56 protein-coding genes and 4 tRNA genes (2 of these 60 cut by a window edge) are annotated in these 55385 nt (G+C 66.7%); 30 read left to right on the top strand and 30 right to left on the bottom strand.

All coding sequences use genetic code 11. The annotated features are described in order from the left end of the window. Positions 1-492, bottom strand: partial view of a DUF1338 domain-containing protein gene (locus DWG20_RS01535; RefSeq protein ID WP_115432102.1) — the start only. It extends 555 nt beyond the left edge of the window; the window shows 492 of its 1047 coding nt (coding positions 1-492); it begins with the start codon at positions 490-492; the stop codon falls past the left edge of the window. A 139-nt stretch (positions 493-631) separates the two neighbouring features. Here DWG20_RS01535 and gcvA point away from each other — a divergent pair, with 139 nt between their 5' ends. Next, entirely contained in the window at positions 632-1522 is an 891-nt protein-coding gene (gcvA, locus tag DWG20_RS01540; RefSeq protein WP_115432103.1) for a transcriptional regulator GcvA, read from the top strand. Between the two features lie 7 nt (positions 1523-1529). Here gcvA and DWG20_RS01545 read toward each other — a convergent pair whose 3' ends face one another. The 10 genes from DWG20_RS01545 to DWG20_RS01590 form a co-directional block, all read right to left on the bottom strand. Next, positions 1530-1877, bottom strand: coding sequence for a hypothetical protein (locus DWG20_RS01545; RefSeq protein WP_115432104.1), 348 nt, complete (start codon positions 1875-1877; stop codon positions 1530-1532). Positions 1878-2064: 187 nt separating this feature from the next. Further along, positions 2065-3528 carry a succinylglutamate-semialdehyde dehydrogenase gene (gene astD / locus DWG20_RS01550; RefSeq protein ID WP_115432105.1) on the bottom strand — a complete coding sequence of 488 codons (1464 nt, stop codon included), beginning with the start codon at positions 3526-3528 and terminating at the stop codon, positions 2065-2067. 4 nt (positions 3529-3532) lie between these two features. Then, a complete protein-coding gene (gene astA, locus DWG20_RS01555) occupies positions 3533-4561 on the bottom strand; it encodes an arginine N-succinyltransferase (protein WP_115432106.1) in 1029 nt (342 codons plus the stop codon). Beyond that, a complete protein-coding gene (locus DWG20_RS01560; protein WP_115432107.1) occupies positions 4558-5610 on the bottom strand; it encodes an arginine N-succinyltransferase in 1053 nt (350 codons plus the stop codon). Before DWG20_RS01560 ends, astA begins: the two co-directional genes overlap by 4 nt. 16 nt (positions 5611-5626) lie before the next feature. Next, a complete protein-coding gene (locus tag DWG20_RS01565) occupies positions 5627-6850 on the bottom strand; it encodes an aspartate aminotransferase family protein (protein ID WP_115432108.1) in 1224 nt (407 codons plus the stop codon). 115 nt (positions 6851-6965) lie between these two features. Further along, entirely contained in the window at positions 6966-7940 is a 975-nt protein-coding gene (locus tag DWG20_RS01570) for a GlxA family transcriptional regulator (RefSeq protein WP_245944746.1), read from the bottom strand. A gap of 14 nt (positions 7941-7954) precedes the next feature. Further along, positions 7955-8722, bottom strand: a complete 768-nt coding sequence (locus tag DWG20_RS01575) for an ABC transporter ATP-binding protein (RefSeq protein ID WP_115432110.1) — start codon at positions 8720-8722, stop codon at positions 7955-7957. A gap of 25 nt (positions 8723-8747) precedes the next feature. Beyond that, on the bottom strand, positions 8748-9461 hold the full coding sequence (locus DWG20_RS01580) for an ABC transporter permease (protein WP_115432111.1): 714 nt from the start codon (positions 9459-9461) through the stop codon (positions 8748-8750). Beyond that, positions 9458-10147 carry an ABC transporter permease gene (locus tag DWG20_RS01585; RefSeq protein ID WP_115432112.1) on the bottom strand — a complete coding sequence of 230 codons (690 nt, stop codon included), beginning with the start codon at positions 10145-10147 and terminating at the stop codon, positions 9458-9460. Before DWG20_RS01585 ends, DWG20_RS01580 begins: the two co-directional genes overlap by 4 nt. A gap of 203 nt (positions 10148-10350) precedes the next feature. Next, on the bottom strand, positions 10351-11121 hold the full coding sequence (locus DWG20_RS01590) for an ABC transporter substrate-binding protein (protein ID WP_115432113.1): 771 nt from the start codon (positions 11119-11121) through the stop codon (positions 10351-10353). A gap of 659 nt (positions 11122-11780) precedes the next feature. Here DWG20_RS01590 and DWG20_RS01595 point away from each other — a divergent pair. Both DWG20_RS01595 and DWG20_RS01600 read left to right on the top strand, forming a co-directional pair. Further along, positions 11781-11854: transfer RNA gene (locus tag DWG20_RS01595), tRNA-Gly, on the top strand. 50 nt (positions 11855-11904) lie between these two features. Next, the gene (locus DWG20_RS01600) at positions 11905-14064 is read left to right on the top strand and encodes an AsmA family protein (protein ID WP_115432114.1); all 2160 of its coding nucleotides are present in this window, start codon (positions 11905-11907) and stop codon (positions 14062-14064) included. 513 nt (positions 14065-14577) lie between these two features. On the opposite strand, the gene DWG20_RS01610 is transcribed toward DWG20_RS01600, so the two are convergent. Continuing rightward, the gene (locus DWG20_RS01610) at positions 14578-16545 is read right to left on the bottom strand and encodes a monovalent cation:proton antiporter family protein (protein ID WP_115432115.1); all 1968 of its coding nucleotides are present in this window, start codon (positions 16543-16545) and stop codon (positions 14578-14580) included. 125 nt (positions 16546-16670) lie between these two features. Between DWG20_RS01610 and DWG20_RS01615 the strand changes: the two genes are divergently transcribed. The 16 genes from DWG20_RS01615 to DWG20_RS01690 all read left to right on the top strand — a co-directional run bounded on the left by DWG20_RS01615 (position 16671) and on the right by DWG20_RS01690 (position 28682). Further along, a complete protein-coding gene (locus tag DWG20_RS01615) occupies positions 16671-17651 on the top strand; it encodes a KpsF/GutQ family sugar-phosphate isomerase (RefSeq protein WP_115432116.1) in 981 nt (326 codons plus the stop codon). A 9-nt stretch (positions 17652-17660) separates the two neighbouring features. Beyond that, positions 17661-18185 carry a KdsC family phosphatase gene (locus DWG20_RS01620; protein WP_115432117.1) on the top strand — a complete coding sequence of 175 codons (525 nt, stop codon included), beginning with the start codon at positions 17661-17663 and terminating at the stop codon, positions 18183-18185. After that, positions 18182-18742, top strand: a complete 561-nt coding sequence (gene lptC / locus DWG20_RS01625; protein ID WP_115432118.1) for an LPS export ABC transporter periplasmic protein LptC — start codon at positions 18182-18184, stop codon at positions 18740-18742. Before DWG20_RS01620 ends, lptC begins: the two co-directional genes overlap by 4 nt. Beyond that, positions 18732-19241: a lipopolysaccharide transport periplasmic protein LptA gene (gene lptA / locus DWG20_RS01630; RefSeq protein WP_115432119.1), complete on the top strand. Its 510-nt coding sequence runs from the start codon at positions 18732-18734 to the stop codon at positions 19239-19241. Before lptC ends, lptA begins: the two co-directional genes overlap by 11 nt. Next, positions 19238-19966, top strand: coding sequence for an LPS export ABC transporter ATP-binding protein (gene lptB, locus DWG20_RS01635; protein ID WP_115432120.1), 729 nt, complete (start codon positions 19238-19240; stop codon positions 19964-19966). Before lptA ends, lptB begins: the two co-directional genes overlap by 4 nt. A gap of 10 nt (positions 19967-19976) precedes the next feature. Next, positions 19977-21374 carry an RNA polymerase factor sigma-54 gene (locus DWG20_RS01640; RefSeq protein WP_115432121.1) on the top strand — a complete coding sequence of 466 codons (1398 nt, stop codon included), beginning with the start codon at positions 19977-19979 and terminating at the stop codon, positions 21372-21374. Positions 21375-21504: 130 nt separating this feature from the next. Then, the gene (gene hpf, locus DWG20_RS01645) at positions 21505-21846 is read left to right on the top strand and encodes a ribosome hibernation-promoting factor, HPF/YfiA family (RefSeq protein ID WP_115432122.1); all 342 of its coding nucleotides are present in this window, start codon (positions 21505-21507) and stop codon (positions 21844-21846) included. A 116-nt stretch (positions 21847-21962) separates the two neighbouring features. Then, positions 21963-22424 carry a PTS IIA-like nitrogen regulatory protein PtsN gene (gene ptsN / locus DWG20_RS01650; RefSeq protein ID WP_115432123.1) on the top strand — a complete coding sequence of 154 codons (462 nt, stop codon included), beginning with the start codon at positions 21963-21965 and terminating at the stop codon, positions 22422-22424. After that, a complete protein-coding gene (gene hprK / locus DWG20_RS01655) occupies positions 22417-23373 on the top strand; it encodes an HPr(Ser) kinase/phosphatase (protein WP_115432124.1) in 957 nt (318 codons plus the stop codon). The genes ptsN and hprK overlap by 8 nt, the downstream gene beginning before the upstream one ends. After that, entirely contained in the window at positions 23354-24196 is an 843-nt protein-coding gene (gene rapZ / locus DWG20_RS01660; protein WP_115432125.1) for an RNase adapter RapZ, read from the top strand. The genes hprK and rapZ overlap by 20 nt, the downstream gene beginning before the upstream one ends. Then, positions 24193-24561 carry a NusG domain II-containing protein gene (locus DWG20_RS01665; RefSeq protein WP_115432126.1) on the top strand — a complete coding sequence of 123 codons (369 nt, stop codon included), beginning with the start codon at positions 24193-24195 and terminating at the stop codon, positions 24559-24561. The genes rapZ and DWG20_RS01665 overlap by 4 nt, the downstream gene beginning before the upstream one ends. Further along, positions 24542-25075, top strand: coding sequence for a Gx transporter family protein (locus DWG20_RS01670; protein WP_115432127.1), 534 nt, complete (start codon positions 24542-24544; stop codon positions 25073-25075). The genes DWG20_RS01665 and DWG20_RS01670 overlap by 20 nt, the downstream gene beginning before the upstream one ends. Continuing rightward, the gene (locus tag DWG20_RS01675; RefSeq protein ID WP_115432128.1) at positions 25062-25682 is read left to right on the top strand and encodes a flavin prenyltransferase UbiX; all 621 of its coding nucleotides are present in this window, start codon (positions 25062-25064) and stop codon (positions 25680-25682) included. Before DWG20_RS01670 ends, DWG20_RS01675 begins: the two co-directional genes overlap by 14 nt. Beyond that, on the top strand, positions 25679-27127 hold the full coding sequence (locus DWG20_RS01680; protein ID WP_115432129.1) for an NAD(P)H-hydrate dehydratase: 1449 nt from the start codon (positions 25679-25681) through the stop codon (positions 27125-27127). The genes DWG20_RS01675 and DWG20_RS01680 overlap by 4 nt, the downstream gene beginning before the upstream one ends. 142 nt (positions 27128-27269) lie before the next feature. Next, positions 27270-27629, top strand: coding sequence for a glycine zipper domain-containing protein (locus tag DWG20_RS01685; RefSeq protein WP_115432130.1), 360 nt, complete (start codon positions 27270-27272; stop codon positions 27627-27629). Between the two features lie 141 nt (positions 27630-27770). Continuing rightward, positions 27771-28682 (top strand): DMT family transporter, encoded by a 912-nt coding sequence (locus tag DWG20_RS01690; RefSeq protein WP_245944747.1) that lies wholly within the window; start codon positions 27771-27773, stop codon positions 28680-28682. Between the two features lie 121 nt (positions 28683-28803). Here the strand turns inward: DWG20_RS01690 and adk are convergent, their stop codons facing one another. Genes adk through DWG20_RS01720 form a run of 6 tightly spaced genes read right to left on the bottom strand, consistent with a single transcriptional unit; the run spans position 28804 to position 32491 of the window. Beyond that, complete coding sequence (adk, locus tag DWG20_RS01695; RefSeq protein ID WP_115432132.1) at positions 28804-29460, bottom strand: adenylate kinase; 657 nt, start codon at positions 29458-29460, stop codon at positions 28804-28806. 37 nt (positions 29461-29497) lie between these two features. Next, the gene (gene kdsB / locus DWG20_RS01700) at positions 29498-30259 is read right to left on the bottom strand and encodes a 3-deoxy-manno-octulosonate cytidylyltransferase (RefSeq protein ID WP_115432133.1); all 762 of its coding nucleotides are present in this window, start codon (positions 30257-30259) and stop codon (positions 29498-29500) included. After that, positions 30256-30438 carry a Trm112 family protein gene (locus tag DWG20_RS01705; RefSeq protein WP_115432134.1) on the bottom strand — a complete coding sequence of 61 codons (183 nt, stop codon included), beginning with the start codon at positions 30436-30438 and terminating at the stop codon, positions 30256-30258. Before DWG20_RS01705 ends, kdsB begins: the two co-directional genes overlap by 4 nt. Next, on the bottom strand, positions 30377-31441 hold the full coding sequence (lpxK, locus tag DWG20_RS01710; RefSeq protein WP_245944748.1) for a tetraacyldisaccharide 4'-kinase: 1065 nt from the start codon (positions 31439-31441) through the stop codon (positions 30377-30379). Before lpxK ends, DWG20_RS01705 begins: the two co-directional genes overlap by 62 nt. Continuing rightward, positions 31438-31863 carry an ExbD/TolR family protein gene (locus tag DWG20_RS01715; protein ID WP_115432135.1) on the bottom strand — a complete coding sequence of 142 codons (426 nt, stop codon included), beginning with the start codon at positions 31861-31863 and terminating at the stop codon, positions 31438-31440. Before DWG20_RS01715 ends, lpxK begins: the two co-directional genes overlap by 4 nt. A gap of 10 nt (positions 31864-31873) precedes the next feature. Then, positions 31874-32491 (bottom strand): MotA/TolQ/ExbB proton channel family protein, encoded by a 618-nt coding sequence (locus tag DWG20_RS01720; protein WP_115432136.1) that lies wholly within the window; start codon positions 32489-32491, stop codon positions 31874-31876. Positions 32492-32860: 369 nt separating this feature from the next. Here DWG20_RS01720 and xseA point away from each other — a divergent pair, with 369 nt between their 5' ends. From xseA to DWG20_RS01770, 10 genes are all read left to right on the top strand, one after another. Next, complete coding sequence (gene xseA, locus DWG20_RS01725) at positions 32861-34216, top strand: exodeoxyribonuclease VII large subunit (RefSeq protein WP_115432137.1); 1356 nt, start codon at positions 32861-32863, stop codon at positions 34214-34216. Positions 34217-34361: 145 nt separating this feature from the next. Further along, entirely contained in the window at positions 34362-34826 is a 465-nt protein-coding gene (locus DWG20_RS01730; RefSeq protein ID WP_115432138.1) for a DUF4442 domain-containing protein, read from the top strand. 153 nt (positions 34827-34979) lie between these two features. Beyond that, on the top strand, positions 34980-36500 hold the full coding sequence (gene gpmI, locus DWG20_RS01735; protein WP_115432139.1) for a 2,3-bisphosphoglycerate-independent phosphoglycerate mutase: 1521 nt from the start codon (positions 34980-34982) through the stop codon (positions 36498-36500). Continuing rightward, complete coding sequence (locus tag DWG20_RS01740) at positions 36497-37801, top strand: peptidoglycan DD-metalloendopeptidase family protein (protein WP_115432140.1); 1305 nt, start codon at positions 36497-36499, stop codon at positions 37799-37801. Before gpmI ends, DWG20_RS01740 begins: the two co-directional genes overlap by 4 nt. A 43-nt stretch (positions 37802-37844) precedes the next feature. Then, on the top strand, positions 37845-39248 hold the full coding sequence (locus DWG20_RS01745; protein WP_181880948.1) for a S41 family peptidase: 1404 nt from the start codon (positions 37845-37847) through the stop codon (positions 39246-39248). Between the two features lie 64 nt (positions 39249-39312). Continuing rightward, positions 39313-39705, top strand: a complete 393-nt coding sequence (locus DWG20_RS01750) for a hypothetical protein (RefSeq protein ID WP_115432141.1) — start codon at positions 39313-39315, stop codon at positions 39703-39705. An 87-nt stretch (positions 39706-39792) separates the two neighbouring features. Continuing rightward, positions 39793-41100 carry an amino-acid N-acetyltransferase gene (gene argA, locus DWG20_RS01755; RefSeq protein WP_115432142.1) on the top strand — a complete coding sequence of 436 codons (1308 nt, stop codon included), beginning with the start codon at positions 39793-39795 and terminating at the stop codon, positions 41098-41100. Positions 41101-41262: 162 nt separating this feature from the next. Further along, positions 41263-41535, top strand: a complete 273-nt coding sequence (locus tag DWG20_RS01760) for an oxidative damage protection protein (protein ID WP_115432143.1) — start codon at positions 41263-41265, stop codon at positions 41533-41535. A gap of 126 nt (positions 41536-41661) precedes the next feature. After that, on the top strand, positions 41662-43722 hold the full coding sequence (gene ppk1, locus DWG20_RS01765; protein ID WP_115432144.1) for a polyphosphate kinase 1: 2061 nt from the start codon (positions 41662-41664) through the stop codon (positions 43720-43722). A gap of 79 nt (positions 43723-43801) precedes the next feature. After that, positions 43802-44281 (top strand): DUF456 domain-containing protein, encoded by a 480-nt coding sequence (locus tag DWG20_RS01770; protein WP_115432145.1) that lies wholly within the window; start codon positions 43802-43804, stop codon positions 44279-44281. Here the strand turns inward: DWG20_RS01770 and DWG20_RS01775 are convergent. The 9 genes from DWG20_RS01775 to fdhD all read right to left on the bottom strand — a co-directional run bounded on the left by DWG20_RS01775 (position 44205) and on the right by fdhD (position 52756). Next, positions 44205-46052 (bottom strand): putative 2-aminoethylphosphonate ABC transporter permease subunit, encoded by a 1848-nt coding sequence (locus DWG20_RS01775; protein ID WP_245944749.1) that lies wholly within the window; start codon positions 46050-46052, stop codon positions 44205-44207. The two genes, DWG20_RS01770 and DWG20_RS01775, sit on opposite strands and share 77 nt — an antisense overlap. Next, positions 46046-46387: a TOBE domain-containing protein gene (locus DWG20_RS16305; protein ID WP_245944750.1), complete on the bottom strand. Its 342-nt coding sequence runs from the start codon at positions 46385-46387 to the stop codon at positions 46046-46048. The genes DWG20_RS01775 and DWG20_RS16305 overlap by 7 nt, the downstream gene beginning before the upstream one ends. Next, positions 46282-47145, bottom strand: coding sequence for an ATP-binding cassette domain-containing protein (locus tag DWG20_RS01780; RefSeq protein WP_245944751.1), 864 nt, complete (start codon positions 47143-47145; stop codon positions 46282-46284). The genes DWG20_RS16305 and DWG20_RS01780 overlap by 106 nt, the downstream gene beginning before the upstream one ends. Before the next feature lie 150 nt (positions 47146-47295). After that, positions 47296-50031, bottom strand: a complete 2736-nt coding sequence (locus DWG20_RS01785) for a type I secretion system permease/ATPase (protein ID WP_115432146.1) — start codon at positions 50029-50031, stop codon at positions 47296-47298. 221 nt (positions 50032-50252) lie between these two features. Beyond that, a tRNA-Glu gene (locus tag DWG20_RS01790) sits at positions 50253-50327 on the bottom strand. 4 nt (positions 50328-50331) lie between these two features. Beyond that, positions 50332-50408, bottom strand: a tRNA-Arg gene (locus tag DWG20_RS01795). 7 nt (positions 50409-50415) lie between these two features. Further along, positions 50416-50509, bottom strand: a tRNA-Ser gene (locus tag DWG20_RS01800). Between the two features lie 48 nt (positions 50510-50557). Then, complete coding sequence (locus DWG20_RS01805) at positions 50558-51784, bottom strand: aspartate kinase (RefSeq protein ID WP_115432147.1); 1227 nt, start codon at positions 51782-51784, stop codon at positions 50558-50560. A 144-nt stretch (positions 51785-51928) separates the two neighbouring features. Continuing rightward, positions 51929-52756 carry a formate dehydrogenase accessory sulfurtransferase FdhD gene (fdhD, locus tag DWG20_RS01810; RefSeq protein ID WP_115432148.1) on the bottom strand — a complete coding sequence of 276 codons (828 nt, stop codon included), beginning with the start codon at positions 52754-52756 and terminating at the stop codon, positions 51929-51931. Between the two features lie 225 nt (positions 52757-52981). On the opposite strand from fdhD, the gene DWG20_RS01815 reads away from it, so the two are divergent. Further along, positions 52982-54349 carry an MFS transporter gene (locus tag DWG20_RS01815; RefSeq protein ID WP_181880949.1) on the top strand — a complete coding sequence of 456 codons (1368 nt, stop codon included), beginning with the start codon at positions 52982-52984 and terminating at the stop codon, positions 54347-54349. Between the two features lie 98 nt (positions 54350-54447). On the opposite strand, the gene rplI is transcribed toward DWG20_RS01815, so the two are convergent. The 3 genes in view from rplI to priB are tightly spaced (at most 16 nt apart) and all read right to left on the bottom strand, a layout consistent with a single transcriptional unit that may run on beyond the window. Then, positions 54448-54897, bottom strand: a complete 450-nt coding sequence (gene rplI, locus DWG20_RS01820; protein WP_115432150.1) for a 50S ribosomal protein L9 — start codon at positions 54895-54897, stop codon at positions 54448-54450. A 16-nt stretch (positions 54898-54913) separates the two neighbouring features. Beyond that, positions 54914-55141 carry a 30S ribosomal protein S18 gene (gene rpsR / locus DWG20_RS01825; RefSeq protein WP_115432151.1) on the bottom strand — a complete coding sequence of 76 codons (228 nt, stop codon included), beginning with the start codon at positions 55139-55141 and terminating at the stop codon, positions 54914-54916. Between the two features lie 5 nt (positions 55142-55146). Further along, positions 55147-55385, bottom strand: partial view of a primosomal replication protein N gene (gene priB, locus DWG20_RS01830; RefSeq protein WP_115432152.1) — the 3' portion only. It continues 61 nt past the right edge of the window; the window shows 239 of its 300 coding nt (coding positions 62-300); the start codon falls outside the window, past its right edge; its stop codon occupies positions 55147-55149.

A 55385-nucleotide genomic window follows, 5' to 3' on the forward strand; every position in this document is an offset into this window, starting at 1 on the left:
CTGGAACGCCGGCGAAAATTGATCGGTATGCAGTTCGGACACGAAGAACTGCGCGACCGACTCGGGCGCGTCGATATGGCAGTAGGCGCGGCCGGTCATCTTGAGTTTCGCCAGCGGGTAGAGGCCGGCGACGGCAAAGCCGAGCGGCTCGAGGAAGCGCTTGAACGCCAGTTCGCCGGTCGGCAGCGCGCCGGTATCGGTGCCGGCAACCGTGCGCAGCGCGCCGTGGTCGAACACCACCTTGCCGCCGGCTTCGAGCTTGTCGGCGACGTAGGCCTTGCCCTCGGGCACCGCGTCGAGGTTCTTCGCGAACAGCAGCATGTTCATCGCCTGCGCGACGATCACGCGCGGCACGTTGGCCGAGCACTCGGCCAACAGTTTCGCGTCGACTTCGATCATGTTGAACAGCTCGGCGGCCTTGTCGCGGCCGGCGGCCTTTTCCAGCAGTTTCCCCAGTTGCGTGTTCTCGAAGCCCTGCCCTGCCTGTGCCATATCGGAATACCTTTCACTCGGGCGTCCGGCGGGCCTATCCCGCCGCTTCTGCCGCCTTGACGGGAAAATCTTAATCCTTTTGCGACGAGTCTCAAGCGATGTATTCTGCTGACTTCATTCGTAAAAATCATGAACCCGCATGCGACGCACCCTTCCCTCGCTGATGGCGCTGCAATGCTTCGACGCCGCCGTCAGACATCTCAGTTTCACGCGCGCCGCCGAAGAACTGAACCTGACGCAAAGCGCGGTCAGCCGGCAGATCCGCGCGCTCGAGGACTTCCTCGGACGGCCGCTGTTCGAACGCGTCAAGCAACGGCTGGTACTGACCAGCGCCGGCGAAGGCTACGCCGCCGCGATCCGCGACGTGCTCGACCGCGCCGAGGCGGCGACGCTGCAGCTGATGGCGCACGGCAACGACGGCGGCGTGCTGAGGCTCGCGGTGCTGCCGACCTTTGGTTCGCGCTGGCTGGTGCCGCGCCTCGGCGACTTCGCGCGGCGCCACCCGGACGTCGAGCTCGACCTCGTCACCCAGGTGCGGCCGTTCGACTTCGACAAGATCGGCGCCGACGCGGCGATCCACTTCGGCCCGGCGCTGTGGCCGGGCGCGACCTGCCACCGGCTGATGGGAGAAGCGATCGTGCCGGTATGCTCGCCGGCACTGCTTAAGGGCAAGAAGGGACTAGCCGACGCGCGCGAACTCGCCGGCTTCACGCTGTTGCAGCACACGACGCGCCCGCAGGCGTGGAACGAATGGCTGCACGCGGCCGGCGTCGACGACGTCGACGGCCTGAAGGGCCCGCGCTTCGAGCAGATCTACATGGTGATCCAGGCGGCGATCGCCGGCCTCGGCGTCGCGGTGCTGCCGCACTTCCTGGTCGAAGAGGAACTGAGGGACGGACGGCTGGTGGTCGCGGTAGACAAGCCGGTGCACAGCCAGCACGCGTACTACCTGGTGCACCCGGCGACCAAGAGCGATCTCTACCCGGTCAGGGCGTTCCGCGAGTGGCTGCTCGAACAGGTGGGGGCGTAGCAGCCGCTCAACGCATATAGGTCAGGTAGGCCCAGCCCGCGGCGATGTTCGACATCAGCGCGACGCCGACCGCGAAGCCGACGCCCGACGCCATCTCCCACATCAAGAGCAACTGCCGCGCCGACGGAAAGTCCCGGCCGATCGCGTGCGCGAGCTCGGCGCTACACAGGAGGCCGGTGCACAGCACCGCCCACTTGAACAGATAGCCGGGCAGGAGCTGGCGCTGCTCACGGTTGTAGCGGTAGTTCTGCTCGCGCAAGAGAAAGTCCCCGCGCGCCGCGCTCCTGAAGTGCCGGAACGGCATGTAGTACAGGTAAAGCCGGCGCAGGACTCCACGGTCGATTGTTGTCTGCATGCTTGCCACTCCTTGCGTACCGGACCCGTCCGCCCGGGACTGACCGGCAAGCCCGGGCGGCGCGGGTCGCATTCTTGAATATAGGCCGCACCGGCGGCGCAGACAGTCCGCGGCAACGCGCAAAACGCAAAAAAACGGCCCGACGTCCGCCGGGCCGAAATCCCTCATCGCACGCTCAATCCCTTGCTTAGAACTTCATCCCCGGCGACAGCTGCGCCGGCATCGTCAGCGCCTCGGCCTCGACCGACGCCATCGGGTACGCGCAGTAGTCGGCCGCGTAGTAGGCGCCCGGGCGGTGGTTGCCCGAGTTGCCGACGCCGCCGAAAGGCGCGGCCGACGACGCGCCGTTGGTAGGCTTGTTCCAGTTGACCACGCCGGCGCGGATCTCCCGGTTGAAGCGCTGCCACAGCGCCGCATCGTCGGCCAGGAGCGCCGCTGACAGGCCGTATTCGGTGTCGTTGGCGAGTTCCAGCGCGAGGTCGAAGTCGCGGTAGCGGATGATCTGCGTCAGCGGGCCGAAGTATTCGTCGTCCGGCAGTTCGGCCACGCCGGTCACGTCGAGGATGGCCGGCGTGACGAAGGCCTTGCCGTCCTCTAGCTGACGCATTTCAAGAACCGGCGTGGCGCCCAGCCCGATCAGCCGTGCCTGCGCGGCGAGCATGCCTTGCGCGGCCTTCAGCGACACCATCGCGCCCATGAACGGTTGCGGCTCGGCGTCGAACGCACCGACGGTCAGTTGCGACGCGACCTCGGCCAACCTGGCGACGAAGCGGTCGCCGAATTCGCCGTGCGGCACCAGCATGCGGCGCGCGCAGGTGCAGCGCTGGCCGGCCGACAGGAAGGCCGACTGGATCGCGTGGTGGACGGCGGCGTCGAGGTTCGCCGTCTCGGCGACGACGAGAGGGTTGTTGCCGCCCATCTCTAGCGCGAGCATGAAGCCCGGGCGGCCGGCGAACTGCTTGTGCAGCGCGATGCCGGTCGCCGAGCTGCCGGTGAACAGCAGGCCGTCGATATCCTTATGCTGCGACAGCGCGACGCCGGTGTCGCGCTCGCCCTGCACCAGGTTGAGCACGCCGGCCGGCAGGCCGGCCTTGTCCCACAGCTTGACTGCAAGCTCGGCCACGAGCGGCGTCAGTTCGGACGGCTTGAACACCACGGTGTTGCCGGCGATCAGCGCCGGCACGATATGGCCGTTCGGCAGGTGGCCGGGGAAGTTGTACGGGCCGTACACCGCCATCACGCCGTGCGGACGGTGGCGCAGCACGGCCTTGTCGCCGGCGAGATCGCCGGTGCGCTCCCCCGTTCTCTCATCATGCGACTTGATCGAGATCTCGACCTTGCCGACCATCGCAGTGACTTCCTGGCGCGACTCCCACAAGGGCTTGCCGGTCTCTGCGCCGATCGCGCGCGCCAGCTCTTCCTTATGTTGGCCGAGCAGCTCGGCGAAGTTGCGCACGATGGCGACGCGCTCTTCCAGTTTGGTGCGGCGCCACGGCGTGAACGCGCGGCGCGCGGCGTCGACCGCCAGCGCGATGTCGGCCTCGTCGGCGGCGTGGCCGGTCCACACCGGCTCGTTGGTCGCCGGGTTCAGCGACACGAACTCGGCGCCGCGGCCTGCACGCCAGACGCCATCAATAAACAATTGGGACATGGGTTTACCTCTTTGTCGGGTAGAGCGTCATCGCGCGCACCGTGTCGCCGCCGGCCACGCGCAAGGCGCGCGCCTCTTCGGGGCTCAGACACAGCACGTCGTCGCAAAGGTTGGCCGAGACCTGCATCACGCGAAAATCCTCGAGCGAACCGTTGGCGACCAGGTAGCGCTCGCCGTCGGCGCGTGCGACGTCTGCGATCTCGACCGGCAGCACGCGGCTGTCGTGCATCACGCGCAAGGCGTCGACGCGCGACTCGAGCACCGGGCCGCCCTCGAAGATGTCGAGGTGGCCTTCCATGCGCAGCCCTTCGGCTTCGAGCAAACGACGCGCCGGTTCGGTGTCGGCATGCGTCTTGCCGATGCATTCGCGCGCGTCGTCGGGCAGGAAGTCGACGTACACCGGGTAGCGCGGCATCAGCTCGGCGAGGAAGGACTTCTTGCCGAGCGCGACGAGGCGGTCAGCCTCGTGGAAGTCGATCTGGTAGAAGTGCGCGCCGAGCGCGTTCCAGAACGGCGACTCGCCGTTCTCGTCGAAGTGGCCGCGCATCTCGGCGCAGATGTGTTCGGCGAAGCGTTCGGGAAACTGCGCGAGGAATAGGAAGCGCGACTTCGACAACAGCGCACCGTTGCCGCCGCCGCGGAACTCGGGGTCGAGGAACAGCGTGCACAGCTCCGAATAGCCGGTCAGCCCGTGCGACATGTAGAGCTTGTCCATCTTCGTCCAGGTGCCGAGTTCGCGGCTCGCGTGCACGAAGCTGTCCATCCGGTAGGTGTAGAACGGCTGCTCGAGGCCGACCGCGACCTCGAGACCGCAGACGCCTGCGACGCGGCCGCTGTCGCTGTCCTCCATCACGAACAGATAGCCCTGCTCGGCCAAGGTCGCCGTTCCGTCAACGGTGCGACGCACGCGCTCGAGGCGCGCGCCCTGCGCGTCGGCGTCGGGCTTCAGCGTGGTCATGCCCGGGCCGGCCTTGTGGGCCAGGTCGACCAGCGCGGCGACGTCGTCGGGCCGGCTCATACGCATCACGATCATGGGCGGGCCCTCCCGTTGTTCAAGCGCACGCAGCGCACCTCGTCGCCGTCGGCGATCTCGAGCACGTCGGCGGCCGCCTGCGGCAGCACCACCTCGGCGTACAGACGCGCCGGCAGCCTTACGATGACCGCGCGGAAGTCCTCGGTCAGCGTGTTGCTGACCATATAGGGCAAGAGCTCGTCGGCGTCGCCCGCCGCGTCTCCGCGCAGCGCGACGAAGAGCTCGCTGTGGCGCACCGAATGGCACAGGTCGAGCGCCGCGGTCAGCACCGGGCCGGCGTCGAAGATGTCGACGAAACGGTCCGGCTCCAGCCCCTCGTCGACGTGGCAGCGGTAGGGCACGCGCGCGTCCGGGTGCGGCTCGCCCATCACGCGCTGCGCTTCGCCCGACAACAGCGGCACGTAGAGCGGGTCGGCCGGCATCATCTCGGCGATGAAGGTGCGGCCGCGCCCGCCCGACGCGATCTCCATCTGAGTGAAGTCGCGGCCGAAGAACTTGCGCCCGACGCCTTCCCAGAAAGGCGAGTGGCCGTTCTCGTCGGCGACGCCCGGCAGCACGGTGAAGATCGCGTCGGTGAAGCGCTGGCGGTGCTGCGCGGCGAACATCAGCCGCGCGCGCGACAACAGGTCGGGCACGTGCTCGGCCAAGGTGAACGCCTCGCTGTCCAGATAGAAGCCTGTCAGCCGGCTGCGCCCGGTCAGCTCGTGCGACATCGCCAGCACGTGGATGCGGCGGTTGACGCGCAATTCCGGCGACGCGTGGACGACGACGTCGTTGCGGAACGCATAGAACGGCTCGGAAAAGCCGGCGATCGCGACGATGCCGGCGGTGCCGTGCAGGCGCCCGGTGTCCGAGTCCTCGAGCACGAAGAGGTAGCCCTCCTCGCCCGGGTAGTCGGCGTCGGCGCGCAGCGAATGGATCGAATGGCTGACCAGCTCCTGCAGCCGCTGCCGATCGGGCGGCAGCGAGTGCAGGATCGGACCTCTCGAGCGCGCCATGCGCTCGATCTGGTCGAGGTCGGACAGTTTGCTCGGTCTGACGAAGAGCATGGCGGCCTCTCGGTATTTAAACGGACTGAGCCGCGAGCACTTCGGCGACCACCGCCTCGAAGCGCTTGAGGCCCTCTTGCAGGTCGTCCTCGGGGATGACCAGCGACGGCGCGAAACGGACGACGTTGGGACCGGCGACCAGGATCACGAGGCCGTGCTTCGCGCCGACGTTGACGAAGTCCTTGGACTTGCCGGCCAGCTCGCCGGTGAGCTCGGCGCCGATCAACAGGCCCGCGCCGCGCACGTCGCGAAACACGCGTTGCGTCTCGTTGATGCGCGCGAGGCCGTCTACGATCAGGTCGTGGCGGCGCTTCACGCCGTCGAGCACTTCCGGCGTGTTCACCAGTTCGATCACCTTGTCGGCGACCACGCACGCGAGCGGGTTGCCGCCGTAGGTCGAGCCATGCGTGCCGACGACGAAGGACGCGGCGATCTTCTTCGTCGTCAGCATCGCGCCGACCGGGAAGCCGTTGCCGAGCGCCTTGGCGCTGGTCAGGATGTCCGGCGTCACGCCGTAGCCCATATAGGCGAACAGCGAACCCGAGCGGCCGACGCCGATCTGCACCTCGTCGAAGATCAGCAAGGCGCCGTGCTTGTCGCACAGCTCGCGCAGCTTCTTCAGGTATTCCGGGCTCGCCGGCAGCACGCCGCCCTCGCCCTGCACCGGCTCGACGATCACCGCGCAGGTGTTACCGTCGATCGCCGCCTCGGCGGCGGCGAGGTTGTTGAATTCGATGTGGTCCAGGTCGCCCGGCAGCGGCGCGAAGCCCTCGGTGTACTTGGGCTGGCCGCCGACGCTGACGGTGAACAGCGTGCGGCCGTGAAAGGACTGCTTGCACGAGACGATCTTGGTTTTTTCTGCGCCGAAGTGGTCGAACGCGTAGCGGCGCGCGAGCTTCAGCGCGGCCTCGTTGGCCTCGGCGCCGCTGTTGCTGAAGAACACGCGCTCGGCGAAGGTCGACTCGGTAAGACGGCGCGCGAGGCGCAGCGCCGGCTCGTTGGTGAAGGTGTTGGAGAGGTGCCAGAGGCGGTCGACCTGCTCGTGCAGCACGCGGGTCAGCTCCGGGTGCAGGTGGCCGAGGCTGGTCACCGCAATGCCGGAGGCGAAGTCGATATATTCGTTGCCGTCCTGGTCCCACAGGCGCGAGCCCTTGCCGGAAACCGGAATGAATGCGGCCGGCGAATAATTGGGCACCATGACTTCATCGAAAGTCTGGCGGTTAACGATAGCGGACGACATGGAATCTCCTTCTGGCTTTATCGGATGCGACAGACCGATTCTATTCCGGCCATTTTTTGCCACATCCGTAAAAACGACACGGGGCTTTCTATTTCTGCCATGGTGCTTATTCGAATCACGGTTTTTCGCCGCCGCTCATTTCGGCTAGCAGACGTTCTTCACGCGGTGCCATACCGAAATGGGAACGATAAACGGTGGAAAAATGAGGACCGGAAGAAAAACCGCAAGACAGGCCGATCTGCGCGACCGACTTATTGGTCCGCTGCAATAAGGTGCGCGCCTTTTCCAGGCGCAATTGCAGGTAATAACGCGACGGCGCGATATCGAGGTACTGCTTGAACAGCCGTTCGAGGTGACGACGCGACTGGCCGGTGAAGCGCGCGATCTCGTCGGTGGTCAGCGGCTCCTCGATATTGGCCTCCATCAGCATCACCGCCTCGGTGAGCTTCGGCTGGCGCTCGCCGAGCCGGTTCGCCAGCGGCACGCGCTGGCGCTCGTTGCTCGCACGGATGCGCTCGGCGCACAACGCTTCGGCGATGGCCTCGGCCAACGTCGCGCCGTGCCACCGGCCGATCAGCGCCAAGACGCCGTCGAGCACGGCGAGGCCGCCGCCGCTCGAGAAGCGGTCGCGGTCGATCTCGAACACGTGCTGGCTTGCGATCACCTTGCGGAAGCGCTCGGCAAAAGCCGCGTTCTCCTGCCAGTGTATCGTCGCGCGGTAGCCGTCGAGCACGCCGGCGGCGGCGAGCCACCAGGCGCCGGCGTGCACGCCGCCCATCAGCGACACGCGCTGCGAAAGGCGCGCGAGCGCGCCCTGCAGAAACACCGCGTCGGCGAAGCCGCCTATCCCCTCGCTGAGCACGAAGAGCTGCTCGCAGGCCGCGCCGTCGCGCAGCGCGCCGTGCACCGGAAAGGCAAGGCCTCCCGCCAGCGCCACCGGCTCGCCGTCCCACGAGTAGTACTTCACGTCGTAGAGCTTCTTGCCCGTCAGGCGGTTGGCGAGCGAGAACGGCTCGGCGAGGCAGCCGATGCCGAGCGACGAACAAGGCGGCAACAGCACGATCGCGACGCTTGCGGTCTGCTCCATCATGCCGCCCGCCGACCTCACTTCAGGCTGCCGGTCAGGAACTGCTTGAGGCGCTCGCTTTTCGGCTGGTTCAGCACCACGTCCGGATGCCCTTCCTCCTCGACACGGCCCTGGTGCAGGAAGACGACGTGGTTCGACACGTTGCGCGCGAAGCCCATCTCGTGCGTGACGACGACCATGGTGCGGCCCTCCTCGGCCAACGATTGCATCACCTTCAGCACCTCGCCGACCAGTTCCGGGTCGAGCGCGCTGGTCGGCTCGTCGAACAGCATCACCTCCGGCTCCATCGCCAGCGCGCGCGCGATCGCGACGCGCTGCTGCATGCCGCCCGACAGGTGCGACGGGTACTTGTCCTCTACGTTAGCCGGCAGGCCGACCTTGGCCAGGTACTTGCGCGCGCGCGCCTCGGCCTCGGCTCGGCCAACCCCGAGCACGTGCATCGGCGCCTCGACGATGTTCTCCAGCACCGTCATGTGCGCCCACAGGTTGAAGTGCTGGAACACCATCGACAGCTTGGTGCGCATCGCCTGCAGCTGCTTCGGGTTGGCGACGCGCAGCGCGCCCTTTCGATCCTTCTCGGTGCGGATCTCCTCCGAATTCACCGTGATGCGCCCGGCGCACGGCTGCTCGAGGAAGTTGATGCAGCGCAGGAAGGTGCTCTTGCCCGACCCGCTCGAACCGATGATGCTGATCACGTCGCCGGCTTTGGCCTTCAGCGACACGCCCTTCAGCACCTCGTGGCTGCCGTATTTCTTGTGCAGATCGTCAACAATCAACTTGTACATTTCGATGGACTCCGTTGCAGCCGGATCAATGCGTCTGCGGCTTGAGGAAGGCGAGCCAGTGCATTTCGCAGCGGCGGAACAGCCAGACCAGGAAGAAGGCGATACAGGCGTACAGCGCTGCGGCGATGCCGAACGCCTCGAACGACGCGTAGGTCGCCGAATTGACGTCGCGCGCGACCTTCAGGATGTCGGGCACGGTCGCGGTGAAGGCCACCGTGGTCGCGTGCAGCATCAGGATCACCTCGTTGCTGTAGAACGGCAGCGCACGGCGCAAGGCGGACGGGATGATCACGCGGCGGTACAGCGTGAACTTCGACATGCCGTAGGCGCGCGCCGCCTCGATCTCGCCGTAGGGCGTCGCCTTGATCGCGCCGGCGAAGATTTCCGTCGTGTACGCGCAGGTGTTGAGCGCGAACGCGAGCACCGTACAGTTGAAGCCCTCGCGGAAGAACGCGTTCAGCAGGTCGTGCGACTGCACCACGTTGAGGCTGTAGACGCCGGAATAAAAGATCAGCAGCTGGATATAGAGCGGCGTGCCGCGAAACACGTAGGTATAAAACCACACCGGACCGCGGAGATATGGATTCTTGGAAACCCGCGCGACCGCGAGCGGCACCGACAGCACGAAGCCGATCGCGATCGAAATCACCAGCAGCCACAAGGTCATCGCCAGACCGGACAAGTGGACGCCGTCGCTCCACAAATACGCCTGCCAGTATTCCTGAATGATTTCGATCATAGCTCCGCCTTTCTGACGCCGACCGAATAACGGCGCTCAAGCCAGATCAGCACCCCGTTCGACACACTGGTGATCGCCAGATAAATCAGCGCGCCGACCACGGTGAAATAAAAGAACTGCATCGACCCTTTCCCGGCGTCCTGCGTCGCCTTCACGATGTCGGACAGGCCGATGATCGACACCAGCGCGGTCGCCTTGATCAGCACCTGCCAGTTGTTGCCGATGCCCGGCAGCGCGAAACGCATCATTTGCGGGAACAGCACGCGGCGGAACACCTTCCACGGGTTCATCCCGTACGACACCGCCGCCTCGAGCTGGCCGCGCGGCACCGACTGGAACGCGCCGCGGAAGGTCTCGGTGAAGTAGGCGCCGTAGATGAAGGCCAGCGTGACGACGCCGGCGAGGAAGGGGTCGATGTTGATCTGCTCGACTTCCAGATGGTCGGTTACCTGATTCAGGAAAATCTGGATACTGTAGAACAGCAACAACATGATCACGAGGTCGGGGATGCTGCGGATCAGCGTGGTATAGCCGGTCGCCACGCCGCGCAGCACGCGGTTGGCCGACAGCTTGGAACTCGCGCCGACGAGCCCGATCAGCACCGACGCCAGCAGCGACAACAGCGCCAGCTTGATCGTCGCCCAGGTGCCGGTGAGGATCAGCGGGCCATAGCCTTCCAGGAACATTGCTCTCTCTCCTTGCTCAACGGATAGCCCGGCCAACGCCGGCTATCCTTCTCGGGGGCGCGCTCTCTTCTGATATCGCGGAAACGCTCGCCCGTTGCGACGCGTCGACCCCGGGCCAGTCGCGTTTTTCGCGCCAGCCCGGGCCGATCGGCCCCGCCCTTTTGGGGCGGAGCCTGGCGTCGGCGACGCTTGGCAGACGCCGCTTAGTGGTAGATATCGAAGTTGAAGTACTTCTTGGAGAGGCGCTGGTAGGTGCCGTCCTTGTGCAACTCGGCGATCGCCTTGTTGATCTGCTGGCGCAGGTCGTTATCTTCCTTCCTGAGGCCGATCGCGGTGCCGGTGCCCAGCGTTTTCGGGTCGTTCAGGTTCGGGCCGGCGAACGCGAAGTCGCGGCCGCGCGCGGTCTTCAGGAAGCCGATATCGGCCTGGACCGCGTCCTGCAAGGTCGCGTCCAGACGGCCGGATGCGAGGTCGGCCAGCACCAGGTCCTGGTTCTGGTAGGGCACCACCGCCACGCCCTTGGCTTCCCAGTAGGTCTTGGCGTAGGTTTCCTGCGTCGTGCCCTGCTCGACGCCGACGCGCTTGCCGCGCAGCGACTCGGCGGTCGGCATCAAGCTGACGCCTTTCTTCGCGACCATGCGCACCGGCGCGTTGAACAGCTTGTCGGTGAAGGCGATCTGCTGCTGGCGCTTCTCGGTCACCGACAGCGACGACAGCACGCCGTCGAATTTCTTCGCCTTCAGCGCCGGGATCATGCCGTCGAAATCGTTCTCGACCCACACGCACTTGGCCTTCAGCTTCTCGCAGATCGCGTTGCCGAGGTCGACGTCGAAGCCGACCAGCTTGCCGTCGGGAGCCTTCGATTCGAACGGCGCGTACGACGCGTCGACGCCGAAGCGGATGACCTTCCAGTCCTTCGCATAAACACCCGTGGACGCCAGGGCGAGCACCACCGAAATGACGAGCTTCTTCATTGAGACTTCTCCGTAGACTGGTGAGACTGCGATGCGCATCGAGGCACACCGTTTTTTTTGATGCCGGTTTTTATTCAGCAACCGTGCTGGGCATTCCGAAAGATCGGCTCGCGTCCCCCTGTCTCGGCGCCACGCCTTGCGGCGAGGCGGCTTTTTCCGGGGGACGGCAAGACGCTCCATTCGGAGTGCCGGCGAGTGGATGGTTTCAGCTATTGCCCGCCCGGACAATTGTGGTCAGCACGCCCACCGCCGCGTTGCTGCACCGCAAAACCCGAAAACCAATCAATAAATTAACCTTACAAATCAACATATTAAACATAATTTTCGTCGTATTTCAGTCGCCACCAGCCGTGCGTCTCCCCCACGACTTCTGTAGGCCTTTGTCGCTTTTGCGAAATTCGAAACGGGCGCTCGGGCGGTGTATGTGCGGCGTTTTTGCCGCAGCCCCGCGAAAAATGGCAGCGACCGCAGCGGCAAACAATGTGAAATGCCGCGTCGGCACGCGGCGTTTGGACCCCAGCCACCTCGCCCGGCCGGACGACGGCGAAACCGGATCGACAAAGGGCACGCGCCCCGGCAAGTGATGACATCGGCGAGCCTCGTGCAGGCTTGCCAAGCGGATGAAAAGCCGCTAAATTCGGCGGCTTCTAGCGCGGCACGCGGGTGTAGCTCAATGGCAGAGCCGAAGCTTCCCAAGCTTAAGACGAGGGTTCGATTCCCTTCACCCGCTCCATCCCGCCTTCCCTCCCTGACGCCCTCAACCTCCAGCGAGACCTCGACGTCATGAAGTGGAACTCCGGCCGACTCTGGCTACATATTCTCGTCTACGGCATCGGCGGCCTGATCGCCCTGTTCCTGCTGACGCAGGCGGTACTGCTGTGGCAGTTCGACGAACGCGCGGTGCGCCGCACGCTCGAGGCGAGCCTGTCCGACACCGGCCGGCGCGTGACCGTGACCGGCGACATCTCGCCGCGCCTCTTCCCGCGCCCCGGTCTCAAGGTCGAACAACTGTCCGTCACCGGCCCCGACGGCAGCTCGCCCTTCCTGTCGGTCGGCGAGCTGCGCCTCGGTTTCGCCTGGCTGCCGCTCTTGCTCGGCGACAAGGAAGTCACCGCGATCTCGCTTGAGCGCGCGCAGCTGAATCTGGCGCGCGACGCCGGCGGCCGCCTGTCGATCGCCGACCTGCTGCGCCGCCGCGCCAGCAGCGGTGTCAGCGTCAAGCTCGACACGCTCAGCCTGCGCGACGCGCGGATCGCCTACGCCGACGCGCTGTCCGGCCACCGCTGGCGGCTCGATTCGCTCGATCTGGACGCCGACAAGCTGCGCGACAACGCCAGCCTGTCGGCCGGCGCGCTGTTCAGCAACGGGCACCAGCAGGTCAGCCTGGCGATCAACACGCCGCTCTTGATCCAGGACGACCAGGTGACGGTGAGCGACCTCGACCTGTTGGCCAAGGGCACGCTGCCCGAGCAGGGCGAAACGCGCATCACGCTGCAGGGCCGTCTCAAGCTGAACTTCGCCGCGCTGCAGGCAAGCGGCGAGGCGCTGAAGGCCAAGCTCACCACCGAAAAACCGCAGGCCGAGCTGACCCTCGACATGCCGACCATCAACGCGAGCCTCACCGAAATCGAATTGCCGCGCGCCGACCTGAAGGGCTATATGCGCCAGGACCGCAGCGAATACCGCTTCGACGGGCGCCTCGACGAGGTCGTGTTCGCCGAGACGCGGCTGGCCGCCAGCCGCATCGCCGGTGCGCTGACCTGGCACACCGGCGCGCACCAGCTGGCGCTGCAGGTGAACGGTCCGCTCGAAGTCGGCAACCTCGACGTGCTGAAAGTCGAACCGCTGACCTTGACCGCGAGCGCCGCGACGCCGCTGTTGCCGCGCGGCAAGCTGGTGGCCCAGCTCGCCGGCACGCTCGAAGGCAGCCTCGCCTCGTCGGAACTCACGCTGCGCGTCGGCGGCAAGCTCGACGGCTCCGACCTCGCCGCCGACCTGCGCCAGTTCGGCTTCGTCAAGCCGCGCCACGAGCTGATGCTGTCGGTCGGCAAGCTCGACCTCAACCGCTATCTGCCTGAAAACAGCGCGCGGCCAGTCGCGGTGTTCCAGGACAAGCGTCCGCTGTCGCTGGACTGGCTAGACTTTCTGAACGTGTCGGGCCAGTTGTCGGTCGGCGAACTCGCGGTCGGCCGCTTCAAGATCAACGGCGTGTCGGCCAAGGTCGACGCGACGCCGCAGGAGCTGGCCGTCAACGAACTCTCGGCCAACATCTACGAAGGCCAGCTGACCGGCTCGGCCAGCCTGGTGCGCGGCAGCCCTCACCGCCTCGACGTCAACCAGACGCTGAAGGGCATGAGCATCCGTCCGCTGTTGACCGACCTGTTCAACTTCCCGCGCCTGGACGGTCACGGCGACGGCCGCGTCAAGGTGCGCGCTCAGGGCAGCAACTTCGCCGCGTTCAAGGACACCTTGTCCGGCGACGTCGAGATGAGCCTCAACCAGGGCGCGCTGACCGGCATCGACCTCGTCGCCGCGCTGAAGAACCTGCCGCAGGAGCTGAAGGACCTCGGCAGCACGCCGGTCAGCGCCGAGAACAACCAGCGCACCACCTTCTCGACGCTGTCGGCGCGCTTCGCGCTCGAGAACGGCGTCGCGCGCAACCAGAACCTGAAGCTCGCGTCGCAGCTGGTGAACGTGTCCGGCGGCGGCAAACTCGACCTCGTAAAGAGCATCGTCGACTACTCGCTCGACGTCTCGGCCAACCCGCGCGAGTTCGCGCGGCTGAAGGACGTCAGCGTGCCGCTGAAGATCACCGGGCCGATCAATGCGCCGGTCTACGCGCTCGACTTCAACGCGATGGTGAAAGGCAAGAAGACGCAGGGCGAGAAGGAACAGGCGCTGAAGCAGGAATTGAAGAAGCAGATCACCACCATCCTGCCCTGAACGCTTTCGCCCGCATGAAAAAAAGCTCGGCCAACCGTCGAGGGTTGGCCGAGCTTTTTCGTATCCTTCAATTCGCGCCGCTTGCGGGCTACGGCGGCATGACTCAGGCGTCAGGAGGCCGCGCCTTGCGCCTCGGCCACCATCGTCCCAACACGAGGCCCACAACGAATACGGCAGCGAACAGCGTCCCGGCGCCACCGCCCCCCCGGACTGGGCATCCGTGCAGACGGCGGCGGCCAGTTCCGGCACCGTCAGCTGCGTCATTTTCGCAATGTCACCGACGCCGTAAACGCAGATCTCGCCGCTTTACAGCGAACAGAAATGCTCTGCCGGGCATTGCTTCAATATCTTCTGCTCGGCCCCTTCACCGCAGACAGCCCCCGCCCCCTTGAGCACCTTGAGCGTGAGCTCCGGGTGTTTTGTAAGCTGCTCAGGCACGCTCAGCCCCCGTCGCGACGCGGGCGGCCCCGCATTCACTTCATGCTAGCCGCGCCCGACGGGCAGGCAAGACACTCAGCCTTGTAGCAACAGGTTCTCCGCGCTCGCCAGCGCCTCGGGCTCGCCGAACAGGATCAGCACGTCGTCGCGCATCAGCTCGAACTCGTCGCAAAAATCGGTGCGGCGGAAGTTATTGCGGCGCACCGCCTTCAGTTCGACGCCGGCGGTTTCCAGCTTGAGTTGGCCGAGACGCTGGCCGATCGCCGCCGCGCCCTCGGGCAGCACGACGCTGTAGAGGCGCGGCTGCAGGAATTCGTCGAGACCGTCGGTGTCGTCGCTCATGCCGCGGAAGAAGCCGCGAAATAGCGCATAGCGCTCCTCGCGCACCGCGCGGATGCGTTTGATGACCCGGTTCAGCGGAACGCCGACCACCATCAGCGCGTGCGACGCGAGCATCAGGCTGCCTTCCATGATCTCGGCGACGACCTCGTCGGCGCCGGCGCGGCGCAGCACGTCGATGTCGGTGTCGTCGACGGTGCGCACGATCACCGGCAGCCCGGGGCGCTGTGCGTGTACCGCGTCCATGATGCGCAGCGCCGCGTGCGTGTCCGCGAACGAAATCACCAGCGCCTTGGCGCGCATCAGGCCGGCCGCCAGCAGCACTTCCTTCTTGCCGGCGTCGCCGAACACCACCGATTCGCCGGCCTCGCCCGCCTCGCGGATGCGCTCCGGGTCCATGTCGAGCGCGAAGATCGGGATGTCCTCGGCCTCCAAGAGGCGCGCCAGCGCCTGGCCGCTGCGGCCGTAGCCACAGATGATCACGTGCTCGTCCTTCATCATGCTCTCGACCAGGACCTGGTGCAGGCTCGCCGCCTGCAGCGCCCAGTCCTGCTTGATGAGCTTGCGCGTGATCGCGTCGCCGTGCTGGATCAGGAACGGTGCGACCAGCATCGACAACACCACCGCGGCGATCGCCGCCTGCGTGAGCCCGGCCGGCATCAGCCCGAGGTTGGCCGACAGCGCCAACAGCACGAAGCCGAATTCGCCGCCGTGCGCCAGCGCCAGCGCACCGCGCAGACTCTCGTTCGAGCGGTGGCCGAACGCGCGCGCCAGACCGAACACCACGCCGAGCTTGACCGGCACCAGCAGGAACAGGAGCAGCAGCACCTCCTTCCAGCGGTCGACGAACACGGCCAGCTCGAGCCGCATGCCGATGGTGATGAAGAAGAAGCCGAGCAGGATGTCGCGGAACGGACGGATGTCATCCTCGACCTGGTAGCGGTACTCGGTCTCCGAGATCAGCATGCCGGCGACGAAGGCGCCGAGCGCGAGGGACAGCCCCGACAGCTCGGTCAGGTAGGCGACGCCGAGCGTCACCAAGAGCACGTTGATCATAAACAGCTCGCCCGAGCGCTGGCGCGCGACGAGATGGAACCACGGCCTGAGCAGCTTCTGGCCGAAGAACAGCAACAGCGCCATCACCGCCACGATCTTCACACCGGCCAGCCCCAACTCCATCCACAGCCCGTCGCCGCCCGCAGCCAGCGCCGGCAGCAGGATCAAGAGCGGCACGACGGCCAGGTCCTGGAACAGCAACACGCCGATCGCCAGCTGGCCGTGCGCTTGTGCCAGCTCCAGCCGCTCGGCCAACAGCTTGCTGACGATCGCCGTCGACGACAGCGCCAGCGCGCCGCCGATCGCGACGCCGGCCAAGAGATTGCCGGTGATCGCGCCCGCGACACCGACGATCAGCAGCATGGTCACCACCACCTGCGCGAGCCCGACGCCGAACACCAGCCGGCGCATCGCCTGCAATTTGGGTAGCGAGAACTCGAGGCCGATAGTAAACATCATAAACACGATGCCGATCTCGCCGAGGAAGCGGGTCTCCTCACTGTCGGGGATCAGGCTGGCGACGCCGGGTCCGGCCAGAAAGCCGGCCACCAGATAGCCCAGCATGGGCGGCACCTTCAGGCTGCGGCACAGCGTGACCGACAGCACCGCCGCCAACAGCACGACCACGATCGGGGCCAGTGAATGCATGAATGCTCGCTTTCCGGGATGGGGGACAACGACAGGGCGGCCGGTCACTTCAATAAACTCTGTTAAGCAAAAGCCGCACCAGGCCGTCGAGTCACCGGATTATAACCTTGATATACTCTCGCCCTATGGATACCTCCGTGAATCGACAGCGCCTGGAAGCGGCGCGCCAGGTCCTCGCCATCGAAGCCGAGGCGATCTCGCAACTGGCCGAACGGCTCGACGAACATTTCGCCCGGGCGGTCGAAGCCATCCTCGCCTGCAGCGGCCGCGTGGTCGTGATCGGCATCGGCAAGTCCGGCCACATCGGCCGCAAGATCGCCGCCACGCTCGCGTCGACCGGCACGCCGGCCTTCTTCGTCCATCCGGCCGAGGCGGCGCACGGCGACCTCGGCATGATCACCGCCGACGACGTGGTGCTGATGCTGTCCAACTCGGGCGAGAGCGACGAAGTGCTGACCTTGCTGCCGGCCTTGAAACGCAAGGGCCTGACGCTGATCAGCCTGACCGGCCGCCCCGAGTCGACGCTCGCGCGCGAAGCCGACCTGCACCTGAACGCCCAGATCGAGAAGGAGGCCTGCCCGCTCGGCCTCGCGCCGACCGCCAGCACCACCGCGGCCTTGGCGCTCGGCGACGCGCTGGCGGTCACGCTCTTGTCCGAGCGCGGTTTCGCGCCGGAAGACTTCGCGCTGTCGCATCCGGGCGGCAGCCTCGGCCGACGCCTGCTGGTGCACGTGCGCGACGTGATGCACGGCGGCGAAGCGCTGCCGGTGGTCAGAAGCGGTACGTCGCTGAAAGACGCGCTGCTCGAGATGACCAAGAAGGGTCTCGGCATGACCGCGGTGCTCGACGACAAGGACCAGCTCGCCGGCATCTTCACCGACGGCGACCTGAGGCGCACGCTCGACAAGACGCTGGACCTGGCCGGTCTGACCGTCGACGCGGTGATGTTCCGTACGCCGCGCACCGTCAATGAGGCCCGGCTCGCCAGCGAAGCGGCCAAGCTGATGGAAGAACACAAGGTCAACGGGCTGCTGGTGCTCGACGATGCCGGCAAGCTCGTCGGCGCGCTCAATATGCACGACCTCCTCAAGGCCGGGGTCGTTTAAGGAATTCGAATGCAAAGCTTTCAGGAACTGGCGCGGCGCGTGAAGCTGCTGATCATGGACGTCGACGGCGTGCTGACCGACGGAAGCATCTTCATCAGCGCGACCGGCGAGGAACTCAAGGCGTTCAACACGCTCGACGGCCACGGCCTCAAGATGCTGCAGTCGACCGGCGTGAAGCTCGCCATCATCACCGGCCGCGACGCGCCGGGCGTCGCCCACCGCGCGAAGGGGCTCGGCATCGACTACTACTACGCCGGCATCCACGACAAGCGCGCGACCTTGGCCGAGCTGCTGGAAACGACCGGCCTCACCGCCGAGGAATGCGCGTACATCGGCGACGACGTGGTCGACCTGCCGGTGATGATCCGCGTCGGCCTGTCGGTCGCCGTGCCCGAGGCGCCGAGCCTGGTCCTCCAGCACGCGCACTACGTCACCGGCGCATCCGGCGGCGCCGGCGCAGTACGCGAACTGACCGAGCGCATCATGCAGGCGCAGGGCACCTTCGACGCGCTGATGGCGCGCTACCTCGAATGATCCGCCCGCACCGGCTGTTTCCGATCGCGCTCGTCGGCCTGATGGCGATGCTCGCTTTCTGGCTCGACCAGATCTCGCGCTGGAGCCCGTCGGGCAAGGAGCTCGACCCGAGCCGTCCCGAGTACACGGTCGAAGACTTCAGTGCGACGCGCTTTGACGCGCAAGGCCGCATCCAGGAACGCCTCGTCGCCAAACAGGGCTGGCAGTTCCCCAAGCAGCCCGACCTCCACCTGCGCGAGGCCGTGCTCGACAACTACCAGGCCGGCGCGCTCGCCTACCGCGCCGCCGGCGCCATCGCGCGCTACAACCGGCAGGACGGCATCGCCTTTCTCGAACAGAAGGCGCACTTCTTCAAGCCGGGCGTCGCCGGCCAGCCGGACACCCACGTCTACGGCAGCCGGATCACGATCAACACGCGTACGCGCGTCGCCAGCGCCAAGACGCCGGTGGAAATCCACTATGGCGAGTCGATCGCCAACGCCATCGGTTTCGAATACCAGCAGCAGAAGGGCCTGTTGCGGCTCCTCTCCCACGCAAGGGTGAAATATGTACAGTAAGCTTTTGACCGCGGTCCTCGTCGGCCTGGCCACGCTGCCGGCCTGGGCGGAAAAGGCCGACCAGAAGAAGCCGATCGAGATCAGCGCCGACGCCGGCACGCTCGACCAGCTCAAGGGCGTCACCGTCTGGCAGGGCAACGTGATCGTGATCCAGGGCACGCTCAAGGCGACCGCCGACCAGCTGACCGTCACCCGCGACGCGCAGGGCCGCCAGACGCTGCAGGGCATAGGCCGCCCGGCCACCTTCCGCCAGAAACTCGAAGCCCGCCCCGAGTACGTCGAAGGCCAGGGTTCGCGCGTCGACTACACCAGCGCCAGCAACCAGGTCGTGCTCACCGGCAATGCGCGCGTCAAGCGCGGCGCCGACGTCGTCACCGGCGGAGTCATCACCTACAACACCGAGACCGAGGTCTACCAGGTCAGCGGCGGCAGCGTGCAGGGCCCGAACAAGGGTCGCGTCACCGTGATCCTGCAACCGAAGGACGAAGGCCAGAAATGACGCAGAGCCAGCTCACCGTCCGCCACCTGCAGAAACGCTTCAAGAAGCGCGCCGTCGTGCGCGACGTGTCGCTCGACATCGCCAGCGGCGAGGTCGTCGGCCTCTTGGGGCCGAACGGCGCCGGCAAGACGACCAGCTTCTACATGATCGTCGGCCTCGTCGCGGCCGACGGTGGCGAGATCGAACTGGACGGCACTGTCATCACCCGCCTGCCGATCCACAAGCGCGCACGCATGGGGCTCGGCTACCTGCCGCAGGAAGCGTCGATCTTCCGCAGGATGACGGTCGAGGAAAACATCCGCGCCGTGCTCGAGATCGGCGGCCTGAAGGGCGAGAACCTCGATAAGGAGCTCGAACTCCTGCTCGACGACCTCAACATCGCCCACCTTCGCGACACCAACGCGCTGGCGCTGTCCGGCGGCGAACGACGCCGCGTCGAGATCGCGCGCGTGCTCGCCACGCGGCCGCGCTTCATCCTGCTCGACGAACCGTTCGCCGGCGTCGACCCGATCGCGGTGATCGACATCCAGAAGATCATCGCCTTCCTGCGCGAGCGCGGCATCGGCGTCCTGATCACCGACCACAACGTGCGCGAAACGCTGCGCATCTGCGATCGCGCCTATATCATCAGTGAAGGCGCTGTGCTCGCCTCGGGCGAACCGGACACGCTCGTCAACGACGAGAAGGTTCGCGAAGTCTATCTCGGCGAGCACTTCCACCTGTAATGGCCACGCCATGAAGCAGAGCCTCCAGCTCAAGGTCTCGCAACATCTCACCCTCACCCCGCAGCTGCAGCAGTCGATCAAGCTGTTGCAGCTGTCGACGCTCGACCTGCAATCCGAGGTCGAACGGGTGTTGCTCGACAACCCGCTGATCGAACGGATGGACGACGGCCCGAGCGAAGCGTCCGGCGAGGAAAGGTTGGCCGAGCCCGCCGCCGACAACGGCTCGGCCGACGGCGCCGACACGTTGCCGGGCGAGCTGTCCGACTGGGGACGCGGCGCCGCGCGCGGCGACAACGACGACTACGACCCGCTCGCCAACGTCGCCTGCCCGGTGTCGCTGCGCGAACACCTGATCGCCCAGCTCGGCGAAATCGCGATGTCGACGCGCGAACACGGCGTCGTCAGCCTGTTGATCGAAGAGCTCGACGACGACGGTTTCATGCCGCAGCCGCTCGAAGCGGTGCTCGCCGAACTGCCGGCCGAACTCGAACTGACGCTCGAAGAGCTCGAGGACGGTCTCGAACTGCTGCAGGGCTTCGACCCGGCCGGCGTCGGCGCCTTCGACCTGACCGGCTGCCTGCTGCTACAGCTGGCCAGCCTGCCCCGCGTCACGCCGGGGCTTGCGAGCGCACGCACCATCGTCGAGAAGCACCTGACGCTGCTCGGCCAACGCGACTACGGCAAGCTGAAGAAACTGCTCTCGGTCGACGACGCCGAACTGAGACTCGCGCAGCAGCTGATCGCCAGCCTCACCCCGCATCCGGCGGCCAACTTCGGTCGCGACGAGACGCACTACATCGTGCCCGACGTGCTGGTGGTCAAGCGCAAGGGACGCTGGCAGGCCGAGCTCAACCCGGGCGCCGTGCCGCGGCTGCGCGTCAACCCCGGCTACGCCAAATTGGTGTCCGAGGCGCGCGGCGAAAGCGGCGAACTCGCGCCGCGCCTGCAGGAAGCCAAGTGGTTCGTCAAAAACATCCAGCAACGGTTTGACACCATCCTGAAAGTGTCGGAATCTATCGCCAACAGGCAGCAAGCGTTCTTTGAACATGGTGAAGTGGCAATGCGTCCGTTGATACTGCGCGACATTGCCGAAGAACTGGGCCTGCACGAATCCACCATCTCCCGGGTGACCACGCAGAAATACCTCCTCTGCGCGCGCGGGCTCTTCGAACTCAAATATTTCTTCGGCAGTGCGTTGGAAACCGACAGCGGCGGCGAGTGTTCCGCGACCGCGATCAAGGCGCTGATCAAGCAGCTGATCGACGCCGAAGACCGTCAAGCACCGCTCTCCGACAGCAAGCTGGTCGACCTCCTGACAAAACAAGGCATCCAGGTCGCGCGTCGCACCGTGGCCAAGTACCGCGAGGCGATGCAGATCGCGGCGGTCGCCCAGCGCAAGACGCTTTGAAAAAGGCTCTTTAAAACGCCGATTGCTACCCCACCTGTTCTTTGAGGGGTTCCGTCGCCCCGCGATGGAGCCACACAAGAAAACCGCCGGGCCGCCGGGCCCAGGCGTTTGTCACCTAAGGAGTTAGGGTATGAACCTCAAGATCACCGGTCTTCATCTCGAAGTTACTCCGCCGATGCGCGACTACATCGAAAGCAAACTCGAACGCGTGACCCGCCACGTCGACGACGTGATCGACGTCGCCGTGACGCTATCGGTCGACAAGCTTGTGCAGAAGGCGGAGGTGAACGTTCACCTCTCCGGCAAGGATATCCACGTGGAGGCCACCGAAGCCGACATGTATGCAGCCGTCGATGCGCTGATCGACAAACTCGACCGCCAGGTCCTGAAACACAAGGAAAAACGCAACGAGCGCCGCGCGCCGACCCCGGCACCAGCACCGGAAGCGCCGACAGAACAGGCGAACGCCTGAGTGGCGTGATTGTCGAAACGGGAACCTGCGGGTTCCCGTTTTTCATTGACGGCCTTTTGCCAAGACTACGCTTGAGCGTAGAATGGCCGGGTTTTTTCTGTAAGCAAACGCACAGTATGAGCCTGATCGGCAAAATCCTCGCGCCCGACCATGTCCTGATCGACCTGGACGTCGGCAGCAAAAAACGCGTATTCGAACAGGTGGGGCTCCTTGTCGAGAACACCCACGCCATCGCCAGAAGCGAAGTGTTCGACTGCCTGTTCGCCCGGGAAAAACTCGGTTCGACCGGCCTCGGCCAAGGCGTGGCGATTCCGCACGGACGCGCCAAGGGGCTGAAGGAGGCGGTCGGCGTGTTCATCCGCCTGAAGAACCCGATCCCCTTCGACGCGCCCGACGGCAAGCCGGTACAGAGCCTGTTCGTGCTCCTCGTGCCCGAAGAGGCGACCGACCTGCACCTGCAGGTCTTGTCTGAACTCGCACAACGCTTCTCCAGCCGCGCGCTGCGCGAGGCGCTGATCGCCGCGCCCGACCGCGACACCCTCTACCGCCTGCTCACCGAATGGTCCGGCCATGCCTAGCGTCTCCGTTCGCCAGCTCTACCAGGACAACCATCAGAAACTGTTTCTGACCTGGGTCGCCGGCACCGGCGGGTCGGATACGATGATCCGCAACGACGACCAGCGCCCGACCCTCGCCCTCGTCGGCCACCTGAACTTCATCCACCCGAACGCGGTGCAGGTGCTCGGTGTGGCCGAGGTCGACTACCTGGAGAAACTGGAGAACGCCGCCGCGCGCACCGCGCTCGACCAGCTGTTCCACAAGCCGATGGCGGTCGTCATCGTCGCCAACAACCAGGCGGTCCCCAAGCTGCTGCGCGACTACTGCCACACGCACAACGTCCCCTTGATGAGTTCGCGGCTCGAGAGCCCCTACCTGATGGACGTGCTGCGCATCTATCTGGCGCGCGCGCTGGCGACGTCGACGGTGCTGCACGGCGTGTTCCTCGACGTGCTCGAGATCGGCGTGCTGATCATGGGCGACTCGGCGATGGGCAAGAGCGAACTCGCGCTGGAACTGATCTCGCGCGGCCACGGTCTGGTCGCCGACGACGCGGTCGAACTCTACCGCATCGGCCCGGAGACGCTCGAAGGCCGCTGCCCGCCGCTGTTGCGCGACTTCCTCGAAGTGCGCGGCCTCGGCATCCTGAACATCCGCACCATCTTCGGCGAGACCGCGGTCCGCCCGAAGAAGGTGCTCAAGCTCATCATCCACCTCGTCAAGGCCAACGACCAGGCGATGCAGGCGCTCGACCGCCTCAACATCCAGTCGGAGACGCAGGAGATCCTCGGCGTGAAGGTGCGCAAGGTGATCCTGCCGGTCGCGGCCGGCCGCAACCTGGCCGTGCTCGTCGAGGCGGCGGTGCGCAACTACATCCTGCAACTGAGGGGCATCGACAGCACGCGCGAATTCATCGAGCGTCACACCAACTTCCTCAGGGATCAGGAACATGCAGCTGATCCTGATTAGCGGCCTGTCCGGCTCGGGCAAGTCGGTCGCCCTGAAGGCGCTCGAAGACGCCGGCTACGCGTCGGTCGACAACCTGCCGGCGACGCTGCTCTCGAAGCTGATCGCGCTCTACCGCGAACAGGGTCACGAGCGCATCGCGATCAGCGTCGACACGCGCGGCGGCCCGACGCTCGCCGCGCTGCCCGGCGCGATGAAGGAGTTGTCCGACGCCGACGTCGACGTGCGCCTGCTCTACTTCGAAGCCAAGCCCGACACGCTGGTCAAGCGCTTCTCGGAGACGCGCCGCCGCCACCCGCTGTCGGGGCCGGGCCTCACCGTCGAGGAATGCATCCGCCAGGAACAGGAGATGTTGGCCGAGGTCAAGGCGCTCGGCTACCCGATCGACACCAGCGAACTGTCGGCCAACCGTCTGAGGACCTGGATCAAGGCGCTGGTCGGCGCCGAGGCCGGCCGACTGACGGTAGTGTTCGAATCGTTCGGCTTCAAGCACGGTGTGCCGCTCGACGCCGACCTGGTGTTCGACGCGCGCTGCCTGCCCAATCCCTTCTACGATCCGCGTCTGCGTCCCCTGACCGGTCTCGACCAGGCTATCGTCGACTTCTTCCTGCAGGAATCGTCGGTCGCCGAGATGATCCACGACATCCGCCGCTTCCTCGACAAGTGGCTGCCGGCCTACCGCCAGGAAAACCGCAGCTACCTGACCGTCGCCGTCGGCTGCACCGGCGGCCAGCACCGCTCGGTCTTCGTCATCGAAGCGCTGGCGCGCGCCTTCGCCGGCGAGCAGGTGCTGATCCGCCACCGCGAGCTGCCCGAGACGCGATGACGCGCTGGCTGCGGCCGGGCGACTGGCTGGTGCTGTCGCTCCTGGCCGCAGCAAGCGCCTACCTCGCCGTCACGCTGTGGAGCGGCGGCCACGCGCGCACCGTCCTCATCAAGCGCCACGGCGAGCTTTTCCGCGAAGCCAGCCTCCTGCACGACCAGATCGTCGCCGTACCCGGTCCGCTCGGCGTCACCGAGGTCGAGATCGCCGGCGGCCGCACCCGCATCCGCAGCGATCCCAGCCCGCGCCAGTACTGCGTGAAACAGGGCTGGCTGACGCGCGCCGGCCAAGTGGCGATCTGCCTGCCGAACGCGACCAGCATCGAACTTGCCGGCGGCGAACGCCCTTATGACAGCCTCCAGTTCTGACACGCGCATCCTCGCGCCCGATGCCACCGACCACCGCATCGCGCGGCTCGCCGCCGCCGCGCTGGTGCTGGCGCTGGTCGACGCCGGCCTGCCGTCGCCGCTGCCCGGCGTCAAACCCGGGCTCGCCAACATCGTCACGCTGATCGCGCTCTACCGCTACGGCTTTCGCGCGGCGGTGTGGGTCAGCCTGTTGCGCATCGCAGGCGCCGGCCTCTTGCTCGGCAGCCTGATGACACCTGGTTTTTTCCTCAGCCTTGCCGGCGGCACCATGAGCCTCGTGGGCCTTCTATTCGCCCAGCGGCTTCCCGAGCGCTGGTTCGGCCCGGCGTCGGCGAGCCTGATCGCCGCTTTCTGCCATATCGGCGGCCAGCTCATTCTCGCACGCGCCATCCTGATCCCGTCGGACGGCATCCTCTACTTCGTCCCCGCCTTCGCGCTGACCGCGCTCGTCACCGGCACGGTCAACGGCATCGTCGCGGCAAAACTGCTAGAAAACACCCATGAGACCGATTGATACCGTCACCGTCGCGCTGACCGGCGCGTCCGGCCTGCCCTACGGCTTCAGGCTGATCGAAACCCTGCTTGAAGCCGGCAAACGCGTGTGGGTGCTGTACTCACAGGCGGCGCAGGTGGTCGCCAAGCAGGAGATGGACATCACGCTGCCGTCGCGCCCGGCCGACGTCGCCGCCTGGTTGGCCGAGCGCTACCGGCCTTCCGACGGGCAGTTGCGCGTGTTCGGCCGCGAGGAATGGTTCGCGCCGCCGGCGTCAGGGTCGAACCCGGCCGACGCGATGGTGGTCTGCCCGTGCTCGATGGGCACGCTCGCCGCGATCGCGCACGGCCTGTCGGACAACCTGATCGAGCGCGCCGCCGACGTCAGCGTCAAGGAAGGCCGCAAGCTGATCCTGGTGCCGCGCGAGACGCCGCTGTCGGCGATCCACCTGGAAAACATGCTGAAGCTCGCGCGCCTCGGCGTGGTGATCCTGCCGCCATCGCCGGGCTTCTACACGCACCCGAAAACGGTCGACGACATGGTCGACTTCGTCGTCGCGCGCGTGCTCGACCAGCTCGACGTGCCGCACACGCTCGCGCCGCGCTGGGGACAGGAGACACAGCGATGAACGCCTTTTATTCCTTGGCCGCGCTACGCGCTATCGAAGCACGAGCCGAAGCCGACGGCATCGACCTGATGGCGCGCGCCGCGAGCGCGACCGCCGACTGGCTGGTCGCGCGCAGAGCCGGACGGATACTCATTGCCGCCGGTCCCGGCAACAACGGTGGCGACGCCCTATGGGCCGCGTGCCTTCTGCAGGACGCCCGCGTCGACGTGACGGTATGGCTGCCCGCACCGCCCACCGCGAGCGCGGGCCAAACCGCGCTAGCTGCGTTGGCCGAGCGTGGCGTGCCGGTCGTGCACGGTGCCACGCCGCCCGCCGATCAGGGCTGGGACTGGGTCGTCGACGGCCTGTTCGGCATCGGCCTGGCGAGGCCGCTCGCCACACCATGGGATGCCGTCGTCGATGCGCTGAATGCGCTCGACGCGCCGATTCTCGCGCTCGACACGCCGTCGGGACTCGACGCGATGACCGGCCACGCCGCCGGCGCAGTCGTCCGTGCGTGCGCGACGCTGACCTTCCTCGCCGCCAAGCCAGGTCTTGCGACCGGCGCCGGCGTCGACTACGCCGGCGACGTGGAACTGGCCACGCTAGGTGTACCGGCCGATTGGTGGCCGGCCCCGCTCGGCCAGGTTTGCGCGCCGGTATCCGGCCTGCTCGCCCGAGAGCGCGACAGCCACAAGGGACGCTTCGGCACCGTGTGCGTGATCGGCGGCGCGCCGGGCATGCTCGGCGCGGTCCTGCTCGCCGGCCGTGCCGCACTGGCCGCCGGCGCCGGCAAGGTCTACGTCTGCCCGATCGACGCGCGGCTGTTTATCGACCCTGCCGCGCCCGAACTGATGATCCACGAGCTCGACGACGAAGCGCACCTACCCGACGCCGACGTGCTCGCGCTCGGCCCCGGGCTCGGCCAGCACGGCGCCGCGCGCGCGCTCGTCGACATGCTGATCGGCGTCGACAAACCGCTGCTTCTCGACGCCGATGCGCTCAACCTGATCGCCGCCTACGCGAGCCTCGGCCAACGTCTAGCCGCCCGCCAAGCGCCTACCTTGCTGACGCCGCATCCGCGCGAAGCGGCACGGCTGTTGGGCTGCGACACCACGACCGTCCAGACTGACCGCATCGCCGCCGCGCGAGACTTGGCCGAGCGCTTTGGCGCGACCGTGGTGCTCAAGGGCGCCGGCAGCGTGATCGCCCACCCGGGCGCACCCTTCCTCGTCAACACGACCGGAGGGCCGGCGCTCGCCGTCGCGGGACAAGGCGACGTGCTGACCGGCGCCATCGCCGCGCTGATCGCGCAAGGCCTGTCGGCGCGTGACGCGGCGGCGCTCGCGGTACACGCGCACGGCCTCGCCGGCGACGACTATACGCGCGAGATGGGCGGGCCGATTGGTCTTGCCGCCGGCGCGCTGTTGCCACGGCTGTCGCGCATGCTGAACCGCTACAGCTGAGCCGCTGCCGGGCCCGCCATGACAGGGTTTTCCGGCGCCTGGCCGGCGCAACAATTCCTCATACTTCTTTACAGAAACTCGGCCGCCATCCGGATAAGCTTCAACCGTAGAAGCCAGCAAACGACGCAAAGAGGTTGAAGCCATGTTCCGCAAATATCTTCCGTTGGCAGCGCTCGTGCTGCTGCCGCTGTCCTTCGGCGCCCAAGCCGGCGGCGAGATCCTCCTCGGCGGCGCGCTCGGCGGCGCGGCCGGCGCGGCGATCGGCGACTCGCTCGGCGGCCGCGACGGCGCGGTGATCGGCGGTGCGCTCGGCGGCGCGGTCGGCGCCGGCATCGGCCACGACTACCGCCGCGAACGCATAATCGAGCGCCGCGTGGTCTACGAGGACGATCGCCCGTACTATCGCTCACGCTACGACCGCGACTACGGGCCGCGCGGGCACTGGAAACACCGCAACTGGAAACACCGTCACGGGCACGACCGCGACGACGACGACGATTGAGCTTTCCCCAGCGCGCCGGCCCGCGAGGGTCGTTCCCCCCTCTTAAGCGGCCCTGACGGTGCCGGCGCGCACCTCCAAACTGTATCCAATCGACAATCCGGTACGCATTCCGGCTAGAATGAGCCGAACCCATCCACCGGAGTGTCCGTCTTGACCCGCCAAGGAAAAGCCTACCTGTACGGCCTCGTCGCCGTGCTCGCCTGGTCGACCGTCGCCACCGCCTTCAAGATCAGCCTCAAGCACCTGACGCCGTCGCAACTCGTGCTGTACGCGTCGACCGCGTCCTTCCTCATTCTATTTACGGTGCTGACGGTGCAAGGTCGCCTGCCGGAACTGTCCGTCGCGTTCCGGCGCCACTGGAAACGGTCCTTGCTGCTCGGCGCGGTCAACCCCTTCGTCTACTACCTGGTGCTGTTCCGCGCCTACGACCTGTTGCCCGCGCAGGAGGCGCAGGCGATCAACTACACCTGGGCGCTGACGATGACGCTGATGGCGATTCCGCTGCTCAAGCAGACGCCGCGCCGCGCCGACGTCGTCGCCGCGCTGGTCTGCTATCTGGGCGTGCTGGTGATCGCGACGCGCGGCGAGATCCTCGCGCTGCATTTTTCGAATAGGGAGGGGCTGGTCTACGCGCTGGTGTCGACCGTGTTGTGGGCCGGCTACTGGATCTTCAACGCGCGCGACGACCGCGAGCCGGTGATCGGCCTCGCGCTCAACTTCGGCTTCGCGCTGCCGATGGCCTTCGTCTGGTGTCTTCTCGGCGACGGGCTCGGCCAACCTTCGTCAGAGGGCTGGCTCGGCGCTGCCTACGTCGGCGTGTTCGAGATGGGGCTGACCTTCGTCGCGTGGCTGATGGCGATGAAGCTGACCGAGAGCACCGCGCGCATCGCCAACCTGATCTTCCTGTCGCCGCTGTTGTCGCTGGTGCTGATCCATGCGGTCGTCGGCGAGACGATCTACCCGTCGACCTTCGTCGGCCTCTCGCTGATCTTGGGCGGCCTCGCGCTGCAGAAGTGGCTGACGCGCGTACCGGCCGCTGCCGGCGCGGCGTAATCATCACAAAGGTTGGCCGAGCTCTTAAAGAAGGCTCGGCCAAGCTTGTGAGAGCCCCGAAGTCACAATGAAAAACGCCCTGTCGAACGACAGGGCGTTTTGCTTGACAGGCCCAGATCGATCAGGCGTCGAGCGCGGCGAACACGTTGTCGCGCACGGTCTCGACCGCCTGCGTGCCGTCGACCTTCACGTACTTCGGCGCGGTCGCGTCGCCGCTGGCGGCCATCTTCGAATAGAAGCCGACCAGCACCTCGGTCTGCTCGTGGTAGACGGCGAGGCGTTTCTTGACGGTCTCTTCCTTATCGTCGTCGCGCTGGACCAGTTCTTCGCCGGTCAGGTCGTCGCGGCCTTCTGCCTTCGGCGGGTTGTACTTCACGTGGTAGGTGCGGCCCGACGACAGGTGCACGCGGCGGCCCGACATGCGGTCGATGATGTTCGCGTCCGGCACGTCGATCTCGACCACGTAGTCGATGTTCACGCCGGCTTCCTTCATCGCCTCGGCCTGCGGGGTGGTACGCGGGAAGCCGTCGAACAGGAAACCGTTGGCGCAGTCGGCCTCGGCGATGCGTTCCTTCACGAGACCGATGATGATGTCGTCGCGCACCAGGCCGCCGGCGTCCATGATCGCCTTGGCTTCGAGACCGAGCGGCGTGCCGGCCTTCACCGCGGCGCGCAGCATGTCACCGGTGGAGATCTGCGGAATCGCGAATTTTTCCTTGATGTAGTTGGCCTGGGTGCCTTTGCCCGCGCCCGGCGCGCCCAACAGAATCAGTCTCATGTAAGGAATCTCCGTCTGTGCTTTGGTATTGGGGTGGTTATTTATTGGCGGCGAACAGCGCGCGCACGCGCTCTAGGTCTTCGGGGGTGTCGACGCCGGCCGGCGGCGCAGCCTGAAGCGTCGCGACCGCGATCTTGTGGCCGTGCCACAGCACGCGCAGCTGTTCGAGCGCTTCGAACCGCTCGGTCGGCGCGATGGCCAGACGCGTGTAGGTATCGAGGAAACCCGCGCGGTAGGCGTATAGGCCGATGTGGCGCCAGGCCGGCAGCCCTTCAGGCAGCGCGTCGCGGTCGGCGGCGAACGCGTCGCGCGCATACGGGATAGGCGCGCGGCTGAAGTAGCGCGCGAAGCCGTCGTCGTCGAGCACGACCTTGACCACGTTCGGGTTGAAGAACTCGGCGGCCGACTGGATCGGATGCACCAGTGTCGCCATCGGCGCGTCGGTATGGGCCAAGAGTTCGGCGAGGCGGTCGATCAGCGCCGGGTCGATCAAGGGTTCGTCGCCCTGCACGTTGACGACGACGGTGTCGGCCGGCAGTTCGAGCCTGGCGACCGCTTCGGCGAGGCGGTCGGTGCCGCTGGCGTGGTCTTCGCGCGTCATCACCGCGTCGATGCCGTAAAGGGCGCAGGCGGCGGCGATGTCGGGGTGGTCGGTCGCGACGACGACGCGCTCGGCGGCGCTCTTTTTCGCCTGCTCGGCGACGCGCACCACCATCGGCTTGCCGTCGATGTCGGCCAGCGGCTTGTCAGGCAGGCGGCTCGACGCCATGCGCGCCGGGACGATCACCGTGAAGCTCATTTCACCTCTTCCTCGGGCGGCAGTTCGCGCGCCTCGGTCTCGAGCATCATCGGGATGCCGTCGCGGATCGGGTAGGCGAGGCGGTCGCCCTTGCAGATCAGTTCCTGGCGGGGTTTGTCATACACCAGCGGACCCTTGCACACCGGGCACACCAGAATGTCGAGAAATTTTGCGTCCATAGGGCAGCTTCAGTTTGGCGAGCAGCCAGTCGGCGAGGTCGGGTTCGACCACGCCGCTCACAGGCAGGGCCCACAGTTTAACACGATCGACACGGCGCAACTTCACCGCGTCCTTGCTCGTGACGACGATGGCATCGGCGTCCGCGGGCAGGTCGGACGCGACAAAATCGTGATGGTCGGGAAAAGACAATTCGCGCTCCGGCGCCAGCCCCAGGCCCTTCAAGGTCGCAAAGAAACGCTCGGGGTGGCCGATGCCGGCCAGCGCGACGACGCGCTCGCCTTCGAAGTCTTCCGCGCCGCGCGTGACCGCCGGATCGGCGAGCGACACGAAGCGCTGGGGCGCGAGCCGCATCGCGAAGGTCGCCGGCGCTTCGGGCAGCGTCTTCATGAATCCCGCCGAGCCGCCGTTGACGACCAGCGCGTCGACCGTCGCGAGACGGCCCGGCGCTTCGCGCAGCGGGCCGTTCGGCAGCAACCGGCCGTTGCCCAGGCCTCGCGCGCCGTCGAGCACGACAATCTCCACGTCGCGCGCCAGGCGGTAGTGCTGCAGGCCGTCGTCGGACAGGATCAGTTCGACGTCCGGGTGCGCGGCGATCAGCGCGCGGCCGGCGGCGACGCGGTCCCGGCCAACCCAGACCGGCACGCCCGACTGCGCGAGCAACAGCGGCTCGTCGCCGACGAGCGCCGGGTCGCTGTCGCGCCCGACGGGCGTGGGAACGTTGGCCGAGCCGCCGTAGCCGCGGCTGACCACGCCGGCCTTCACGCCGTGCTCGGCCAAGCTTGCCAAGAGGGACAGCGTCAGCGGCGTCTTGCCGACACCGCCGACGTTGACGTTGCCGATCACCACCACCGGCACGGACAGTGTCTCGACGCGCTTGAGGCCGAGCCTGAACACGAGACGGCGCGCGGCGGCCAGCAAAGCAAAAAGCCCTTCGAGCGGGGCCAGAAGGGCGGTCAGCCAGAGGCGAGGACGGTACCAGTGCCGCTCGATCAGGCCGTTCACTGCGGGGTCTGCAGGTTCTGCGTCGCGAAGGTCAGCTGCGACAGGTGGGCGACGCGCGCCGCCTCCATCACGTTGACCACCGACTGGTGCGTCGCCTTCGCGTCGGCGTTGACGACGACGACCGGCTCGCGCTTGCCGGCGGCGGCATCCTTCAGCGCGGCGACGAGCGCGTCGCGGCTGCCGGGCGCGAGCTTCTTGCCGGCGACGAGCATCTCGCCGTCCTCGGCGATCGCGACCGAAATCTCGCTGCTCTGGCTGTCCTTGGCCTCGGCGTCGGCCGACGGCAGCTTGACCTTGATCTCGGAAAAACGCGAATACGTGGTGGTGACCATCAGGAAGATCAGGATCACCAGCAACAGGTCGATCAGCGGGATGAAGTTGATCTCCGGCTCTTCGCGATGCCGGCCGCGGCGGAAGTTCATGCTGTCTCCCTCACTGGCGGTTGTTGCGGCGGTCGCCGTGCAGCACTTCGACCAGCTTGACCGCCTGCGCTTCCATCTCGACCAGCAGCGCGTCGACCTGCGCGCGGAAATGGCGGTAGAAGATCATGCTCGGGATCGCGACGATCAGGCCGAAGGCGGTGTTGTACAGCGCGACCGAGATGCCGTGCGCGAGCTGCTGCGGGTTGGTGCCGCTGGCGTTCTGCGAGCCGAAGATGTCGATCATGCCGATCACCGTGCCGAGCAAGCCCATCAGCGGCGACATCGCGGCGATGGTGCCGAGCGTCGTCAAAAAGCGCTCGAGCTGGTGCGCGACGATGCGGCCCTCGTCCTCGATCGCCTCCTTCATCACCTCGCGGCTGCCGTCGACGTTGCGCACGCCGGCGGCGAACAGGCGGCCGAGCGGCGAATGGCGCTCGAGCCTTTCGAGCCGTTGCGCACTCGCACCGCCGCTGCGGTATTCCTGCAGCGTCTGCGACAGCAGACCCTCGGGCGCGACCACCGAGCGCCTCAGGCTGATCAGCCGTTCGAAGATGATCGCCAGCGACACCACCGACGCCAGGATGATGGTCCAGATCGGCCAACCGGCCGCTTCAACAATCGACCACAAGGGCTTTACTCCCGCAATTGTGCAAACGGGGTAAACTTTAGCGTTTTAGCGACGCCATCCGCAACCGCCTGCCGTGAAACACCCGGTCGACCTTTGCTTGAAGTGTGCAATCCAAGTGCCGATTTTTTAAGACTTTTCGCCCGCCGCCCACAGATTCTGTGGATAACTTTGTGGAAAAGATGCGGAAAACCGCGCGCAAGCCCGGCGCCAACGGCGTCGCTCGCCGCGGCGCAGAAATTAGGCAAAGCCCGCAAAGCCTTGATCCACAAGGCTTCCGCGCAGGTCCGGCCCGACGCGTACCGAGCCCCACCCTAGCGTTTCACGCTTTTTCACCCGCCCCGCACGACTGTGGATGACTTGACAACGCCCATGTTCCTCACCCCGACCCAACCCGACGTGATCAGCGTCTCCACCCTGAACCGCATGGCGCGCGACCTGCTCGAAGCCGGCCTGCCCGCCGTGTGGATAGGCGGCGAGATCTCCAACCTCACGCTCGCCGCGTCCGGCCACGCCTACTTTTCGCTGAAGGACAGCAGCGCGCAGATCCGCTGCGTGATGTTCCGCCAGCGCCTCGCCGCCGTCGGCCTGAGGTTGGCCGAGGGCATGCAGGTCGAGCTCAAGGGCACGGTGACGCTGTACGAGGCGCGCGGCGACTACCAGATCAACGTCGCCAGCTTGCGCGCCGCCGGCCTCGGCCGGCTGTTCGAGGCGTTCGAGCGACTCAAGGCGCGGCTCGCCGCCGAGGGCCTGTTCGACGAGGCGAAGAAACGGCCTATCCCGGCCCACCCGCGCGCGATCGGCATCGTCACCTCGCCGGCCGCCGCGGCGCTGCGCGACGTCGTCAGCACGCTGAAGCGCCGTGCGCCGGCGATTCCGGTGATTCTCTACCCGACGCCGGTACAGGGCGAAGGCGCGGCCGACAAGATCGCCTGCGCGATCCGCATAGCCGGACAGCGCGCCGAGGTCGACGTGCTGATCGTCTGCCGCGGCGGCGGCAGCATCGAGGACCTGTGGGCGTTCAACGAGGAAGTCGTCGCGCGCGCGGTCGCCGACAGCCCGATCCCCGTCGTCAGCGGCGTCGGCCACGAGACCGACTTCACCATCTGCGACTTCGTCGCCGACCTCAGGGCGCCGACGCCGACCGGCGCCGCCGAACGCGTGTCGCCGAGCCGCGAACAGATGATGAGCCAGGTCGACCTGGCGCGCCGCCGCCTCGAGCGCGCACTGTCGCGGCTGATGACCGACAAGACGCAGCAGCTCGACTACCTCTCGCGGCGCCTGGTCCATCCCGGTCAGAAGCTCGCGCTGCAGGCCGAGCGCCTGGCGGCGACGCGACGCCGGCTGGCGCTGTTGGCCGAGGCCCGGCTCGCCGGCGCACGCCGCAGCCTGAGCGTCGCCGAGGCGCGGCTCGTGCGCCAGCGGCCGCGCCCTTCCGACACCGGCCGCGTGCTCGATGCGCTCGGCCACTCGCTGCGCCGCGCGATGCTAGAGCGCCTGAACCGCCGGCGCCTCGCGCTCGCGCAGTACGAGGCGACGCTCGTCGCGCTGAACCCCGAGGCGGTGCTGTCGCGCGGCTACGCGATCGTCGAGAAGGCCGACGGCAGCGCCGCCAAGTCGCCGGGAGAACTGCGTCAGGGCGAGCGCGTGACGCTGAGGTTGGCCGAGGGCCAGACGCAGGCGCTGATCGACCACCCGGACGGCGCGCAGCAGACATTGCCGTTCTAGTGCGGCGATGGGTCCGGCCTCGCCCTTTGAGCAAGGGGCGCGCGGATGAAGCGTGGAAGACGCCGGGCAAAGCGGTAAGCACCGCTTGACAGCAAGAGCGCGCCGGCGCGAGCATGGACCGATTAAAACAATCGTTTAAACCACCATGCGCATCACGCCCCGTATCATGAAGTTCGGCATCAACCTGTGGCCGCCGTTCATCGGCGCCGGCATCCGCGTGCGGCGCATCGCGCCCGACTGGGGCGAGATTGACGTCGCGCTCAGGCTCGGCCTCACCAACCGCAACTACGTCGGCGTGCACTTCGGCGGCAGCCTGTACGCGATGACCGACCCGTTCTTCATGCTGATGCTGATGCACCGGCTCGGCCGGCCTTACTTCGTGTGGGACAGCGCCGGGCGCATCGACTACCTGAAACCGGCGCGCGGCACCGTCGTCGCGCGCTTCAGCCTCGACGACGCTTTCGTCGCCCGGCTGATCGACGACGCGGCGGCGGGCGACAAGGTCCTGCCCGAACTGGCGGTCGACATCGTCGACGACGCCGGCGACGTCGTCGCGCGCGTGCACAAGACGCTCTACGTGCGGCTCAAGCCCGAACACCGGCCGCGCTGATGCGGCGGCGCAACATGGTTGACCCTGCCCCCTTGCCACGGCACGACGTCGAATGTCGGATTAGGGAAGCTCCGCGCGGCGTTTCGCCCCGCTTTCCGGTTACAATAATGCGATCGTGCCCGCCGCGGCCTCATTATCTTTGCTTGCGAGACCATGACTGACATCAAGCCGGTTCTTCTCTTGATCCTGGACGGCTTCGGCCACCGTCAGGAGGGCGACGACAACGCCATCCTGCATGCGAAAACCCCCAACCTCGACCGGCTCGAGCGCGACTACGCCTACGGCGTGATCGACGCGTCGGAACAGCATGTGGGTCTGCCCGGCGGCCAGTTCGGCAACTCGGAAGTCGGTCACCTCAACATCGGCGCCGGCCGCGTCGTCGAGCAGGACGTCACCCGCATCGACCGCGACGTCGTCAGCGGCGCCTTCGCCCGGAACCCGACGCTCACCGAAGTGGTAGAAAAATCACGCGGCCACGCGCTGCACATCCTGGGCCTGTTGTCCGACGGCGGCGTGCACAGCCACGAAAACCACATCTTCGAGATGCTGCGCGTCGCGCAGAAGGCCGGCGTCGAACGCATCCACGTCCACGCCTTCCTCGACGGCCGCGACACGCCGCCCAAGAGCGCCGACACCTACCTCAAGCGCCTCGACGTGGTGCTCGCCGACTGCCCTAACGCGCGGCTGGCGACGATCAGCGGCCGCTACTGGGGGCTCGACCGCGACAAGCGCTGGGAACGCGTCGAACAGGCGTACCGCCTGATCGTCGACGGCGAGGGGCTCTATTCGGCAGAAACCGGCCTCGCTGGCCTCGAAGCCGCCTACGGCCGCGGCGAACTCGACGAGTTCGTCAAGGCGACGCGCATCGGCGAAGCCGCGCCTATCGCCGACGGCGACGTCGTGCTGTTCATGAACTACCGCGCCGACCGCGCGCGCGAACTGACGAGCGCCTTGACCGACCCGGGCTTCCGCTCGTTCGCCGCGCGTCAACCGAAGCTCGGCTGCTTCGCGACGCTGACCTCCTACGGCGAAGCGTACCGCAACCCGGTCGCCTACCCGCCGCAGACGCTGAAGAACAGCTTCGGCGAATACCTCGCGTCGCAGGGCCTCAACCAGCTGAGGATCGCCGAGACCGAGAAGTACCCGCACGTCACCTACTTCTTCAACGGCGGCGAAGAGCTGCCCTACCCCGGTGAAGACCGCATCCTGGTGCCGTCACCGAACGTCGCCACCTACGACCTCAAGCCCGAGATGAGCGCGCGCGAAGTCACCGACGAGATCGTCCGCGCGATCGAGAGCGGCCGCTATCACGCGATCATCTGCAACTACGCGAACGGCGACATGGTCGGCCACACCGGCGTGTTCGACGCGGCGGTCAAGGCGGTCGAGACGCTCGACGAATGCGTAGGCCGTTGCGTCGAGGCGATGCAGAAGGCCGGCGGCGAGGTGCTGATCACCGCCGACCACGGCAACTGCGAAACGATGCACGACGCGCTGCACGACCAGCCGCACACGCAGCACACGCTGAACCTGGTGCCCTTCCTCTACGTCGGCCGCCAGGCTGAAATCGAGGACGGCGGCGCGCTGAAAGACATTTCGCCTTCGCTTTTGGCTATCATGGGGCTAGTCCAACCTCCGGAAATGACGGGACACTCGCTCATTCGATTGCTGTGAAACGACTCGCACTGATCGCCCTATTGGCCGGCTCCGCTCACGCGGCGCCGGCTTCTTCGTCTCTGAACGCCGCACCGCAGCAGCAGGATCTGCATTCGGTGCGCAAGGCAATCGACTCGGTCAGGAAGGACATCGCCGAGAAGGAAGCGGTCAAGAAAGAAGCGCAAAGCGCGATCGCCGCGTCCGAGCAGGCGATCGCCGCGACGGCGCGGGCGCTCGCCACGCTGAACCAGCAGCAGGACCACTCGGCGCAAAGGTTGGCCGAGCTCTCCGCCGCGCTCGAGGCCAACCAGGCGCAGGTGAAGAGCGTACAGACCCGCGTCGCGCGCATGCTGGCCGAACAGTACAAGCGCGGCCAGCATGACGCTATGCAGCTGATGATGAATGCGAACGACCCGAACCAGGCCGGGCGCGACCTCACCTACTACCGCCGCATCGCCGCCGCGCAGCAGACGCTGATCGCCGACCTCGCGACGCGCCAAGCCGATTTGTCGCGCATGGCCGACGAGCTGAACCACCAGCTCGCCGAGCTCGACAAGCTGTCGGGCGCCAAGGAGCGCGAAAAGCGCCGGCTCGAACTGAACAAGGCGAGCCGCCAGGAAACCGTCAGCACGCTCGACGGTCAGATACAGAATCAGCAGGGACGGCTCGCCAAACTGAAGGAAGACGAGCGGCAGCTGGCCAGGCTGATCGCGCGCATCAACCGCGAGATCGAGGCGCGCCGCGTCACCGCCGAGAAACGCGCCGCCGGGGCGAAGAAGGCGCGCGAACTCGCCCGCCTCCAGTCCGACGAGAAGCGCCGCCAGGAAGTCGCCGCGGCGAAGAAACAGGGCAAGGCGCCGCCGCCCGACACGAGACGGCCGGTGGTTGAAGAGCCTATAGACGCCGTCGCCGACGCGAGCGCGTCGGGCCGCGCGTTCAGGAGCCTGCAAGGCCGCATGAAGCTGCCGGTCGCAGGGACGCTCGCCGGACGCTTCGGCGGGCCGCGCAGCGAGGGCACCACCTGGAAGGGCGTCTACATCAAGGCGCCGGCCGGCCAAGCAGTACGCGCCGTTGCCGACGGCCGAGTCGTCTACGCCGACGCCTTGCGCGGCTACGGCAACGCGGTCATCGTCGACCATGGCGGCAACTACCTGACGATCTACACCGGCCTCGCCGCGATCGTGCGCGGCGTCGGCCAGGAAATCCGCGCCGGCGACGCGCTCGGCTCGTCCGGCACGCTGGACAGCGGCGAAACCGGCCTGTACTTTGAAATTCGCTACCTGGGCCGCCCGGTCAACCCGATGGCGTGGGCCCGTTGATCGCGCCCCCGTTTGAACGCCTCCCTGAAGAGAGCACGTATCCATGAAAGAGCCGCTGAAAAAAATCGCGCTGATCACCGCAGGGGCCCTGGCCGGCGGGGCATTGACCATCAGCCTGCAGGCGCTGGCCGACAAGGACACGCTCGGCCCGCTGCCCTTGAACGAACTGCGCACGTTTGCCGAGGTATTCGGCCGCATCAAGCAGGAATACGTCGAGCCGGTCGAGGACAAGAAACTGATCAACGAGGCGATCAAGGGCATGATTTCCGGTCTCGACCCGCACTCGGACTACCTCGACCCGGAGGCTTTCAAGGAGCTGAAGGAAGGCACGCAGGGCGAATTCGGCGGCCTCGGCATCGAGATCGGCGCCGAGGACGGCGCGGTCAAGGTGATTGCGCCGATCGAGGACACACCGGCGCAGAAAGCCGGCATCCAGAGCGGCGACCTGATCGTGAAGATCGACGAGACGCCGGTGCGCGGCCTGTCGCTGAGCGACGCGGTGAAGAAGATGCGCGGCAAGCCGGGCACCAAGGTCACGCTGACCATCGCGCGCAAGCAGGAAACCAAGCCCTTGGTCTTCACGCTGACGCGCGCGGTGATCAAGACCAAGAGCGTCAAGTACAAGATGCTCGAACCTGACTTCGGCTACATCCGCATCACGCAGTTCCAGGAACACACGACCGAGAACCTGGCGCAGGCGATCGAGACGCTGTACCGCGACAACAAGCAGTCGCTCAAGGGGCTGGTATTGGATTTGCGCGACGACCCGGGCGGCCTGTTGAACGGCGCGGTCGGCGTGTCGTCGGTGTTTTTGCCGAAAGGCTCGCTGGTGGTCTACACAGAGGGTCGCGTCGAAGACGCGAAGATGCGGCTGACCGCGATCCCGCAAAGCTATCTGCGCGGCGGCGAGAAAGACCCGCTCACGCAGCTGCCGGCCGACATCAAGTCGCTGCCCTTGGTGGTGCTGGTCAACACCGGCTCGGCGTCGGCGTCCGAGATCGTCGCCGGCGCCTTGCAGGACCACAAGCGCGCGGTGCTGGTCGGCACGCAGACCTTCGGCAAGGGCTCGGTGCAGTCCATCCTGCCGCTGGGGAACGCCGGCGGCATCAAGCTGACCACCGCACGCTACTTCACGCCGAGCGGCCGCTCGATCCAGGCCAAGGGCATCACGCCGGACGTGATCGTCGAGGATGGCAAGCTGACCGCCGCCGACAACGCGTTGCGCGTGCGCGAAGCCGACCTGGAAAACCATCTCGACAACCCGAACGGCGAAGACAAGGCGCCGGCACGCCCGGTACGCCGCATCGAGCCGCCGAAGGAAGACAAGAACAAGGACGACAAGTCCGACGTCAACCCGCGCGACCCGAACCCGAAGACCGACTTCCAGCTCGGCCAGGCCTTGAATATCCTCAAGGTGCAGCAAATACTGAGCAAGAAAACCAACTGATTGCTGGCTACGCAGCGTCACAAAGGCCGGCTAGACGCCGGCCTTTTTAGCTCCGGAGGACGCCATGCCGCATGAAGAAGCCTTCAAGACCCGCACGATCGCCTTGCGCGCGAACGACGACGTCGCGACGGCCACCGCCGTGCTGAACGCCCTGGAAGGCGTGAACGCGCGGGCGCTCACCGACAGGCCGGCCATCCTCATGAGCTACACGCTGCCCGAACACACGCTCGCCGACCTCGTCGGCCAACTTGTCGACTCGGGCTTCCACCCCATCGACGGGCCGCTCGAGCGGCTGCGCCTCGCGCTGATCGCCTACGGCGAAGACGTCCAGCGGCACAACCTCGACGCACCGGCCATCGCCGTCAAGCCGCGCGACGCGTTCAGCCGGATCTACCAGCACCATCCGCACGGCGACGCCGACGAGACCACGCCGGAAGAATCGCGCCACTACCGCTGAACCCGGCCGGCGACCTCGGCCAACCCTGCACGGCGCGCGCCTTTCCTGCTACCCTTGGCGCGATCCCTTCCATCGCCGAATGCTGCCATGCTGTCCCGTGAATTCGTGCTGTCGTTCCGCGAAGCGGCGCCCTATATCAACGCCTTTCGCGGCAAAACCTTCGTGCTCGCCGTCAACGGCGAAACTGTCGCCGCCGGCCGCGTGCCCGGCCTCGCGCAGGACATCAACCTGTTGGCGAGTCTCGGCGCGCGCATCGTGCTCGTGCACGGCGCGCGGCCGCAGATCGAGAAGCTCGCCGCGCACAGCGCGCTCAAGCAGACCTTCCACCGCGCGCGAAGGGTGACCGACCCGGCGACGATGGACGTGGTGCGCCAGGCGGTCGGCGCGACGCGCTACGAGATCGAGGCGGCACTGTCGATGAGCATGCCCAATTCGCCGATGCAGGGCGCGCATCTGAGGATAGGCAGCGGCAACTTCCTGACCGCGCAACCGCTCGGCGTCATCGACGGCGTCGACATGCTCTACACCGGCCACGTGCGCAAGATCGACAACTACGGCATCCGCCACCGGCTCGAGGCCGGCGAGCTGGTGCTGATCTCGTCGATCGGCTATTCGCCGACCGGCGAGGCGTTCAACCTGACGATGGAAGAAGTCGCGACGCAGACCGCGATCGCGCTGCGCGCCGAGAAGCTGATCTTCTTCATCGGCGGCGACAGCGTGATCACCCGTGGCGGCGAGGTGGTCAGCACGCTGGACACCGGCGAGGTCGACGCGGCGCTTTCCGCCGGCGGCCTGTCCGAAGAGGCGACCGCCTACCTGCCGTGCGCGGTACGCGCCACGCGCGAGGGCGTCGCGCGCGTGCACCTCGTCAGCCGCGACGAAGACGGCGCGCTGCTGACCGAACTCTTCACCGACTACGGCAGCGGCACCATGGTCGCGCGCGACCCGCTGGTGCGCATCCGCACCGCGACGATCGAGGACGTCGGCGACCTGATCGGCCTGATCGCGCCGCTCGAGGCGCAGGGCATCCTCGTCAAGCGCAGCCGTGAAGCGCTCGAGATGGAGATCGGCCAGTATTCGCTGCTCGAGCACGACGGCCGCATCTGCGGCTGCGTCGCGATGCATGCCTTCCCCGAGTCGGGCATGGCGGAACTCGCGTGTCTCGCGGTCAGCGCCGAGCGGCGCGACGCCGGCTTCGGCGAGATGATGCTGCAGTACGTCGAGAACCAGGCGCGCCGCCGCGGTATCCAGCGCCTGTTCGTCTTGACGACGCAGACCGCGCACTGGTTCGTCGAGCGCGGCTTCGTCGCCGCCCCGCTGACCGAGCTGCCGATGGAGCGCCAGGAGTGCTACAACTTCCAGCGCCGCTCGAAGGTGTTCATCAAGACGCTGTGATAGGAATAAGGTTGGCCGAGCCCGGCCAGGCTTGCAGCTTCCCTGTCCCGCCCCCATCTACAGTCCGAATCCCTGTCGCCACGGCCTTCGCGGTCTGGATGACGTGTCATCTGTATGACACAATGTTCCGCTATCCTGTTTCCCCTCATTGAAGGAAGTGCAATGGCCCGTACCGTTCACTGCGTCAAGCTCGGCCGCGAAGCCGAGGCGCTCGATTTCCCGCCCTTGCCCGGTGCCATCGGCAAGCGCGTTTACGAAAACGTCTCGAAGGAAGCCTGGCAGGGCTGGCTCAAGTACCAGACCATGCTGATCAACGAGAACCGCCTCAACCTCGCCGACAGCCGCGCCCGCCAGTACCTGGCGCAGCAGCTGGAAGCGTACTTCTTCGGCCAGGGTGCCGACGTGCCGGAAGGCTACACGCCGCCGTCCGCCTGATGTACCGCCAGAGCCCTCCTTCGCGAGGGCTTTGTTGTCTTCGCGCCCCGATAAACCGCCAAGAGCCCTAAGCAGAACGTCTGCGCCAGCCGCTGTGCTTAGCGCCCCTGCCCCACACGGATTGCCATGACCCACGTAGCCCAGACCGAACTCTTGCTCAACCGCGAACTCGGGCTGATCGAGTTCAACCGCCGCGTGCTCGCGCAGGCCGAAGACGCGAGCCTGCCCTTCCTCGAGCGGCTGAAATTCCTGTGCATCGTGTCGTCCAACCTCGACGAATTCTTCGAGGTGCGCGTCGCCTGGCTCAAGGAAAACGTCCAGGCCAACCCGAACCGGCTGTTGCCGGACGGCGCGACGCCGCGCCAGTCGCTGTCGCGCGTGTCGGCCGCCGCGCACGCGCTGGTGCGCGAGCAGTACCAGGTGCTGAGCGAGGTGCTGCTGCCGTCCCTCAGGGAAGAAGGCATCGTGTTCCTCAGGCGCGCCGAATGGAACGACGCGCAGCGCGACTGGATCCGCGCGTTCTTCTTCCGCGAGCTGATGCCTATCCTGACGCCGATCGGCCTCGACCCGTCGCACCCGTTCCCGAAGCTGTTGAACAAGAGCCTGAACTTCGCGGTCGAGCTCGAAGGCCGCGACGCCTTCGGCCGCGCGTCGGGCATCGCCATCGTCCAGGCGCCGCGCATCCTGCCGCGCGTGATCAAGCTGCCGGCCGAACTGACCGACGGGCGCGACACGCTGGTCTTCCTATCGTCTATCCTGCACGCGCACGTGCACGAGCTCTTCCTCGGCATGGCGGTCAAGGGCTGCTACCAGTTCCGCGTCACGCGCAACAGCGAGCTGACGGTCGAGGACGAGGACGTGAAGAACCTGCGCACCGCGCTGCAGGGCGAATTGCGCCATCGCCAGTTCGGCGAGGCGGTCAGGCTCGAGATCGCCGACACCTGCCCGGCTCACATGGAGGAATTCCTCGTCACGCAGTTCGGGCTCGAGGCGCAGGACGTCTACCGCGTGAACGGCCCGGTCAACCTGGTGCGGCTGATGCAGGTGCCCGAGCTCTTGGACCGGCCCGACCTCAAGTTCACGCCGTTCGAACCGAGCCTGCCGCCCATCATCGCGAAGAAGAGCAACCTGTTCGACGCGATCGCCCGTGGCGACATCCTGCTGCACCACCCGTACCAGAGCTTCCAGCCGGTGATCGACCTGCTCAACCTCGCGGCGACCGACCCGCAGGTCGTCGCGATCAAGATGACGGTCTACCGCACCGGCACCGACTCGGTGCTGATGGATTCGCTCGTCGCCGCCGCGCGCGCCGGCAAGCAGGTGACGGTCGTCGTCGAACTGATGGCGCGCTTCGACGAAGAGGCGAACATCGGCTGGGCGAGCCGGCTCGAGGACGCCGGCGCGCACGTCGTGTACGGCGTGTTCGGCTACAAGGTGCACGCCAAGATGCTGATGGTGGTGCGCCGCGAGGAAGGCGGGCTGAAACGCTACGTGCACCTGGGCACCGGCAACTACCACCCGCGCACCGCGCGCCTCTACACCGACTTCGGCCTTCTGACATGCAACGACGAGCTCGCCAGCGACGTCAACGACATCTTCGTGCAGCTGACCGGCCTCGGCCGCGCGGGCAAGCTCAAGCTGATCTACCAGTCGCCGTTCACGCTGCACTCTATGCTGACCGCAGCAATCGAGCACGAGGCCGAACACGCGGCCGCGGGTCGTCCGGCGCTGATCATCGCCAAGATGAACGCGCTCTTGGAGCCGCAGGTGATCCACGCGCTCTACAAGGCGAGCCAGGCCGGCGTGAAGATCCAGCTGATCATCCGCGGCGTGTGCGCGCTGCGGCCGGGCGTGCCGGGCTTGTCGGACAACATCACCGTGCGCTCGATCGTCGGCCGCTTCCTCGAGCACACGCGCGTGTTCTACTTCTTCAACGACAAGCACGAAGACGTGCTGATCGCCAGCGCCGACTGGATGGGCCGCAACCTGTTCCGCCGCATCGAGACCTGCGTGCCCATCGTCGACGTGAAGCTGAAGCGCCGCATGATCAAGGAAGGGCTGAAGCTCTACCTCGAGGACAACGTCAACACCTGGGAGATGCAGCCGGACGGCAGCTACAAGCGCCGCGCGAGCCGCGGCAAGCCGCGCTGCGCGCAGGACATCCTGCTCGCCGAGTACGCGGGCTGAGCGGCCGGAACTCGACCGTCACATCCCCACCTAAGACGGGCGCGCTTCGCGCCCGTTTTTCTCTATCTGGAGCTCGTCCTTGGACATCGCCCTGTATCTGCTTTCCGCCGTCCTCGTCATCGTCGGTCTCGCCGGCACGGTGTTCCCCGCGCTGCCCGGCCTGCCCTTGATGCTGGCGGGCTTCGCGCTCGCCGGCTGGGTCGGCGACTTCCAGACCATCACCGTCGCCGCGCTGATCGTGCTCGGCGTCTTGACGGCGATCGGCTTCGTGATCGACCTCGTCGCCGGCTGGCTCGGCGCCCGGGCCAGCGGCGCGAGCCCGAAGGCCTTGTGGGGCGCGCTCGCAGGCAGCCTGATCGGCCTGTTCTTCGGCCTGCCCGGCGTGATCTTCGGCCCGCTCGTCGGCGCGGCGGCAGGCGAATTCCTCGCAAAGCGCGACCTCTACCAGGCCGGCAAGGTCGGCATCGGCACCTTCATCGGTTTCATCGTCGGCACCGTCGCCAAGATCGGCTGCGCGTTCGCGATGCTGGCGGTGTTCGCCGGCGCGCTGCTGTTCTGAGACGGCCAGCTCCCCTTCCCTCCCACGACGTTGGCCGAGGCCTCGGCCAACGTCCTACCTCCCCTTCCAGCGCCCGCTGCGGCGCGCGATCAGCGCCTCGAGCCCGCTGAACGCCAGCGAAACGACGGCCGACGTCGCGACGATCAGCGTCGCCATCGCCGCGGCGGCCGCGGTGTCGCCGGCGTCGTCCATGGTGATGATCGCCACCGCCGCAAGACTCTTCTCCGGGCTGTAGAGGAAGATCAGCGCCGATACGGTCGTCCATCGCCGACACGAAGAAGAAGCGCGCGATGTCGATCAGCGCCGGCGCGCACACCGGCAGCGTCACGCGGCGCAAGGTCACCCAGAACGGCACCTTCAGCGACGAGGCGACCGCCTCGAACTCGGCGTCGAGCTGCTTGAGCGCGGTGGTCGCGGTCAGGTGCGCGGTGGTGTAGTAGTGCGCGACGGTGCAGACCACCATCAGCGCCATGCCGCCGTAGAGGAAGTTCAGCGGGTTGGCCGGGTGGTTGAAGAAGAACACGTAGCCGAGGCCCAGCACCAGGCCCGGCACCGCCATCGGCAACAGCGCGAACAGGCGCAACAGCGGCGCGACGCCGGCCGCCGATTTCAGCTTCTCTGCCCAGTACGCGCCGAGGAAGACCAGCACGGTGCCTGCGCCTGCGCTCGCGACGCCGAGCGCAAGGCTGTTGCGGTAGGCCGCCCAGCCGCCGCCGTCGACGCTGTCGAAGTCGTAGTGCGACAGCGTGAGGCTGAGGTCGTAAGGCCAGTAGGCGATGAAGGACGCGGCGACGCCGACACCGAGCAGCGACAACAACAGCAGCGACACCAGCGACAGCCCGCCCAACGCCGCGAGGTCTGTGGCAAGCATACGTTGCGGCACGAAGGGCACCGCGCGGGCACTCAAGGCCGCCGCCTGGCGGCGCGCCATGCGCCGCTCGATCGAAAATGACAGCAGCGCCGGCGCGAGCAGCATCAGCCCGACCACCGCGCCGCGCTCGAAGTTGAGCTGGCCGATCACCTGCTTGAACGCTTCCACAGCCAATACGTTGAAGTCGCCGCCGACCACCTTGGGCACGCCGAAGTCGGTGATCACCAGCGTGAACACCACCAGCGCCGCCGACACCAGGCCGTAGCGCGCGCTCGGCAGCGTCACCGTCAGGAAGCGGCGGATCGGGCCGGCGCCGAGCACGCGCGCCGCCTCGGCCAACCTCGCGTCGGAACTCGCGAGCGCGGTCGCGAGGATCAGGAAGGCGTGCGGAAACGTATAGAACAGCTCGCCGGCGACCACGCCCCAGAAGCCGTAGACGCTGCCGTCACCGATCCAGCTTTTCAGCAGGCCCTGGTTGCCGAACAGGTAGACCAGCGAGATCGCCGGCATCAGCGACGGCGCGAGAAGCGGCGTGAGCGCGATCTGGCGGAAGGCGCCGCGCCCCCACACGGCCGTTCGAGTCAGCGCAAAGGCAAAGCCGAAGGCGATCGGCACGACGAGCAGCGTCGAGGTCAGCGCGACCGAGAAGCTGTTGACCGCCGCGCGCACCAGGCCCGGCGAGCCGGCGATCTCGGCGAAGTGCGCGAAGCCGGCCCAGCCGCCGTCCGTCGTAAGGAAGGCGCGGCCGAGCATCGCGGCAAGGGGCAGGCCGACCGCGAACAGCAGCGCTGCGACCCACAACAGCGGCAAGAAGCGTCCGAGCAGCGCCTCGAAGTCGAAGCGCTTGCCAGGGTTGGCCGAGCCCCGCGATGTCAAGCGGCGCGCGATCGCTGTCAACATGGCGCGCCCTCCGGGTAGGCGATCAGCCGTGCCGCCGGCAGCGCGATCGGCACGATCTCGCCGGGCACGATGGGCTGGCGCGACAGCATAGACGGGCACAGGTCGGCGGTCAGCGTCACGCCCGGCATGCCCTCGGGCGAGAGCTTCAGGCGCGTCAGCGCGCCGGCGAACGCGACGTCGGCGACGCGCGCGAGCACGGTGTTGGCCGCCGGCTCCCACTGCGCGCGGATCAGGATGTCCTCCGGGCGCAGGAACAGCGTGAACGCGTCGCCCTCTGGCAAGGGTTGGCCGAGCTGCAAGGTGTGCGAGCCGACCTCGACCACGTCGTCGGACACGCGCCGTGCGGCGAGCCAGTCGCCTCGCCGACGAATTCGGCGACGAAGCGGCTCGCCGGCCGGCGGTAGATCTCGGACGGCGTGCCGACCTGCTCGATGCGGCCGTGGTTCATCACGACGACCCGGTCGGCGATCGCGAGCGCCTCGGCCTGGTCGTGCGTGACCATCAAGGTCGTCACGCCGAGCTTCTTCTGCACGCGCTTCAGTTCGTCGCGCAGCTTGTCGCGCACCCTCGCGTCGAGCGCCGACAACGGTTCGTCGAGTAAGAGCAAACCTGGCGACGTCGCGAGCGCGCGCGCCAGCGCGACGCGCTGCTGCTGGCCGCCCGACAGCGCCGCCGGGTATTTTTCCTCGGCGCCGGGCAGGCCGACCATGTCGAGCAAGTCGCGCACGCGCTCTTGGTGGCGCGCGCGCTCGCGGCGCGGCGTCAGTCCATACGCGATGTTGTCGGCGACGGTCAGGTTCGGAAACAGCGCGTAGCTCTGGAACACGATGCCGTAGTCGCGTTTTGCCGGCGCCAGCCGCGTGATGTCGGCGCCGTGCGCGAGCACGCGGCCGGCGTCCGGCTTGTCGAGGCCGGCGATGAGGCGCAACAGCGTCGTCTTGCCGCAGCCGGACGGGCCGAGCAGGCAGACGAACTCGCCCTTGCGGATCTGCAAGGACACGGCGTCAAGCGCGGTGAACGCGCCGTAGCGGCGCGCGAGGCCGTCTACCGCGAGGTGGGGCGCGGCGGCGAGCGGGGAGTCGCAGGGTTTCATCGGGGGGAACTCCAGGAATCGCGTTTGCCCAAACCGGCCGGAACCGGTCGAAGAACGGGGGGCTTGGGAAAACGGCCGGCGCCATCCGCGCCGGCCAGGTCAAGCTTGAGACAGCGTTTTCGTCATCGCAAAAACGCCGTCAGGACCGGCTTACTTCGCCTCGGCCTTGCTCTCGTAGCGGCGCGACCATTCCTTGAGGATCGCGTCGCGGTGCTTCGCCGCCCAGGTGAAGTCGTTCTTCACCAGCTTCTTCTCGTAGTTGGCCGGCAACAGCGGGTTCGGCTTGGCGACGCCCGGCAGCGCGACGACGGCGTAGTTCTTCTCGTAGAGCTCCATCGCCGGGCGGCTGGCGGCGAAGTCGGCCAGCTTCCTGGCGGCGTCGAGGTTCTTCGTGCCTTTCAGGATCGCGGTCGCCTCCAGGTCCCAGCCCAGGCCCTCCTTCGGGAACACCAGGTCGATCGGCGCGCCCTTCTCCTTCAGCTGCGCGCCGCGGTATTCGAACGAGATGCCGATCGGGTACTCGCCGGCGGCGGCCATCTTGCATGGCTTGGAGCCCGAGTGGACGTACTGCGCGATGTTGGTATGCAGCCTGTCCATGTAGTCCCAGCCCTTCTTGTCGCCGAACATCTGCAGCCACGCCGACACGTCGAGGAAACCGGTGCCGCTCGACGCCGGGTGCGGCATCACGACCTGGTTCTTGTAGAAGGGCTTGGCAAGGTCCGCCCAGCTCTCCGGCTTGGGCAGGCCTTTCTTCGCGGCCTCTACGGTGTTGAAGCAGATCGTCGCGGCCCACACGTCCATGCCGACCCAGCGCGGCGGGTTGGCCTTGTCGCGGAAGGTCGGCGCGATGATGCGGTGCGCACCGCGCACGGTGGACAACCGGTGGGCGATGACGATCACGGTGCGCCCCTGGCAGATCGCGCGCATGTTCTGCATCACCGCGCGCTCGGACTCGTAGTCGAGCGCGCTGGTCGCCTCGTCGAAGATCAATATCCGCGGGTTGCAGACCAGCGCGCGGGCGATCGCGATGCGCTGGCGCTGCCCGCCGGACAGGTTGGAGCCGTGTTCGCCGACGACCGTGTCGTAGCCCTCGGCCAACTCCATGATGAAGTCGTGCGCGCCGGCGAGCTTGGCGGCCTGGATCACCTTGTCGAGCGGCATGCCGGGGTCGGCCAGCGCGATGTTGTCGCGGATCGACTGGTTGAACAGCAGGTTCTCCTGCAGCACCACGCCGATCTGGCGGCGCAGCCAGGCCGGGTCGGCCAGCGCCAGGTCGTTGCCGTCGACCAGCACCCTTCCGCGCTCGGGGACATATAAACGCTGGATCAGCTTGGTCAGCGTCGACTTGCCGGAACCCGAGCGGCCGACGATGCCGACCACCTCGCCGGGGCGGATCGTGAGGTTCAGCGTCTTCAGGATCTCGGGGCCGTCGGGGCGGTAGCGGAACACCACGTCCTCGAACGCGATCGCGCCCTGGATAGCCGGCAGCGCCGCGCGGCTGGCCGGGGTTTCGGTGCGGGTGTTGAGCAGGTCGCCGAGCCGTTGCACCGAGATGCCGACCTGCTGGAAGTCCTGCCACAGCTGCGCCAGCCGGATCACCGGCGCGGCGACCTGGCCGGCCAGCATGTTGAACGCGACCAGCTGGCCGACGCTCAGCTCGCCGTCGATGACCAGCCGCGCGCCGAGCCACAGGGTCGCGACGGTGACCAGCTTCTGGATCAGCTGCACCCCGTGCTGGCCGATATTGGCCAGCCGCGTCACCTTGAAGCCGGCGCTGACGTAGGCGGCCAGCTGGTTGTCCCAGCGCCGCGTCAGATGCGGCTCGACCGCCATCGCCTTCACGGTGCCGATGCCACCGACCGCCTCGACCAGGAACGACTGGTTGTCGGCGCCACGAGCGAACTTCTCGTCCAGCCGCTGGCGCAGCACCGGCGTCAGGCTGGTAGACCACAATGCGTAGCACGGCAGCGAAACGACGACGATCAGCGTCAGCCACCCGCTGTACCAGGCCATCACCGCCAGGAACACCACCGAGAACAGCAGGTCGAGCACGCTGGTCAGCGCCGATCCGGTCAGGAAGTTGCGGATGTTTTCGAGCTCGCGGACCCGCGCCACCGTGTCGCCGACGCGGCGCGCCTCGAAGTAGGCCACCGGCAGCGCCAGCAGGTGGCGGAACAGCCGCGCGCCGAGTTCGACGTCGATCCGGTTGGTGGTGTGCGAGAACACGTAGTTGCGCAGGCAGGACAGCAAGATCTCGAACAACGACACCACCAGCAGGCCGACCGCGATCACGTCCAGGGTGGTGAAGCCGCGATGGACCAGCACCTTGTCCATGACGACTTGAAAGAACAGCGGCGTGATCAGCGCGAACAGCTGCAATACAAAAGAAACGCCGAGCACCTCGAGCAGCAGTCGCCGGTATTTGACGATGGCCGGGATGAACCAGGTGAAGTCGAACCGAGCCAGCGTGCCGGCCACCGACGCACGCGAGGTGACCACCAACAAGCGGCCGTCGTAGCGCGCCCGGAATTCTTCCCGACTCAGCACCAGCGGCCGGCCGGACTTCAGGTCGTGGATCAGCACCTTATCGCCGTCGGTGCGGGCGACGATGAAGTGCTCGCCGGAGGGCGCCAATGCCAGCGCCGGCAGCGCCGCCAGGCCGACGCGTTCGGCCGGCTGGCCGATGATGCGCGCCTTCAGCTCGAGCGACTTGGCGGCCAGCAGCAGATCGGTTTCAGCGAACGGTTCGGCGCCGCGGCCGAACTGGTGGGACAACTGGGTGGGGTCGGCGGCGACGCCGTGGAACTGGGCCAGCAGCACCAGGCCGGTCAGGCCGTGGTCGGGTGATGGAACATCGGGTTCGGAGGGAGGGCTGGCAATCGACATGAATTCCGCATAAAGGGAAAACCCGCGCAAAATATCACATAGCCATAGATTGTGTAATATGCAGATATACTTAATTGAGTGGGGAGCGAGGCTTGCTGAAAAGCGGGGCGTAGAGAATGGGAGAGGGCTAGAAACAAAAAAGCGCTCAAGAAGACTTGAGCGCTTTTTGCGTATTACCTACCGACGAGTTTTACGGGTGATGTCTAACTCGCTGGTTTAACTGGCGTCCCCACGGGGAATCGAACCCCGGCTACCGCCGTGAAAGGGCGGTGTTCTAACCGCTAAACTATAGGGACTGGGTGGTGCACCCGGAGCGATTCGAACGCCCGACCCTCTGGTTCGTAGCCAGATACTCTATCCAACTGAGCTACGGGTGCACTGTTGTGGCGGAGAAAGAGGGATTCGAACCCTCGATACAGGTTTAAGCCCGTATGCTTCCTTAGCAGGGAAGTGCCTTCGACCACTCGGCCATTTCTCCGCAACAGAGGCGCAATCTTAAATAGCAAAGCGCCTCATGTCAAGCGCTTCAAACAGCCTGATCGAGGCCGAATGCCTTGTGCAGCACGCGAACGGCCAGTTCCAGGTATTTCTCGTCGATCAGCACCGACACCTTGATCTCGGAGGTCGAGATCATCTGGATGTTGATGCCCTCTTCGGCCAGGGTGCGGAACATCGTCGACGCGATGCCGGTGTGCGAGCGCATACCGACGCCGACGATCGAGATCTTGGCGATCTTGTCGTCCGATTCGATCTTGGCGGCGCCGACGTGGGTCTGCATCTCGCGCAGGATCGTCAGCGCGCGGTTCGCTTCGCCGCGCGGTACGGTGAACGAGAAGTCGGTGGTGCCCTGATCGCCGACGTTCTGGATGATCATGTCGACTTCGATGTTCGCGTCGGCGATCGGGCCGAGGATCTGGTACGCGATGCCCGGACGGTCCGGCACGCCTTTTACGTTGATACGGGCTTCGTTGCGGTCAAACGCGATGCCGGCGACGACGGCTTTTTCCATGTTTTCATCTTCCTCGAACGTGATCAGCGTACCTTCGCCCTCTTCCTCGAAACTGGAGAGCACGCGCAGGCGCACCTTGTACTTGCCGGCGAACTCCACCGAACGGATCTGCAGCACCTTGGAGCCCAGGCTCGCCATCTCGATCATCTCCTCGAAGGTGATGGTCTTCAGGCGGCGGGCTTCCGGCACCACGCGCGGGTCGGTGGTGTAGACGCCGTCCACGTCGGTGTAGATCTGGCATTCGTCGGCCTTCAGCGCGGCGGCGAGCGCCACGGCCGAGGTGTCCGAGCCGCCGCGGCCGAGGGTGGTGATGTTGTTCGCCTCGTCGATGCCCTGGAAGCCGGCGACGATGACGACGCGGCCTTCGGCGAGGTCGGCGCGCAGCGCTTCTTCGTCGATGCTCTGGATGCGCGCCTTGTTGAACGACGAGTCGGTCGCGACCTTCACCTGCCAGCCGGTGTAGCTCTTGGCGTCGACGCCGATTTCCTTCAGCGCCATCGCCAACAGGCCGATGGTGACCTGTTCGCCGGTGGAGATGATGACGTCCAGCTCGCGCGGATCGGGATAGTCCTGGATCTCGCGCGCCAGCGCGATCAGGCGGTTGGTTTCGCCGCTCATGGCGGAAACGGCCACCACCACGTCGTGCCCCTGCGCTTTCCATTTGGCGATGCGCCGGGCCACGTTCTTGATGCGCTCCGTGGTGCCCATGGACGTGCCGCCGTATTTTTGTACGATGAGTGCCATGCTTGCTTCTTGCAATCGTGAAAAATGTCGAACAAGGATTCTGACCCCATCCTTGCCGGAAAAGCAAGGAGGGATTGCGCCAGACAAAACGCGCATCCGTCATGGCGACGCTGGCCGAGCCCTGCGTCATGACGGATGCGCGGTTCAGCGCGCGGAAAACAGGCGTTCGGGATGGGTGTAGACGTTGGCGCGACCGGGCCGCACGAAGCCGGCGAGCGTGAGGTTCAACGACGTCGCGAGCCGCACCGCCAGCGCGGTCGGCGCCGACACCGCGGCGAGGATCTCGATGCCGGCGCTTGCCGCCTTGTGCGCCATCTCGTAGCTCGAGCGGCTGGTGACGAGCGCCGCGCCCGGCTCGGCCCCGACCCTCGCGCGCCAGCCGATCAGCTTGTCGAGAGCGACGTGGCGGCCGACGTCCTCGAACACCGCGGCGAGCGTACCGTCGGGCCTCAGCCAGGCGGCGGCATGCGCGGCGCCGGTCGCGGTGGTCAGCGGCTGCGCGTCTTGCAGATGCATCAGCGCCGCCTGCAGCGCGGCAGATTCCAGCGCCTGCGTGAACGGCAGCGCAGGCAGCGGCCGCGCCGCCTGCGCCAGGCTCTCCACGCCGCACAGCCCGCAGCCGGTGCGCCCGGCCAGCTGCCGGCGGCGTGTCTTGAGCGCGGCGAAATCGGCCGCCGCCAGTTCGATGCGCAACTCTATCCCCTCCTCCACCCGCACTATCTCGACGTCGTAAAGGTTGGCCGAGCCCGCAGCGATACCTTCGGACAGCGAAAAGCCGAGCGCGAAGTCTTCGAGGTCTATCGGCGTCGCCATCATCACCGCGTGAGCGATGCCGTTGTAGACGAGCGCGACCGGCACCTCCTCGATCAGGCTGTCGTCGCCGGGGGACTCGTCGTCGCTACGCCACACGGCGTGCGTGGAGAACGCATCTAAGGACGGCGACGCATCGGGGGCGGGATTTTGCGGAGACATGGCGCGGCTCGTGAAAGGCGGAAACCCGTCATTCTGGGCGGCTTTGCACGGCGAGGGCAATGGCGGATCGTCATACCGGCTCGCGCGGCGGGCTATATGCGCGCGGTGTCGCCTGCAAATGCACCATGCCGGTGGCTTGCCTAGCCCCCGAAGCTCGGCCAAGCTTGTCGCATGATGCCCATCCCCCGCCCATCGCCCGAGTCCTCGTCGCGCAGCGTGGCCGCCATGAGCGAAAACAGCTCCCCGCGCGGCCGGCTCTACCCGCTGATCCTCTTGTGCGCCGGCGTCGAGTTCTTCGGCGTGCAGGCCTACGCCTTCGGCGCCCACGTGCTGAGCGCCGGCCTCGGGCTCACGCCGGCCGAATTCGCGCTCGCGTCGACCGTCTACACCTTCGCCTGCATCGTCGCGATCTTCAAACACCAGTGGGTGACCGGCCGCTTCGGCTACCGCCGCTACCTGTTGGTATCGACCGCGGTCTACGTCGGCGCGTCTATTGCCTGCGCGGCGAGCACGCAGCTGCTCGTGTTCTGCGTCGCGCGCTTCCTGCAGGGCCTCGGCGGCGGCGGCCTGTTCCTGTCGTCGCGGCTGATGTGCAACCTGTTCCTGCCGCCCGAGAAGCGGCTTGCCGGCATCATGTGGATGTCGCACGGCATCCTCTTGGTGCCGGTGTTCGCGCCGCTGGCGACCGCCGGGCTGACCGAATGGTTGGGCTGGCGCGCGCTGTTCGGCGAGATGGCGCTGCTGGGCGCGCTGCTGTGGCTGTCCGCCTGGCGCGCTCTGCCGAAGGCGTCGACCTTGCCCGACGCCGACGTCAGCCACTCGCCGGCGGCGGCGCTGTCGTTCGCGGTGGCGATCGTCGCGCTCGAGATGCTGCTGCAGGGCTTTCGCTGGCTCGACGTCAACGCGCACGAGCTGCTGTTCCTGTTCCCGCTGCTGGCCGTGCTCGGGCTGACCTTCTTCTTCCTCGGCGAACGGCGCAATCCGCAGCCGTGGCTGGACCCGCGCGTGCTGAACGACCGCCCGTTCGTCGTCGGCGGCCTGCTCAGCTTCATGTTCTATCTGGTGATCGTCGAGTTCCAGTACGCGGCGCCGCTATTGGGCCGCGGGCTCGGGATGTCATGGTGGGCGGTCGGCGGCTTGCTGACGCTGTTCAACCTGTCGGCCTACGCGAGCTACTGGTTGTTCCAGAAGCAGAGCGATCCGGCCGGCAAGCTCAAGGGCTGGATGATGGGCGGCGTCGCGGCGATGGGCGGCGGCTGCCTGTTGCTTGCCTTCCTGCCTGCCGAGCCACGCTGGCTGTACGCGTTGCCCATCGTGCTGCAGTCGTGCTTTGCCGCCTTCGTGATCATCCCGCTGTCGATCAAGATGTTCCGCAATATGGCCGGCAGCTTCTACAGTCACGGCTACCGCACGCGGCTGATCATGGGCAAGGTCGCGGCGAGCCTCGCGATCAGCGTCGCCGCGCTCGCGATCGACAAGCGGCTGTCGGTCGGCATGACGCTGCTGGAGGCGACGCAGCGCCAGTTCCTGTGGCTCGCGCTGATCTGCGCGCTGTTCCTGTGGATGATAGAGCGGCAGAAGACGATCGAGTGAAGGGCTCGGCCTGGCCGAGCCCCGGCAGACGGGTAACGGAAAACAAAAAAGCCGACAGCTAGGCTGTCGGCTTTTTGCGGTATGGCGATCGGGAGCGATTAGGCTTCCGGGGTCACCAGGACCTTCACCGGCACGACGACGTCGTGGTGCAGCGCGATTTCGAGGTCGAACTCGCCGGTGGTCTTGAACGGACCGTTCGGCAGGCGGACTTCGGCACGCGTCACTGCGACACCGGTCGCCACGATGGCGGCGGCGATGTCGGCGTTGGTCACCGAGCCGAACAGACGGCCGTCGACGCCGGCCTTCTGTGCGATGGTGATCACGGCGCCTTCGAGCTTGCCGGCACGCGCTTGCGCGTCGACCAGGATCTCGGCCTGTTTGGCTTCCAGTTCGGCGCGGCTCGCTTCAAACGCGGCCAAGTTGGCGGCGTTCGCGCGCTTGGCTTTGCCTTGCGGGATCAGGTAGTTACGGGCGTAGCCGTTCTTCACGGTCACCTTGTCGCCCAGTTGGCCCAGGTTGGCCACTTTTTCGAGCAGAATGATTTGCATCTTGTGGTCTCCTGGCTTAGTGCTGGTCGGTGTACGGCATCAGGGCCAGGAAGCGAGCGCGTTTGATCGCGGTCGACAGCTGACGCTGGAAGCGGGCTTTGGTGCCGGTGATGCGGGCCGGAATGATCTTGCCGTTTTCGGCGATGAAGTCTTTCAGCAGCTCGGTGGCTTTGTAATCGACTTCCTTGATGCCTTCTGCCGTGAAGCGGCAGAACTTCTTGCGCTTGAAGAGTTGACGAGCCATTTCTCTTAACCTTTTACGAATTCAACGTGTTCGATGTGCAGAACCAACCGCGGGTTGCGCAGGCTGCGCTGGGCGAGGAATCCGCTCACTGCGACCTGTTGTCCGGCGAGTTTGCCGCCCCATTGGGGGGCTTGCTTGCCGATCAGCACCGCCTGGATTTCACAGGCGACGTCGCGTTCCAGATTCGCTTCGCGTTGCCGGGACTGGTGTTTGAGCCACATCTCCAGCACCGGCAGGCCGGCGG

The organism is Crenobacter cavernae (genome assembly GCF_003355495.1).
Classification (GTDB): Bacteria; Pseudomonadota; Gammaproteobacteria; order Burkholderiales; family Chromobacteriaceae; genus Crenobacter; species Crenobacter cavernae.

What these genes read in the sequence shown, in the direction of transcription:
- gcvA (WP_115432103.1), top strand. Translation starts at nt 632, where the DNA reads ATGCGACGCACCCTTCCCTCGCTGATGGCGCTGCAATGCTTCGACGCC.
- DWG20_RS01545 (WP_115432104.1), bottom strand. Translation starts at nt 1,877, where the DNA reads ATGCAGACAACAATCGACCGTGGAGTCCTGCGCCGGCTTTACCTGTAC.
- astD (WP_115432105.1), bottom strand. Translation starts at nt 3,528, where the DNA reads ATGTCCCAATTGTTTATTGATGGCGTCTGGCGTGCAGGCCGCGGCGCC.
- astA (WP_115432106.1), bottom strand. Translation starts at nt 4,561, where the DNA reads ATGATCGTGATGCGTATGAGCCGGCCCGACGACGTCGCCGCGCTGGTC.
- DWG20_RS01560 (WP_115432107.1), bottom strand. Translation starts at nt 5,610, where the DNA reads ATGCTCTTCGTCAGACCGAGCAAACTGTCCGACCTCGACCAGATCGAG.
- DWG20_RS01565 (WP_115432108.1), bottom strand. Translation starts at nt 6,850, where the DNA reads ATGTCGTCCGCTATCGTTAACCGCCAGACTTTCGATGAAGTCATGGTG.
- DWG20_RS01570 (WP_245944746.1), bottom strand. Translation starts at nt 7,940, where the DNA reads ATGATGGAGCAGACCGCAAGCGTCGCGATCGTGCTGTTGCCGCCTTGT.
- DWG20_RS01575 (WP_115432110.1), bottom strand. Translation starts at nt 8,722, where the DNA reads ATGTACAAGTTGATTGTTGACGATCTGCACAAGAAATACGGCAGCCAC.
- DWG20_RS01580 (WP_115432111.1), bottom strand. Translation starts at nt 9,461, where the DNA reads ATGATCGAAATCATTCAGGAATACTGGCAGGCGTATTTGTGGAGCGAC.
- DWG20_RS01585 (WP_115432112.1), bottom strand. Translation starts at nt 10,147, where the DNA reads ATGTTCCTGGAAGGCTATGGCCCGCTGATCCTCACCGGCACCTGGGCG.
- DWG20_RS01590 (WP_115432113.1), bottom strand. Translation starts at nt 11,121, where the DNA reads ATGAAGAAGCTCGTCATTTCGGTGGTGCTCGCCCTGGCGTCCACGGGT.
- DWG20_RS01600 (WP_115432114.1), top strand. Translation starts at nt 11,905, where the DNA reads ATGAAGTGGAACTCCGGCCGACTCTGGCTACATATTCTCGTCTACGGC.
- DWG20_RS01610 (WP_115432115.1), bottom strand. Translation starts at nt 16,545, where the DNA reads ATGCATTCACTGGCCCCGATCGTGGTCGTGCTGTTGGCGGCGGTGCTG.
- DWG20_RS01615 (WP_115432116.1), top strand. Translation starts at nt 16,671, where the DNA reads ATGGATACCTCCGTGAATCGACAGCGCCTGGAAGCGGCGCGCCAGGTC.
- DWG20_RS01620 (WP_115432117.1), top strand. Translation starts at nt 17,661, where the DNA reads ATGCAAAGCTTTCAGGAACTGGCGCGGCGCGTGAAGCTGCTGATCATG.
- lptC (WP_115432118.1), top strand. Translation starts at nt 18,182, where the DNA reads ATGATCCGCCCGCACCGGCTGTTTCCGATCGCGCTCGTCGGCCTGATG.
- lptA (WP_115432119.1), top strand. Translation starts at nt 18,732, where the DNA reads ATGTACAGTAAGCTTTTGACCGCGGTCCTCGTCGGCCTGGCCACGCTG.
- lptB (WP_115432120.1), top strand. Translation starts at nt 19,238, where the DNA reads ATGACGCAGAGCCAGCTCACCGTCCGCCACCTGCAGAAACGCTTCAAG.
- DWG20_RS01640 (WP_115432121.1), top strand. Translation starts at nt 19,977, where the DNA reads ATGAAGCAGAGCCTCCAGCTCAAGGTCTCGCAACATCTCACCCTCACC.
- hpf (WP_115432122.1), top strand. Translation starts at nt 21,505, where the DNA reads ATGAACCTCAAGATCACCGGTCTTCATCTCGAAGTTACTCCGCCGATG.
- ptsN (WP_115432123.1), top strand. Translation starts at nt 21,963, where the DNA reads ATGAGCCTGATCGGCAAAATCCTCGCGCCCGACCATGTCCTGATCGAC.
- hprK (WP_115432124.1), top strand. Translation starts at nt 22,417, where the DNA reads ATGCCTAGCGTCTCCGTTCGCCAGCTCTACCAGGACAACCATCAGAAA.
- rapZ (WP_115432125.1), top strand. Translation starts at nt 23,354, where the DNA reads ATGCAGCTGATCCTGATTAGCGGCCTGTCCGGCTCGGGCAAGTCGGTC.
- DWG20_RS01665 (WP_115432126.1), top strand. Translation starts at nt 24,193, where the DNA reads ATGACGCGCTGGCTGCGGCCGGGCGACTGGCTGGTGCTGTCGCTCCTG.
- DWG20_RS01670 (WP_115432127.1), top strand. Translation starts at nt 24,542, where the DNA reads ATGACAGCCTCCAGTTCTGACACGCGCATCCTCGCGCCCGATGCCACC.
- DWG20_RS01675 (WP_115432128.1), top strand. Translation starts at nt 25,062, where the DNA reads ATGAGACCGATTGATACCGTCACCGTCGCGCTGACCGGCGCGTCCGGC.
- DWG20_RS01680 (WP_115432129.1), top strand. Translation starts at nt 25,679, where the DNA reads ATGAACGCCTTTTATTCCTTGGCCGCGCTACGCGCTATCGAAGCACGA.
- DWG20_RS01685 (WP_115432130.1), top strand. Translation starts at nt 27,270, where the DNA reads ATGTTCCGCAAATATCTTCCGTTGGCAGCGCTCGTGCTGCTGCCGCTG.
- adk (WP_115432132.1), bottom strand. Translation starts at nt 29,460, where the DNA reads ATGAGACTGATTCTGTTGGGCGCGCCGGGCGCGGGCAAAGGCACCCAG.
- kdsB (WP_115432133.1), bottom strand. Translation starts at nt 30,259, where the DNA reads ATGAGCTTCACGGTGATCGTCCCGGCGCGCATGGCGTCGAGCCGCCTG.
- DWG20_RS01705 (WP_115432134.1), bottom strand. Translation starts at nt 30,438, where the DNA reads ATGGACGCAAAATTTCTCGACATTCTGGTGTGCCCGGTGTGCAAGGGT.
- DWG20_RS01715 (WP_115432135.1), bottom strand. Translation starts at nt 31,863, where the DNA reads ATGAACTTCCGCCGCGGCCGGCATCGCGAAGAGCCGGAGATCAACTTC.
- xseA (WP_115432137.1), top strand. Translation starts at nt 32,861, where the DNA reads ATGTTCCTCACCCCGACCCAACCCGACGTGATCAGCGTCTCCACCCTG.
- DWG20_RS01730 (WP_115432138.1), top strand. Translation starts at nt 34,362, where the DNA reads ATGCGCATCACGCCCCGTATCATGAAGTTCGGCATCAACCTGTGGCCG.
- gpmI (WP_115432139.1), top strand. Translation starts at nt 34,980, where the DNA reads ATGACTGACATCAAGCCGGTTCTTCTCTTGATCCTGGACGGCTTCGGC.
- DWG20_RS01745 (WP_181880948.1), top strand. Translation starts at nt 37,845, where the DNA reads ATGAAAGAGCCGCTGAAAAAAATCGCGCTGATCACCGCAGGGGCCCTG.
- DWG20_RS01750 (WP_115432141.1), top strand. Translation starts at nt 39,313, where the DNA reads ATGCCGCATGAAGAAGCCTTCAAGACCCGCACGATCGCCTTGCGCGCG.
- argA (WP_115432142.1), top strand. Translation starts at nt 39,793, where the DNA reads ATGCTGTCCCGTGAATTCGTGCTGTCGTTCCGCGAAGCGGCGCCCTAT.
- DWG20_RS01760 (WP_115432143.1), top strand. Translation starts at nt 41,263, where the DNA reads ATGGCCCGTACCGTTCACTGCGTCAAGCTCGGCCGCGAAGCCGAGGCG.
- ppk1 (WP_115432144.1), top strand. Translation starts at nt 41,662, where the DNA reads ATGACCCACGTAGCCCAGACCGAACTCTTGCTCAACCGCGAACTCGGG.
- DWG20_RS01775 (WP_245944749.1), bottom strand. Translation starts at nt 46,052, where the DNA reads ATGTTGACAGCGATCGCGCGCCGCTTGACATCGCGGGGCTCGGCCAAC.
- DWG20_RS01780 (WP_245944751.1), bottom strand. Translation starts at nt 47,145, where the DNA reads ATGAAACCCTGCGACTCCCCGCTCGCCGCCGCGCCCCACCTCGCGGTA.
- DWG20_RS01785 (WP_115432146.1), bottom strand. Translation starts at nt 50,031, where the DNA reads ATGTCGATTGCCAGCCCTCCCTCCGAACCCGATGTTCCATCACCCGAC.
- DWG20_RS01805 (WP_115432147.1), bottom strand. Translation starts at nt 51,784, where the DNA reads ATGGCACTCATCGTACAAAAATACGGCGGCACGTCCATGGGCACCACG.
- fdhD (WP_115432148.1), bottom strand. Translation starts at nt 52,756, where the DNA reads ATGTCTCCGCAAAATCCCGCCCCCGATGCGTCGCCGTCCTTAGATGCG.
- DWG20_RS01815 (WP_181880949.1), top strand. Translation starts at nt 52,982, where the DNA reads ATGAGCGAAAACAGCTCCCCGCGCGGCCGGCTCTACCCGCTGATCCTC.
- rplI (WP_115432150.1), bottom strand. Translation starts at nt 54,897, where the DNA reads ATGCAAATCATTCTGCTCGAAAAAGTGGCCAACCTGGGCCAACTGGGC.
- rpsR (WP_115432151.1), bottom strand. Translation starts at nt 55,141, where the DNA reads ATGGCTCGTCAACTCTTCAAGCGCAAGAAGTTCTGCCGCTTCACGGCA.